Here is a 57,671-nt window from a genome sequence, read left to right as displayed (position 1 = left end):
ACAAGTCGGGGCCGCCATGCTGGCCGCATCCACATCGGGCGCCGCGCTGTCAGCCACGCCCGCATCGACGCAAGGCTGGCCACCAGCGCCCACCACGATCCCGCTCTGGCCCGAAGGGGTGCCCGGCGCCCGCGCCGGACTGGAAGCCGAACGCTATGTCGACGGCAGGATCAGCCGGGTTTCCGAGCCCACGCTGACGATCTACCCTCCAGCGGTCGACCGCGCCAACGGCAGCGCCGTCATCATCTGTCCCGGGGGCGGCTACGAGCGCCTGGCCATCGAGCGCGAGGGCGAACAGTTTTCGCGCTGGCTGTCGAGCCTCGGCGTCACCGCCTTCGTGCTCAAGTACCGGATGCGCGAGTTCGGCCATCCTGCGCCGCTGCAGGACGTGCTGCGCGCGGTGCGCCTGGTGCGCTCGCAGGCGGCGCAATACAAGCTGAGTCCACAACGCATCGGCGTGATGGGAAGTTCGGCCGGCGGCCACCTCGCCGCCAGCGCCGGCACCCTGTTCGACCATCCGCTGGGACGCACCGGCGCCCAGCTCGACGCCGTCAGCGCCAGGCCCGACTTCCTGGTGCTGATGTACCCGGTGATCGCGCTCGACGGGCCGGCGGCCCACATGGGTTCACGCAACGCCCTGCTCGGCACGTCGCCCAGCGCGGCGGACGTGGAGCTGATGTCGGTGGCGCGCCAGGTCACGGCGCGTACGCCGCCGACCTTGCTGATCCATACCCAGGCCGACGCCGCCGTGCCGGTCGAGAACAGCATCCTGTTCTACCAGGCGCTCACGCGCGCCAAGGTGCCGGCGGAGATGCACCTGTTCGAGCATGGCGAGCATGGAATGGGCATGCGGCCCAATCTGGGAACCGCTTCGGCCTGGCCGCGGCGCGCCGAGGAGTGGTTGCAGGCGCGTGGGTTGCTGGACCGGGAGAAATAGGCAGGCGTGACGCCGGGGCGCGACAACGTGGGAATTCGCGAGTTTTCGCCATTCCGGCGTCCAGTAGAATGATGCGCGAGCATAACTAGGAGCGCACATGGCAACGCTGATTCCTTCGATCGGCGCTTGCGCCTCGCGAATGACGCCCGGTGAACGGCGCCTGGCGACCCGTCTCGAAGACAAGCTGGAAGAAGACTACCTGTGCTGGTATGACGTCTCGATCGGCGACCGCACCCAGCACCCGGATTTCGTCGTGTTTCATCCGAACCGGGGCCTGCTGGTCCTCGAAGTCAAGGACTGGCGTCCCGACACGATCCGCAGCATCGACAAGCAAACGGTGGCGATCGTGGCCGGCGATGGCGTCAAGCACGTGCAGAATCCACTGGAGCAGGCACGCCAGTACATGTACGCCGTCGTCAACAAGCTCGAACGCGACCCGCAACTGGTATGGCCGAGCGGCTCGCTGAAGGGCAAGCCCGCATTCCCTTATGGTCATGGCGTGGTATTGACCAATATCACCCGCAAGCAGTTCGACAAGGCCGAGCTGGACGGTGTCCTGCCCCCGCACCTCGTCATCTGCCAGGACGAGATGACCGAATCCGTGGACGCGGAGGGCTTCCAGCAGCGGCTGTGGCAGATGTTCCCCATTAAGTTCACGAGGAAGCTGACGTTGCCGCAGATCGACCGCATCCGCTGGCACATCTTTCCGGAGGTGCGTATCCCGCCCCAGCCGGACGCATTCGACGAACCGGGGCAACTGACGGTCGAGCTGCCGGACGTCATGCGCGTGATGGACCTGCAGCAGGAGCAGCTGGCGCGCAGCCTGGGCGAAGGGCACCGCGTCATCCACGGCGTCGCCGGCTCGGGCAAGACGCTGATCCTGGGTTACCGGGCCGAACACCTGGCGAAATCCACCAGCCGACCGATCCTGGTGCTGTGCTACAACAAGACCCTGGCGACCAAGCTGGCCAGCGTCATGGCGGCGAAAGGCTTGCAGGACAAGGTGCACGTGGCCACCTTCCATGCGTGGTGCGTGCGCCAGCTCGACGCCTATCACGCGGGCAAGCCGGTCAATGACGGCGATGCCAACGCCTTCTTCGAAGCCTGCGTGGAGCGCGTGATCCGCTCGGTCGACCAGAAACTGATCCCGCCGGCGCAGTACGACGCCGTGCTGGTCGACGAAGGACACGACTTCAAGCCCGAATGGTTCAAGCTTGTGGTTCAGATGGTCCATCCGGACTCGAACTCGCTGCTCGTGCTGTACGACGATGCCCAGTCGATCTACGGCGACCGCAAGAAACCCCGGTTTTCGTTCTCCAGCGTCGGCATCCAGGCGCAAGGCCGCACCACCATCCTGAAGCTGAACTACCGCAATACGGCCGAGATTCTTGCGGTGGCGCGCGCCTTCGCCGACAACCTGCTGGCGCCAAGCGATGCCGAGGAGGACCAGGCGCCGACCGTGCTGCCGATGAGCGCCGGGCGCCGCGGCCCGAAGCCCTTGCTCGTCAACTTGCCGACGCTGAAGGACGAAGCGGCGTTCCTGGCCGAGCGCCTGGCCGAAGCCAATCGCCTGGGAACGCCATGGAACGACATGGCGGTCGTCTACCGCCGCTACGGCATCGGCAAGCTGCTCGTCGACGCCCTGGCGCACAAGGGCATCCCCTTCCAGTGGCAGCAGGATCGCAAGGGGTCGTTCGCCCCCGAGCACGAAAGCGTGAAACTGATCACCATGCACAGCAGCAAAGGGCTGGAATTCCCGCTCGTCTGCATCCCCGGCATCGGCGCACCCGCCAGGGACGGCGAGGACGACCGCGACGAAGCGCGGCTGCTGTATGTGGCGATGACCCGCGCCACGCAGGAACTGGTCATGACGCATAGCGACACGTCGCTGCTATCGGAAAAGCTAACCGGCGCCATGGGCGTCCTGCGTGCTCTTTGAACGATCGGCCATCGCCCTTCGCGCGATGCGGTCGCTGGACGCGCACCGATGTCCGGCCTGGCCTTTTTCCTGCAAGCCTTGCTTGAATTGTGTCGGCAATGTCGGAGTCGATAGCGCACCGTAATTTTGGGCGTTCTGGTTATTCAGTTGGTTAGTTACGTTTTATGTTATCGTGACGCCATCCCCTTCCAGTCCGCCCGCGTCATGCACACTTCCACCTCATGGGACGCCGACCCAGTCAAATCCTTCAAGGCATTCGTATTCACCACGGCGTTCGCCGAAACCGGCCGGCGCCAGCGCGCCGACGGCACGCTGCGGGTGCTGTCCGCCGAGTCGGCCAAGATCTATCTGTTCATGTTCAACAACCTGGCCGGCTGGCTGCAGGAACAGGGACTCACCTTCTCCAGGGTGACGAAGGCCGACCTGCTGCGCTTCATCGGCCGCACGGTCAAGGGCAAGCGCGTCCTGAACAGCAAGATCGCCTACCGTTACCTGCGCCTGCTGGAGCGCTGCTACGAACATCTCGGGGTCGTGCCCAATCCGGCGCAAGACGCGATCCTCGGCATCGACCGCGCCCACATCGCGAAGGATGAAGCCGGGCGCACCCTGTCGGAAGACCAGCTGCAGCGCTTCTTCGCCGCCCTGCCGGCCGAGGCGCCACGACAGCGTCGCAGCACCCCGTTCGATGGCTGGAAGCGCCGCCGTGACCGGGCCATGCAGGTGGTCATCGCGCTGGCGGGGCTGAAGGTGTCGGAAGCGGTAGGCCTCCTGACCACGGAAGTCGGCCGCCAGGCCTCGATCGACGGCGCGATCGTGCTGACGATCACGCCGGAAGAAAAGCTCGACACCAGCCATGAACACGAGGTCGCCCTCCCCCGCGAAGGCGCGGACGAGTTGCGTGCCTGGCTCGATGAGCGCGAAGCGATGGCGATCCCGGGCGGGTTCGTGTTCCCGGCCAACCTAACCGGGGCCAGGATGACCAGAAAGACCGTTTATATGCAGATGCGCGCCACGTTCGAGCGGGCCGGCATGGACTTGTCGCGCTCCGGCGGACGCACCTTGCGCAACACCTTCGCCAAGCGCCAGCTGGACGCGGGCGCGAGCCCGGACGAACTGAAGGACGTACTGGGCCTGGCGCTCGAGCGCTCCGCCGCTGACTACAAGCTCACGCGCGTCAGACAGGATCCGGAAGGCAGGGCGGATCCCGAAGGCAGAGCGGATCCGGAAGAGTGAGCGGCGCCCGAAGGACTGTCAGGCCGCCAGCAAGTGCGGCCCGATCTCGCTGACCGAGCGCACGCCGGTCAGGACCATATTGGTGCGCAAGTCCTTCTCCATGATCTGCAGCAGGCGCTCGACCCCGGCCTGGCCCTGCGTGGCCAGCGCATAGACGAAGGCGCGCCCCAGCAGGACGCCGTCCGCCCCCAGCGCCAGCATGCGGAACACGTCGGTCCCGGTGCGCACGCCGCCATCGGCGAAGATCGTCATCTGCCCCTCGACCGCGGCCACGATGGACGGCAGCACCGAGGCGCTCGACGGCGCGCCCTCGAGCTGGCGCCCGCCATGGTTCGACACCACGATGCCGTCGGCGCCGAAGGCCAGCGCAGCGCGCGCATCTTCCGGATCGAGGATGCCCTTGATTACCAGCTTGCCCTGCCACTCGTCGCGGATCCATTGCAGGTCGGGCCAGGCGATGCCGGGGTCGAAATTGGCGCCGAGCCAGCCGATGTAGTCGGCCAGGCCGGTGGCGCTGCCGCGATAGGCCGTGATGTTCCCCAGGTCGTGCGGGCGCCCGAACAGGCCGACGTCCCAGGCCCAGCGCGGATGCAGCGCGGCTTGCAGCAGGCGCCGCAGCGGCGCGTTCGGTCCGCTCATGCCGCTGTGGGCGTCGCGGTAGCGCGCGCCGGGCACCGGCATGTCGACCGTGAACACCAGGGTGCGCGAACCGAGTTCCCATGCACGGCGCATCACGTCGCGCATGAAGCCGCGGTCCTTCAGCACGTACAGCTGGAACCAGATCGGATGCGCCGCCTGGGCCGCCACCTCGGCCAGCGGGCAGACCGAGACGGTCGACTGGATGAACGGGATGTTGCGGTGGCAGGCAGCGCGCACCGCCTGCACCTCGCCGCGCCGCGCGTACATGCCGGTCAGGCCCACCGGCGCCAGAGCGATCGGCAGCGAATAGCCTTCGCCGAACCACTGCACTGCCAGATCGAGCTGCTCGGAGCCGCGCAGCACGCGCTGGCGCAGCTTGATTGCCTGCAGGTCATCGACGTTGCTGCGCAGGGTCTGCTCGGCGCCGGCGCCGCCGTCGAGGTAGTGGAACAGGAAGGGAGGCAGCCGGCGACGCGCGGCCTGGCGGAAGTCGGTGGCGGACGAAATGATCATGTACGGGGTCGGGATGAGCGAATGAGGAGCAGATGAGCGGATCGAATCCGCAGTCTACGCCGTCGCCCGCCTCCTCGTCCATCGAAGGGCCAGGATAATCAGTGTCCTGATCGCCCGCGCGGTATTGACATGCAGCGCAAACGCTCACGCGCCTGATTAAATGGACCATGGGGCCGCCCGCCCGTTGACACTTCCCGAACGAAAAATGAATACTCGGCCGGGCAAGCCCTGACCAGACCAGTACGCGGACCGAGACAACGATGGCATCCCTTCCCCAATACCAGACACTGAAACGCGGCGCGGCCATCGCGCTGCTGGCACTGGCCTGCGCCGCCTGCGCCACCCCGGGCCGCCAGCTCGATCCGCTCGATCGCGGCGTCGTCGCGATCCATACCGGCGACGGCAATTTCGTCAGCTGGCGCGCGCTCGGGCCGGAAGACCCGGCCACCGCATTCAACCTGTACCGCGACGGCGTGCGCATCAACACGACGCCACTGGGCGCGACGAACTTCGTCGATACCGGCGCCGCGGCCAGCGCGGCCTACAGCATACGCGCCGTCAGCGGGGGACGGAGAGCGCCGTCGATGCGCGCGCCGGCGCCACCTGGCCGCGGCCGTTCAAGGCCATCCCCTTGCGCAAACCGGCAGGTGGCGTCACCCCGGACGGCGAAGCCTATACCTATGGCGTCAACGATGGTTCCGCCGCCGACCTCGATGGCGACGGCGTCTACGAATTGCTGGTCAAGTGGCAGCCGACCAACGCCCGCGACAATGCCCATCGCGGCTATACGGGTTCGACCCTGATCGACGCCTACCGCCTGGACGGCACATTCATGTGGCGCATCGACCTGGGCAGAAACATCCGCGCCGGCGCCCACTACACGACCTATCTCGCCTTCGACTTCGACGGCGACGGTCGCGCCGAACTGATGACCAAGACCGCCGACGGCACGGTCGACGGCGCCGGCAAGGCGATCGGCGACCCTGCGGCGGACCATCGCAACAAGGACGGCACCATCCTGGCCGGCCCGGAGTTCCTGACCGTGTTCGACGGCCGCACCGGCGCCGCGCTGGCCAGCACCGACTACACGCCGCCGCGCGGCGACGTCGCGGCCTGGGGAGATGCGCACGGCAACCGGGTCGACCGCTTCCTGGGCGGCGTGGCCTATCTCGACGGCCAGCGGCCGAGCGCGGTCTTCGCGCGCGGCTACTACACCCGCGCCGTGCTGGCGGCCTGGGACTGGCGCGATAACCGGCTCACCCGGCGCTGGGTATTCGACAGCGACACGCCTGCCAATGCCGCTGCCGCCGGCCAGGGCGCGCACTGGATGGCCGTGGCCGACGCCGATGGCGACGGCCGCGACGACATCGTCTACGGCGCCGCCACCATCAAGAGCGATGGCACGCTGATGTACAGCACCGGCCTGTGTCACGGCGACGCCCTGCACGTCGGCAAGCACGACCCCAGCCGGCCCGGCCTGCAGGTATTCATGGTGCACGAGTCGCCATCCTGCTACCGCGGCAACGGCGCCGAGATGCACGATGCCGCCACCGGCAAGGTCTTGTGGGGCATCGCCAGCACCATCGACGTCGGGCGCGGCCTCTGCATGGACATAGATGCCGCCCACCCGGGCAACGAGTGCTGGGCGGCGATCGGCGGCATCGACAATCCGGCCGGCGGCCTTGTGAATGCCGCTGGCGTCCAGATATCTTCCGTCCGCCCGCGCGCCTACAACTTCGGCCTGTGGTGGGATGGCGACCTGCTGCGCGAATCGCTCGACGGCACCCGGATCGAAAAATGGAACCCCCAGGCGCAACGCCTCGAACCGATGCTCGACGGTTCGACATCCGGGGCCGCCTCGATCAATGGCACCAAGGCCAACCCCGTGCTGTCGGCCGACCTGTTCGGCGACTGGCGCGAAGAAGTGGTCTGGCGCAGCGCGAACGACGAGGCGCTGCTGGTGTTCTCCACCACGGCGCCGACCCGCCACCGCATCCCGACCCTGATGCACGACACCCAGTACCGGGTGCAGGTCGCGGCGCAGAATGCCGCCTACAACCAGCCGCCCCACCCCAGCTTCTTCCTCGGCGAAGGCATGACGCTGCCGCTGCAGACTTCCGATCAATCCAGATAGAGCTTCCGATATGAATCTTCGCCTCTCCCTTCCGCTTGCCACCGTCGCTGCGCTGTTCTCCTTCGACGCCGGCGCCTTTGATCGCCTGAGCGTGACCGCCAGCCATGCGCTGGACATCGCCCGTCCGTCCGAGACGATCGCGGTCCCCTGGGCCAGCGTCAACGACGCCCTGCCCCAGGCGCGCTCGCAGCAGCTCGTGATCAGGGACAGCGCCGGCCGCACCCTCGCCTACCAGGTGACCAATATCGACGCCACCGCCAAGGACCCGAAGATGGTCGGCGCCGCCTATGGCGAGCTGCTGTTCCAGTACGATTTCAAGGCCGGCGAGAAAACGGCCACCTTCACCATCGAGAAGGCCGGCGCCACCGCGCCGCCGTTCCCGCCCAAGACCTACGCGCGCTTCGTGCAGGAGCGCCTCGACGACTTCGCCTGGGAAAACGACAAGCTGGCGCATCGCGCCTATGGCCCCGCGCTCAAGGCCCCGGCGGCGCCGGGCAGCGACAAGGAGGTGCTGGTCACCAGCGGCCTCGATATCTGGTTCAAGCGGGTGCCGTATCCGGTGGTCGACCGCTGGTACAACATCGGCCACGACCACTACCATGAAGACCAGGGCGAAGGCATCGACATGTACAACGTCGGCCCGACCCGCGGCGCCGGCGGCACCGGCATCTGGGACGGCAAGACCCTGCACGTCGGCGCCAACTACCGCGAGTGGCGGATCCTGGCCAATGGCCCGATCCGCACCGTGTTCGAACTGCACTACGACGCATGGGATGCCAACGGCGCCAAGGTGGCGGAAGTCAAGCGCTTCACGGTCGACGCCGGCCGCTACTTTGACCGCATCGACAGCACTTTTACTTTCAGCGGCCCGGCCACGCTGGACGCCGCCGTCGGCCTGCACAAGAACCCGAGCGACAAGGGCCAGGAGGTGAAAGTCGACTTCGCCCAGAACAAGGCCGACGGCAGCCTGGTGCAATGGGTGACGCAGCGCAGCTTCGGCGACTTCGGCGTGGCCGTGATCGTGCCGTCGGCTTCCGGCTTTGCCGCCGATGCGCGCAACGCCCTGGTGACGGCGCCGGTCGCGTCTGGCAAGCTGCTGCGCTACTACGTCGGCGCCGCCTGGACCCGCGGCAGCCCGTTCGCGACCCAGGCGCTGTGGCAGAAGCACGTCGCGGACGAGGCGCTGCGCCTGCGTTCGCCGGTAAGCGTGAGCCTGGCGGCGGGACGCTGACAGCATGGCGCCGCTGTCCCGACGCACTTTCTTCAAGACCGGCGCGCTGGCCGCCGCCTTCCCACTGGGCGTGAATCCCGCACCGGCCGATGCCGCGCCGGCCGTTCCGGGCAGCGTGGATCTGTCCTGGCTCGAAGGCAGGCCCGGCTTGATGACCGGAACCACCTTCGGCGTGCCCTGGCCGCGCGGCGCGCTGCGCAAGGACCAGGCCTTCGTGCTGTGCGGCGATGATGGAGACCTGCCCTGCCAGAGCTGGCCGACCGCCTACTGGCCGGACGGCTCGCTCAAGTGGACTGCGCACGCGCTGCCGGCCATGGATGCGGCGCCGGAACGCCTGCGGCTGCGGCCCGGCAGTTCCGGCAGTCCTGGCGCCAGGGGCGGCAAGCAACTGACGGTCAAGGAAAGCCCGGACGCCATCGTGATCGACACCGGCGTCATCGAATGCACGATCCCGCGCCAGGGCTGCGAAATCGTGCGCAGCCTCCGACGTGGCGGACGCGACATCGCGCGCGCCGGCAGGCTGGTCGCCTTGAGCGACGACAGCCCGGACGGCAGCACCCGCCAGACTGCCTACGAGAGCCGGCTGCAGCGCGTCACGCTGGAGCAACGCGGGCCGCAGCGCAGCGTGGTCAAGCTGGAAGGCATGCACCGCGCCCAGGATGGCGGGCAGGACGGTGCGCGTTCGTGGCTGCCGTTCACGCTGCGGCTGTATTTCCACGCCAGCGCCGAGTCGGTCCGCATCATGCACACCTTCGTGTTCGACGGCGACGAGCGGAAGGACTTCGTGCGCGGCCTCGGGCTGCGCTTCGACGTGCCCCTGGTCGACGCGCCGCACGACCGCCATGTGCGCTTCGGCGGCGAGGACGGCGGCCTGTGGGCCGAGGGCGTACGCAATCTCACCGGCTTGCGACGCGATCCCGGCGCGCCGGTGCGCAAGGCGCAACTGGCCGGCCATGCGGTGCCGCCGATCGCGGAACGGGTGAACAAGTCGCTGCACCTGATCCCGGCCTGGGGCGACTATAGCCTGGCCCAGCTCTCGCCGGACAGCTTCCGCATCCGCAAGCGCACCAAGGCCGGCCATGGCTGGATCGACGCGGCCTGGGGCAGGCGCGCGCCGGGCCTGGGCTATATCGGCGGCGCCAAAGGCGGCCTGGCCTTCGGCATGCGCGACTTCTGGCAGCGCCATCCGACCCAGCTCGACATCCGCAACGCGCACACGGACGCCGCCCAGGTCACGCTATGGATCTGGTCGCCCGATGCCCCGGCGATGGACTTGCGCTTCTATCACGACGGCATGGGCATGGAAACGCACGCCGACGAGCTGCAGGCGCTGGACGTCACCTACGAGGACTACGAAAAAGGCTTCGGCACGCCGGTGGGCGTGGCGCGCAGCAGCGAGTTCACGCTGTGGGCCCTGGATACGACGCCGGCGCGCGAGCAGCTGGTGCGCATGGCGACTCAGGTCCAGTCCCCGCCGCAGCTGTGCGCAGCGCCTGCCCACATCCTGGCCACGCGCGCCTTCGGCAACCTGTATTCGCTGCCGGACCGCTCGACCGCGGCCAGGGCCCATATCGAAGACCGCCTGGATGCCCACTTCGCCTTCTACCGCGACGAAGTCGAGCAGCGCCGCTGGTACGGCTTCTGGGACCATGGCGACGTGCGCCATACCTATGATACCGACCGCCACGAATGGCGCTACGACGTCGGCGGCTATGCCTGGGCCAACTCGGAACTCTCGCCCGACCTGTGGCTGTGGTACGCCTTTCTGCGCAGCGGCCGCGCCGACATCTTCCGCATGGGCGAAGCCATGGTGCGCCACACGACGGACGTGGACACCTACCACCTGGGCCGCTTCGCCGGCCTGGGCACGCGCCACAACGTCCAGCACTGGGGCTGCAGCGCCAAGCAGGTGCGCATCAGCACCGCGGTCTACCGCCGCATCTACTATTACCTCACGGCCGACGAACGCACCGGCGACGTGATGCGCGAGCTGCTGGACGCCGACCTGCGCCTGGATGCGGTCGACCCGGTGCGCAAGCTGCCGAACCAGCCGCCCAAGGGTCCGTATCCGGTGCGCGCCAGCTTCGGCACCGACTGGGCCTCGCTCGCGGCGAACTGGCTGACCGAATGGGAACGCAGCGGCGACGCCCGCTACCGCGACAAGATCCTGACCGGCATGCGCGACATCGCCGCCATGCCGCACGGCTTCTTCAGCGGCGAGCGCATGGGCTACGAGCCCCGCACCGGACGCCTGCACAATATGGCCGGCGACAGCGTCAAGGCCTCGCACCTGAACGCCGTGTTCGGGGCGGTGGAGGTGTTCGACGAACTGATCGCCCTTACCGGAAACAAAGCCTTCGAGCGCGCCTGGCTCGACTACTGCGCGCTGTACAACGCCCCGAAGGACGAGCAGCAGCGCCGGCTGGGCAAGCCGCATGGCGGCTCCGACGTGCTGGTGATCGGCCACTCGCGCCTGACCGCATACGCGGCCTGGCGGCGCAAGGACCCGGCGCTGGCGCGCCGCGCCTGGACCGAATTCGCGGGCATCCGCCCCTATCCGCCCTTCGTGACCACGGAGGTGCTTGGTGCGGCCACGCTCAATCCGGTCCTCGAGGTGCCGTGGGTCACCACCAACGACACCGCGCAGTGGGGCCTGGCCGCGATCCAGAACCTGGCGTTGATCGGTGACGCCCTCTGACCTGTCCATGCGATTCGCCATGACCCACTCATTTCTCGCACTCTGCCTGGTGGCCGGCGCGCTGCTGGGCGCACAGGCGCACGGCGCGGCGCCGACCCGATTCGTGTTCGGCGACGCCGAGGCGCCCGCCGGCCACGTCCGTGTCTCCCCCGGCACACCCTACGATGCAGGGCGCGGCTACGGTTTCGAGGACGCGGGCGGTTATTTTTCGGTCCGCCTCCCGAGGGCAACTACGCCGTCACCGTCGTGCTGGGCCATGCCACGCAGCCGACCGCGACCACCGTGAAGTCCGAGCTGCGCCGGCTGATGCTCGAGAACGTGCCGGCGGCGGCCGGACAGCGCGTGCTGCGCACCTTCGTCGCCAACGTGCGCACCGCGCGCATCGCTCCCGTGCCCGGCGTCGCGGCCGGCGCGGTCGCCCTCAAGGCGCCGCGCGAGACCGAGTCCGAGGCCTGGAACTGGGACGAACGCCTGACCCTGGAATTCAATGGCGACCCGGCCGCCGTACAGCGCGTCGAGATCGTGCCGGCCCGGGTGCCGACCATCTTCCTGCTGGGCGACTCGACCGTGAGCGACCAGCCGGGCGAACCGTATAACAGCTGGGGCCAGATGCTCCCGCGCTTCTTCGGCTCAACGGTCGCGGTATCGAACCATGCGCAGTCGGGAGAGACCTACCGCGACTCGCTGGCGCGCCGCCGCATCGACAAGATCCTGAGCATGATGCAGCCGGGCGACCTGCTTCTGATGCAGTTCGGCCATAACGACCAGAAGCAGATCAAGGATGGCCGCAGCGGCCCGTTCACGACCTATAAAGCCGAGATCAAGGCCCATGTGGACATGGCGCGTGCGCGCGGCGGCCTGCCGGTGATCGTCTCGCCGGTCGAACGGCGCGCCTTCGACGAGGCGGGACGGGTCAAGCCATCGCTCACCGACTACGCCGAAGCCGCGCGCCAGTCGGCGCGCGAGCTGGACGTGCCCTTCATCGACCTGAACGCGATGAGCAAGACCCTGTACGCCGCCCTGGGCGTGGAAGGCTCGAAGGCGGCGTTCGCCTCGCCCGCGCCGGGAAAGCTGGACAACACCCATCACAACCCATATGGCAGCTACCTGCTGGCCAAGGCGGTGGCGTTGGGCATGCGCGAGGCGAAGCTTGCGCTGGCCGCCCACCTCGTCCCCGACTTCCGTTTCGACCCGGCCCATCCCGATCCGGTGTCCGGCTTCACGGTGCCGCCCAGCCCCGGCCGCACGCAACCTCGGCCGCTCGGCGACGACGGGCAGCGCGAAGTGATCACCGGCGCATCCCAAAGGAATGCCCGATGAGACGCCGTACAAGCTTGGCCCTGCTGGCGAGCGGCCTGCTCGGCGGATGCACCGGCCCACTGCCGGCCAGCCGGACCACCGAAGACCAGGCCTACCTGTTCTCTTACTTCCTGGGCAACGGCGCCGACGGCCTGCATTTTGCCGCCAGCCGCGACGGCTACCAGTGGGAGGCGCTGCGCGGCGGCGCCAGCTTCCTAGCGCCCACCGTCGGCCCGGCCAGGCTGATGCGCGACCCGTGCATCGCCCGCGGGCCCGACGGGATGTTCCATATGGTCTGGACCAGCGGCTGGAACGATACCGGCATCGGCTACGCCTCCTCGCCCGACCTGGTGCGATGGTCGGGCCAGCGCAGCCTGCCGGTGATGGCCCACGAGCCGGGCGCGCTCAATGCCTGGGCTCCCGAGGTGTTCCATGACGCCGGACGCGCGCACTTCCTCATCCTGTGGTCATCGACGATCCCCGGCCGCTTCCCCCAGACCGAGGCCGGCGGCGACGCCTCCGGCGACACGAAGTATGACCACCGCATCTACGCCACCACCACGAAGGATTTCGCCAGCTTCACGCCGACCCGGCTGTTCTACGATCCGGGCTTCTCGGTGATCGACGCCACCTTCCTGCGCGCGCTGGGGCGCGACTGGCTGGTGGTGAAGGACGAAACCCGCCATCCACCCCGCAAATACATGCAGGTCGCCCAGGCCGCGAGCCTGGAAGGCCCGTTCGGACCATTGAGTGCGCCGCTCACGCCGGCGGGGCTGTGGGCCGAGGGACCGAGCGCGCTGCAGGTCGGCGACGAGGTGCTGCTGTACTTCGACGCCTATACGGCCGGCCACTACGGCGCGCTGCGCTCGCGCGACATGCTGCACTGGGAAGACGTCAGCGCCCGCATGCGCTTTCCGAGCAGGATGCGTCACGGGACCGCGTTCGCGGCGCCGGCCAGCCTGGTGGAGCGGCTAAGGGCGCCGGCGCCGTAGATAGAACGATTCTTCCGTTAACGCATGCCCGTCGTCGTCGCCATTGGCGACGCCGACTCACCGCGCAGGCGGGGACGACGTATTTGGGCCAACAAATGGAAGGCTCTTATCGAGACTACTGCTGCCCGCCCTGGAACATCAACCCGCTGTCGTTCAATCCGAACTTGAACTTCTTGTTCATCTCGATCATCTCGGCGCCAGCGAGAAGGGTCGGCCCGTAGCCATGCGCCGCCTTCACGCTGGTCGGACGATAGGCATAGAAGGCCGGGTCGAAGGCCATGCCGGTGCCGACGCAGATCCCTTCAATCTGGCCGCTCTGCGTGACCTTGCTGGCAACGGCATTCCAGGCCAGGTTGGCCATCGGACCATACATCTCGGGCTCGACGTAGCCGCGGTTGACCGCGCGCGCGATCGCGTAGGCATAGATCGCGGTGGCCGAGGTCTCCTGGTAGGTGTCGTTGCGGTCGATCAGCTGGTGCCAGAAGCCGTCGCGGGTCTGGTAGCCGGCCAGGCCGCGGATGTGGGCGCGCAACTGTTCGAGCACGGCGTTATATCCTTTGTGGGTTTTCGGCAGCACTTCCAGCACTTCGACCATCGACATCACCGCCCAGCCGTTGGCGCGGGCCCAGCGCAGCTCGGGATGATCGCGCTTGCCCTCGACATAGCCGTGCATGTAGATGCCGAGCTTGGGATTGAACATGCGCTTGGAGAACTGCTGCACCTGGCGTACCGCGTCGTCGTAGTACTTGCTGTCGCCCGTCGTCTTGCCCAGGTAGGCCATGGTCGGCACGCCCATGAACATATCGTCCAGCCACAGGGTGTCCGGCAGCGGGCGCATCTTGCGGCCGCCTTTTCCGTCCGGGCCGCCGCGCGCCAGCGTGCCGTCCTTCAGCCGGTATTCCTTGTTGGTGACGAAGTCGCCGCACACGCCGATCATCTGGCCGTAGTCGACCTTCGAACCGGCCACCTTGGCCTTCAGGAAGCTGTGGCACAGCGCGCCCGCATCGTCCAGCGCATGCGGATTCAGGAAGCCCTTGATCGGCGCATGCGCGTTCTGCGCGTCCGCCTTCACCACCGGCAAATAGGCGCGGGTCAGCTGCGACAGCAGGGTATGTCGCTTGGTCATGTAATCCTGGTAGCGGGCGTCGCCGGTGGCCTGGGCCGCCGCCAGCATGCCGATATACGTCACGCCCCATTCATAACTGTTCAGGCGGAAGTCGCCGGGTTTGAGCACGGCGTTCGGATTGGCCGTCGACACATCGGTGATGGCGGCGCCCGTGGTCTTGTCGATCAGTTCCGCCGGCGTGGTGCGGTCGAGGTAGGCGAACACGCGATCGAGCACGGCCTTGATCTCGGCCGCTTCCATCGCGCGGTAAGGCGTCGGGTACTTCACGTCGAGCGCATGCAGCATGGCGTCGGCCGGCGCCGGCCCTTTTTCTTGCGGCGGAGGCGCGTCCTGCGCGCTCGCATCCAGGGCAAACGGGAACAGGCCCGCCACGAGTATGGCCATCAGGGTGTGGCGCGGCTTGGATGATTGCATTGCTTGTGTCTCCTTTTATTGGATTTGGTGGATGGTCAGTCCGGCGATGGTCTGGCGCGACCACGTGGTGCGCAAACCCACATACCCGTGCGTGAGCGGCCGCGGGTCGTAGTAGGTGAAGACATCCCGGCCGTCCACGCGCATGCGCGTGCAGCCGTCGCGCACCGCGATCTCGACGCGATAGTCGCGATTCGGCTCGAGCAGGAAGTCGCGGCCCAGGCGCTCGGCGACCAGCTCGCGCTTGCCGTCGGCGTAGCGGCGCATGCGCGTGGTGGTGTTGCCGTTGCCGCCTATGCCGGCGTAGTACATTTCCAGGTCATCGTAGTCTTCGAACTTACCGGAGCGGGTGAACAGAGAAGCGCGCGCCGGGTCGCGCGCCATCCAGAACTGGTTCAGGTCCGACAGGCGGTCGTTCGGCCCGCCGTCCACCACCACCCGGCGCGTATAGGAGATCAGTACATTGCCCGACAAGGGCTTGTCGAGCCACACGGTGGCGCCCGAATCGACGTCGATCAGCAGGCGGCCATCGCGGTTGGCGACGACGTTGCCGGGTTTGCGCGCATACTCGCTCACATAGCCGGTCAAGGGGCCATTGAAATCGTCGTGATGGAGCAAGGCGCCGCGCTCGCCCCAGCGCACGCAGGCTTGCGGCGAAAAATATGCGCCCAGCGGGTTGCCCGCCAGCGCGGCCAGGCCGGCGACGACCTGGCGCGCATTGAATTCGGCGCCGGCGGCATTGGTGTGGGTACGGGCGTCGGAGAAGAAGGTGTCGACCGTCGCCGACCCGACGTCACGGTAGGCGTTCGAGACCAGCATCGTCAAGTCCATGAAGTGGGCGCCGCCGGCCACGGCTACCTCCCGGCCCCAGTCGGCGAAGTTCGCGAAGTCGCGTTCATGCTGCCACTTGTCGCGGTGCGGGATCGGCGATGCGATGACCACGGTCGCCCCCTTTTCCCTGGCGTCGGCGACGTAGCGGGCCATATACCAGCCGAAGCTGTGCACCTGCTCCCTGCTGCCGTCCGGGCGGGTATCCTCGACCGTCTCAGGGCCGATGCCAGGAACCGAGGCGCGGTTCTTCGAGGCCGGGTCGCCGATGCGGCCGCCGTCGTTATGACCGAACTGGATCACCACCACGTCGCCGCGCTTGAGCTGCGCCCTGACCCGCTCCCAGCGCCCCTCGGTGAAGAAGGTACGGCTGCTGCGTCCACCGATCGCGGCGTTGACCACGTTGATCTTGCCGGCGTCGAAGTACGGTGCGATGCGCTCGCCCCAGCCGATCGCGCCGTCCTGGCCACCGCTCTTGACGGTGGAGTCGCCGACCAGGAACAGGGTCGGCAGCGTCGGATCGCGCGCCGTCTCGTCGCGCACCGTGCGCGCATCGATCACCGGCCGCACGTCTTCCACCGGTTTCAGGAACGTTTTCATGCGCGGGTCGCCCAGCTTTGCCAGCTCGGTCGCCACGACCTGGGCATTGAGGGCGGCGCCGGCCCAGTTGGTGTGAACGCGCTCGTCCGGAACGGTGGCCGGGAACAGCGCCATGACGGCGTCAGGTCCCATCGTGTCGTAGCGCTCCGCCACGATCTCGTTCAGGTCGATGAAGCCCACCTTCTCGCTACGCGCCACCTCGGCCGCCCAGCCGGCGTAATCGGATCGGTTGCGGCGCACCTTGCCCCCATCGTCGTTCCAGGCCTTGCGCGGGACCAGCGAGGCGACGACCGGCGTCGCCCCCTTGGCGCGAATGTCGGCGATATATGTGCGCAGGTACCAGCCGTAGCTGTGCACCGTCTCGCGCTTGCCGGTCAGGAGGTTGTCGATCTCGGTGGACTCGGCGCCCGCGCCGCGGAGGGTGCCGCGCGCACGCTTGTCGTCGTTCACCGGCGAGGCGTCGTTGTGCCCGAACTGCATGATGACGACGTCGCCCGGCTTGACCAGGGCCAGCGTGCGCTCCCAATGCCCGCTGCTGATATAAGTGCGGCTGGACAGGCCGCCCACGGCGCGGTTCACCAGGTTCACTTGCGCCGCATCGACGTGGGCCGCCAGCGGATTCCCCCAGCCCCACTGCCCTCGTGCGCCCTTGCCCTGGCCGTCGTCGTGGCCGTTGCGCACGGTGGAGTCGCCGATCAGGATGATCGAAGGCAGGGACGGATTGGCCGGTTCCGGCAGCACGACCTGGGCACGGGCGGGGTCGGTATTCATTGCGGCGGTCGGACCTTGTGCCTGGCCTGATGCCATGGCGCAGGCCAGCGCCAGCCATACCAGTATCCGCTGCAGGGCGCGAGAAACAGTCATTGCCACGGTCTCCGTCGGTCGTTGTCACAGGCAGATTCTATGCGGCGCAATCAGCCACGGCGGTCAATACGCAGAAAGAATCAGCAATATGATTGGAAATGAGCAACTCGTACTGTAACAATGAGCGGACAACATCCACAAGAAGGAGACACCCGCATGCGACCCCTCACGCATTCCGCGATCGCCCTGGCCGTCGCGCTGCTGCTGTGCACCGATGCCTCGGCCCAGATCGGCAAGCGCTTTCCCTCCGAGCGCAAGCTGGTCAAGGATCCGGTCACCGGCACCGAACTAACTTTCCTGACCAGCAAACCGCACGGCGATTCGAAGATCTACCCGACCCACCCGCAATGGACCGCCGACGGCAAGTGGCTGGTATTCCGCTCGCGCCTCGCCGGCAGCGAGGCGCTGGCGGTGAACGAGGAGACGGGCGACCTGGTGCAGGTGACCGAAGGCGGCTATACCGGCATGCTGAACCTGGCGCAGAAGTCGATGAAGCTGTACTACATGCGCAAGGCGGATGCTGGCCTGCAGATCGTCGAAACCGATCTTGCGCGCGTGCTGGCCGACAGCGCCGCCAAGCGCATGCAGCCCGCGGCGAGCTACCAGCGCGTGGTCTCGAACCTGCCGTCCGAACTGGAAGCCGGCGGCGACCTGGCGCTCGACGCCGACGAAGAATGGGTCTATTTCAAGGTCGGCCCCGGCCAGGCCGCCAAGCACCTGCCGCCCGGCACGAAGATCGAGCCGGCCTTCGGCCCGCGCAAGATGGGCGCCGGCCCGCAAGGCATCGCGCGCCTGAACGTGCGCACCGGCGAAATAAAACACGTGGTATCGGTGCCGTTCCAGGTCGGCCACATCCAGGCCAATCTGTGGAATCCGGGCGAGATCGTGTTCTGCTGGGAGACCGGCGGCAAGTCGCCGCAGCGCACCTGGACCGTGCGCGCTGACGGCAGCGGCCTGCGTCCGCTGTATCCGGAGGCGCCGTATGAATGGGTCACGCACGAGGCGGTGATCACGAAGGACGAGGTGGCGATGGCCATCATGGGCCATCGCGCGATCCCCGGCGCGGCATCAGCGGTGCCAGGGCCCGCCACCGACGTCAGCGGCGCCAATCCAGGCCAGGACGATGGCTGGGGCGCTACCGGCACCCGCGAAAAGCCGACCGGCCTGGCGATCGTCAACCTGCGCACGCGCCAGATGCAGATCGTCGGCCAGACCGCGTCGGGCAGCGGCCTGTGGCACGTGCACGGCTCGAGCGACGGCCGCTTCGCCGTTGGCGACGACTTCAGCCGCAGCGTCTACCTGATCGACCGCCGCAACCGCGAGATGATGCTGCTCACCACCGGCCACAAGACCACCGCGGCCGACCATCCGCACCCCACCTTCAATGCCGACGGCACCCGCATCCAGATCCAGTCGGCGATGCTGTCGGAAGACGGCCGCTCGATGAACATCGTGGTGGTGCCGGTGCCGAAGGCCTGGCTCCAGCGCAGCTTCCCGGCGCGCTGAACGCGCGCTTGACATCATGCGGCCCGGGACAGCTCACAGTGCCCCGGGCCGTTCGTCGCTTCACTCAGGCCAGGTGGAATACCTGGGTCAGCGGCCACTCCTTCGGCCGGTTGCCCGGCTCGACCTCCATCAGGTCTGCCATGTAATCCCACCATTTGCGCATCACCGGATGCTCGGGCAGCGGCCCGAGCTCATGCCCCGGGCCCAGCTTCATCACCGCGAACAGGTCGAGCGTCGTTTCGTCCAGGAAGATCGCATAGTCGTGGATGCCGGCGCCAGACAGCAGCGCCGCCAGCTCGGGCCAGATGGCGTCGTGCCGGCGGCGATATTCTTGCGCGTTGCCGGCCTTGAGCTTCATGCGGAACGCCAGCGTGGCGTGAACGGTCATGGTCAGACAATGCCGCTGCTGCTGGCCCCGGCCCTGACCGGGCGCAGGGCGGCCACGCGGTCGCGGTAGCCGCTGGCGCGGTAGCAGGCCAACGGATCGGCGGCGCCGCCGGAACGGACGCGCGCCATCGCCAGGATCGGGCTGACGTCGGTGCGGAAGGCGCGCTTCAGGGTCTGCGCCGCCTCCAGCACGTCGTTCCGCTCCTGCAGGCCGGCCAGCGCGGCGCGGTCGACCAGGGCGGACTGCACGAAGGCGCGCTGCACCTCGCCCGCGCTGCTCATCAGGCTCTCGATCGGGTCGGTCACATTGTGCGACTGGTCCAGCATATAGGCCGGCTTGAAGGCCTCGCCCTCGCGGCGGGCGGCGTCGGCCAGCTCGTTGAACACCAGGAACAGCTGGAACGGATTGATCGAGCCGGAATCCAGGTCGTCGTCGCCATACTTGCTGTCGTTGAAGTGGAAGCCGCCGAGTTTACCGAACTGCGCCAGGCGCGCCACGATCATCTCGATATTCGTGTTCGGCGCATGGTGGCCCAGGTCGACCAGGCACTTGGCCTTCGGTCCCAGCTCGGTGGCGCAGGCGAAGCTGGTGCCCCAGTCGGCGATGGTGGTGGCGTAGAACGCCGGCTCGAACAGCTTGTGCTCGATGAACACGTTCCAGTCGCCCGGCAGCGCGGCGTAGATCTCGCGCATGCTGTCCAGGTAGCGTTCCAGCGCGCCGCGCAGATTGTGCTGGCCGGGGAAGTTGGCGCCGTCGCCGACCCACACGGTCAGCGCCTGCGAACCGATCGCGCGGCCGATCTCGATGCATTCGATATTGTGGGCCACCGCCTGCGCGCGCACGGCGGCGCTGGTCGACGTGAGGCTGCCGAACTTGTAGCTCTGTTCCTGGCCCTGCTGGTCCTGGAAGGTGTTCGAATTGACCGCGTCGAAGGACAGACCAAGCGCCTTGGCCGTCTCGCGCAGCTCAGATGCGTCGGTCGGTTTGTCCCACGGGAAGTGCGGCGACACGCTCGGAGTGGCGCGGGTCAGCTGGTGGATGACGGCGCAGTCTTCCAGCTTCTCGAATACATTGCGCGGCTCGCCGCGGCCCGGGAAGCGCGCGAAACGCGTGCCGCCGGTGCCGGCGCCCCAGCTGGGCACCGCCACGGCAAAGGTCTGCGCCAGCGCGGTCAGCTGGTCGATGTCCAGGCCGCGGCGCGCCAGCATGCCGCCCAATCCCTCGTAGTCGGCCTGCAGCTGCGCGTCCAGTCTGGCATTCTGGTCCGCGACCAGGCCAGCGTCGATCACGCTCGTCATGCTCGTCATGCTCGTCTCCTCCATGCAGGCGGCGCAAGCCGCCGTTGACCGGTGACGCGACCCTGGAGGGTCGGCGTCCCGGCTTGTTGTGATGTCTCGCTATCTTAGCGTATCGGTCTCAGTCAGCAGACAACTCAGCGGGTGAAGGCGGCCGCGTTGCCCGCATCCACGTTCAGGATGTTCCCGGTGCTCTTGCCCGACTTGTCGCTGGCGAAGAAGTACACGGCTTCGGCGATGTCTTCCGGCAGCACCGACAGCTTGAGCATGCTGCGCTTGCGGTAGAACTCCTCGACGTCGTCGGCCTCGATCTTGTTGGAGGCGGCGCGTTCTTCCTTCCACTTGCCGTCCCAGATGCGCGAGCCGCGGATCACGGCGTCCGGATTGACCACGTTGACGCGGATGCCGTGCTCGGCGCCTTCCAGCGCCACGCAGCGCGCCAGGTGCAATTCGGCCGCCTTGGCGGTGCAGTAGGCCGAGGCGCCGGCTGATGCTACCAACCCGTTTTTGCTGCCGACGAAGACCATGCTGCCGCCCAGGCCCTGCTGCTTCATGATGCGGAAGGCCGCGCGCGTGGCCAGGAAGTAGCCGGTGACGAGGATGTCCTGGTTGCGCTTCCATATCTCGAGGGTGGTCTCGTCCAGCGGCGCCGCCGAGGCGATGCCGGCGTTCGAGATCAAGAGGTCGACGCCGCCGAAGCGGAGCAGGGCCGCTTCCAGGATGCCGGCGACTTCCTCCTCGCTCGTGATGTTGGCGCGCACGATGCCGATGCCGTCCTTGCCGGCCACCTTGGCCAGGTCCTTGCCGGCCAGCTCGAGGGCTTCGGCATCGATATCGGTCAGCATCACGCAGGCGCCTTCCTGCAGCAGCTGGCGCGCGACCGCCTGGCCGATGCCGCCGGCGCCGCCGGTCACCATCGCGATGCGGCCGGCCAGGCTTTTCGGCTTGGGGCTCCGCTGCAGCTTGGCTTCCTCGAGCAGCCAGTACTCGATATCGAAGGCTTCCTGTTCCGGCAGGCCGACATAGGTGTCGACGCCGTTCGCGCCCCGCATCACGTTGATGGCATTGACGTAGAACTCGCCGGCGATGCGGGCGGTGGCCTTGTCCTTCGCGAACGACAGCATGCCCACGCCCGGGATCAGGTAGATGATCGGGTTGGCGTCGCGGATCTTCGGGCTGGTGGCGCGCTTGCAGCGCTCATAATATGCGGTGTAGTCGGCGCGGTAGTCGGCCAGGGCCTGGTCGAGACTCGCGGCCAGGCGCTCGAAATCGGGCGCGCTCGGGTCGAAGTCCAGCACCAGCGGGCGGATCTTGGTGCGCAAAAAGTGATCCGGGCACGAGGTTCCCAGCGCCGCCAGGGGCGCCAGGTGGGCGCTGCTCACGAATTCGAGCACCGCGTCGCTGTCGTCGAAGTGGCCCAGCTTGTATTCGTCCTTGCTGATCTTGCCGCGCAGGAGCGGCATCAGGCGCGCCGCCAGCGCGGCGCGCTCGGATGCCGGCAGGATCGGGCTGGCCTGCCCGCCGAATGCCGGCTGCTGGACGTTCTGCGCCAGCCAATCTTCGGCGCGCTTGATGATCGCCAGCGTGGTCTCGTAGCAGGATTGTGAAGTATCGCCCCAGGTGAACAGGCCGTGGCCTTCGAGGATGATGCCCTTCAGTTGCGGGTTGGCCTGCGATACCGCTTCGAGCTTCAGGCCCAGGTCGTAGCCCGGGCGCTGCCACGGCAGCCAACCCAGCTCGCCTTCGAAGATCTTCGCGGTGAGTTCCTTGCTGTTCTTGCAGGCGGCGATCGCAATGCAGGCATCCGGGTGCATGTGGTCGACGTGGCGGCGCGCGATGTACGCGTGCAGCGGCGTGTCGATGCTGGCCGCGCGCGGGTTCAGGTTGAAGGTGCAGTGCGGCAGGTAGCCCACCATCTCGTCTTCGTGTTCGAGGCCGCGGTAACGCCCCTTGAGCGCATGCAGCTTGCTCATGTAGAGGGTCGAGAAGCCATCCAGCTTGATGCTGCCCAGATCTCCGCCCGAGCCCTTCACCCACAGCACCTCGACCTGCTCGCCCGACAGCGGGTCGACCATGTCGATCTTGGCCGAGGTATTGCCGCCGCCGAAGTTGGTGATCCGCAGGTCGGAACCCAGCAGGTTGGACCGGTACAGCAGCAGTTCCGGCTCACTCAGCGTGGCCGCGACGGCTTCATCCCAGCGCGAGGTGATCGGTTCGCGCTGCTTCGTTTCGCTCAAAGCGCCCATCAATATCTCCCAGTTGATTGTTTTGTCATCGAATCGATGTGTCTCTTCCATGTCCTGCGTCCGTATGCTGCCCGGGCAGCGCTACGGCATCGGCAGACAGTAGAAAGCAGCGGCCTACGGGGTGTCAACGCGGAAACAATCAACTTGCTGACCAAGTAAGAATCAATCACGGACTTGAGCGATTTGAGCGTTTGTGCGCTGCAACGACGGGAAATAATCAGTCAAATGATCATTTGGTGATTGACGATATTGCATCTAGAAACTACTCTTTTCGAACACCCCGCGATTGCTGCCCAACAGAGGCTGGAACGACGGGCCCCATGCCGCACACAACCAGACGGCTTACGGAGGAGACACAATATGGTGAATCACAAACGCCGCAAGCGTTTGCTGAAACTGCTTGCCGAGCATCAGTCGGCGACGGTCCAGCAGCTTGTCGAATGGCTCAACGCGTCCCCGGCGACGGTCCGGCGCGACATCAGCTGGCTGGCGGGACGCAACCTGCTCACCCGCACCCGGGGCGGCGCCGAAAACCTGCTGCCCAAGACCCGCCAGTTCCCGCTGACCAGCGAAACGTTCCAGAACAATATCCAGTGCTTCGCCTCGCGCAAGCGCGCCATCGCCCGCCATGCGGCGGGCATGTGCAACGACGGCGAGACGATCATCATCAACGGTGGCACCACCACTTTCATGATGGCCGAGTTCCTCACCGAGAAGCAGCTCAAGATCCTGACCAACTCTTTCCTGATGGCCGAGCGCCTGCTGGTCTCGAGCGAGAACGAGATCATCGTGCCGGGCGGGCGCGTGTACCGCGAGCAGAACGTCATCCTCTCGCCCTTCGACAACGACATCACCCAGCACCACTACGCCACCAAGATGTTCATGAGCGTCTACGGCCTGTCGCTGCTGGGTTTGATGGAAGCCGACCCGCTGCTGATCCAGGCCGAGAAGCGCCTGATCAGCCAGGCCGAGGAACTGGTGGTGCTGGCCGACAGCTCGAAGTTCGCGCGCAAGGCCGGCCTGATCCTGTGCGGCCTGGATCGCGTGTCCACGGTGATCACCGATACCGACGCTTCCGACAAGGCGGTGCAGCTGCTCGAGCAGTATGGCGTGAAGGTCGTCACCGTCGAACCCGATGGCGAGATGCCGGCGCTGCGCACCACGCGCTACAGTCCCCAATATGACTTCCAGTCCGCAGCCCTGATGGAGATTTCGCATTGAAGATCAAACAGCTCCTGCTGGCCGCCGCGGCGGTCGGTGTGTTCGCCGGCCTGGCCGGCTGCGCCGACAAGAAGACCGGGGACGCGCCTGAACGGACCCGCATCGCGATGGTCGTGAAGAGCCTGGGCAACGGCTTCTTCGATGCCGCCCACCAGGGCGCGAAGGATGCCGCCGCCGAGATCGGCGGCGTCGAGATCATTTATACCGGTCCGACCACGCCCAGCGCGGAAGGCCAGATCGAGATCATCAACTCGCTGATCAGCCAGAAGGTCGATGCGATCGTGGTCTCGGCCAACGATCCCAATGCCCTGGTGCCGATCGCCAAGAAGGCGATGCAGCGCGGGATCAAGGTCATCTCGTTCGACAGCGCGCTGGCCCCGGGCGGGCGCCAGATGCAGCTCAATCCCTCCAACGCGGAACTGATCGGCCAGAAGCAGATCGAGATGGCGGCGGCCGAAATGAACGGCAAGGGCGAGCTGGCGATCCTGTCGGCGTCGGCCCAGGCGACCAACCAGAACATCTGGATCGGCGTCATGAAGAAGACGCTCGAGCAGCCCCAGTACGCGGGCCTCAAGCTGGTGGCGACCGTGTATGGCGACGATCAGTCCGACAAGAGCTACCGCGAAGCCATCGGCCTGCTGCGCAGTCACCCCAACCTGAAGGCGATCATCGCCCCGACCACGGTCGGCATCGTCGCCGCCAGCAAGGCGGTGGCCGACGAAGGCCTGGTGGGCAAGGTGTTCGTCACCGGCCTGGGCCTGCCGTCCGAGATGGCCGGCCACGTCAAGAGCGGCGCGGTGCGCGAGTTCGCGATCTGGAATCCGATCGATCTCGGCTACGCCGCCACCTTTGCGGCGCACCAGTTCGTGACCGGCAAGGCCCAATCGGGCGATGGCGCGATCGTCTCGGTCGGCCGCCTGGGCGCCGTGACGCTGGATGCGAACGGCGAAACCGCCCTCGGCCCGCCGTTCACCTACAACGCCGGCAACGTCGACCAGTTCGCCAAGCTGTTCTGAGCCGGCCAGTCCGCCGCGCGCGCGACCGCCTGGTCGATGCGCGCGGCGCCTTTCATCCGTTTGCAACACCCATATGCCAGTGACCCAACTGACAAGCCCTCCCTGCGCCCGAACGACGGCGCGCCCGCCACGCCGGTACTGCAGCTGACCGGGATCACCAAGCGCTTCAACGGCGTCTGCGCGCTCAATGGCGTGCGCCTGTCCATCCGTCCGGGCGAAGTCATGGCCCTGATCGGCGAGAACGGGGCCGGCAAGTCGACCCTCGTCAAGACCCTGACCGGTATCCACCGTCCCGACGAAGGCGCGATCCTGCTCGACGGGAAGCCCGTGTCCTTCGGCAGCCCGCAAGAAGCGATGGCCGCCGGGATCACCGCCGTGCACCAGGAAACCGTGATGTTCGACGAGTTATCGGTGGCCGAGAACATCTATGTGGGCCGCCACCCGACCCGCGGCCTGGCGGGGCGCATCGACTGGGCCGGGATCGAGGCCGAGGCCGAGGGGCTGTTCGCCCGCCTCGAGGTGTCGCTGCCGGTGCGCGCCCGCGTGCGCGACCTGTCGGTGGCCCAGCGCCACTTCGTCGAGATCGCACGCGCCCTGTCGCAGGATGCGCGCGTGGTGATCATGGACGAACCGACCGCCGCGCTGTCGCAGCGCGAGATCCGCGAGCTGTACCGCATCATCGACGGGCTGCGCGCACGCGGCACCGCCGTCATCTTCATCTCGCACAAGTTCGACGAGATCTACGAGGTGGCCGACTGCTACACGGTGCTGCGCGATGGCCAGTTCGTCGCCGAAGGACGCCTGGCCGACGTGAAGGAGCCGGAACTGGTGGCGCTGATGGTCGGCCGCGCGGTGCACCAGGCCTATCCCAAGGCCGAGGTGGAGATCGGCGCGCAGCTGCTGGAGGTCGAGGGGTTGAGCCACCCGACCGAATTCCAGGATGTCGGCTTCACCCTGCGCAAGGGAGAAATCCTCGGCTTTTACGGGCTGGTGGGCGCCGGGCGCTCGGAGGTGATGCAGGCGCTGTTCGGATTGACGCCGCGGGTGACCGGGAGCGTGCGGCTCGAGGGCCAGCCGGCGGTATTTTGCAATCCCGGAGAAGCGATTGCGCGCGGCCTGGCCTATGTGCCCGAGGACCGCCAGCATCATGGCGCACACCTGACCATGCCGATCATGCACAACATCACGCTGCCGATCCTGTCGACGTTCGGCTTCTTCCCGCGTGCTCGCGCCGAAGCGGCCCTGGCCCGGCGTTTCGCTGAACAGCTCGAACTGAAGGCCGCCTACCTGAGCCAGAACGTCGACGAGCTCTCGGGCGGCAACCAGCAAAAGGTGGTGCTCGGGAAGTGGCTGGCCACCGATCCCAAGGTCATCATTCTCGACGAACCCACGAAGGGCATCGATATCGGCTCCAAGGCCGCCGTGCACCGCTTCGTGAGCGGGCTGGTCGAACGCGGCCTGTCGGTGATCCTGGTATCGTCCGAACTGCCCGAGGTGCTGGGGCTGGCCGACCGCGTAGTGGTGATGCGCCACGGACGCGTGGTACGCGAGTTCACGCGCGCCGAAGCTACGCCCGAGACCGTGGTTGCCGCCGCGTCCGGGGTCGACCTGGGTCTGGAGGCGGCGTCATGAACAAGCGAAACGCCTTCATGGATATCATGAAGCAGCGCGAAGCCCTGCTGGCCATGATGGTGGTGGCGCTGGTGCTGCTGGTCGGCCTGCGCGCGCCGGTGTTTCTGACAACCGCCTCGCTGGCCAATCTGCTCACCGACAGCACCCTGCTCGTGATGCTGGCCCTGACCCAGATGCTGGTGATCGTCACCCGCGGGATCGACCTGTCGGTGGCCTCGAACCTGGCCCTGTCGGGCATGGTTGCGGCCATGCTGGCATCGAACAGTCCGCAGCTGCCGCTGGTGTTCGTGATGCTGGCCGCGGCCGGCACGGGCCTGGCGCTGGGGCTCGTCAACGGCGGCTTGATCGGCTATCTGGGGCTGCCGCCGATCGTCGTCACGCTGGGCGCCATGAGCGTGTACCGCGGACTGGTGTTCGTGATCTCGGGCGGCGCCTGGGTATCGGCGCACCAGATGCCGGCCAACTTCATCGGCTTCCCGCTGCAGCGCCTGTTCGGCCTGCCGCATCTGGTGTGGATCGCTTTTGGTGCGGTGCTGGCGATGGCCTTCCTGGCTCGTCACACGCGCTTCGGCCGCGACCTGTACGCGATCGGCAATGCGCCGCAATGCGCCGCCTATATCGGCATTCCGACCGCGCGCCGTCTGCTCTGGACCTATGGCCTGTCGGGCATGGTGGCGGGCCTGTGCGGCTACCTGTGGGTGGCGCGGTATGCGGTCGCCTACACCGAGATCGCCTATGGCTTCGAATTCACCGTGATCGCCGCCTGCGTGATCGGCGGCGCCAGCATCGCCGGCGGCGTCGGCTCGGTGCTCGGCACGGTGCTCGGCGCGCTGTTCCTGTCGGTGATCGGCAATGCCTTGCCGGTGCTGCAAGTCTCGCCGTTCTGGCAAAGCGCGCTGACCGGCGCCGTGATCCTGGTCGCCGTGCTGCTCAATGCCGGCGGCAACCGCAAACGCAGCCGCCAGATCCTGCCGCTGCACCGCACCGGACTTCCTGCGGCGGGGAGCCCAACAAGGAGCGCAGCATGAATGCGACCGGCATCGCCGAGGTCGAAACCCCAATGGACACCAAGACCGTGAACCAATCCAGCCATACCTCGCGCTATACGATCCTCGACCGCCAGCGGCCAGGCCTGCGCCATGTGCTGGCGCGCTGGGAGACCCTGCTTGCCCTGCTGCTGCTGGCGGTGTTCGTCGCCGGCGGGGTCACGCTGGAGCACTTCCTCGATCCCTACAATCTGCTCGACGGCACGGTCAACTTCAGCGAGAAGGCCCTGATCGCGCTGCCGATGGCCTTATTGATCATCTGCCGCGAGATCGACATCTCGGTCGCCGGGACGCTGGCGCTGTCCTCGGTCGCCATGGGCCTGGCTCACCGCGCCGGCCTGCCTCCCGAGACCTTGGTGCTGGTGGCGATCGGCACCGGCCTGGCCTGCGGCTGGCTCAACGGTTTCCTGGTCACGCGCTTCATGCTGCCCTCGATCGTCGTCACCATCGGCACCATCGCCCTGTACCGGGGCCTGGCCAGCGTTGCGCTGGGCGACCAGGCCTTCACCAACTACCCGCAGCTGATGGCGGACTGGGGCCAGGGCACCTTCTGCGGCGTGGTCCCGCGCGCCTTCGTGATCCTGCTCGGATTCGCGCTGCTGTTTGCCGTGGTCTTGCATGCCACCACGGCGGGACGCCGCATCTACGCCATCGGCAATAATCCGGACGCCGCGCGCTTCTCGGGCATCGCGGTCGACCGCTACCGACTGGGGCTGTTCATGCTCACCGGCGCGATGGCGGGCCTGGCGGCCTTCCTGCTGACCGGCCGCATCGGCAGCACGCGGCCGAACATCGCCACCGGCTGGGAGCTCGAGATCATCACCATGGTGATCCTGGGCGGCGTGAGCATCGCCGGCGGCGCCGGCACGATCGGCGGCGTGCTGCTGGCGGTGCTCACGATGGGCGCCGTGACCTATGGCCTGGCGCTGGCCAACGTGCCCGGCATCTATATGACGATCGTGGTGGGCACGCTGCTGCTGGCGACCATCGCGCTGTCGCGCCTGTTGCGCGGCAAGCCGACCCGCCATTGATGGAGCGCGATCCCATGCAAGCGACTCCGAACGACGCCCTGATCGTCCTCGACATCGGCAAGACGAACGTCAAGCTGGCCCTGGTCGATGCTGCCGGGCGGCTGCTGGCCGAACGGCGCCGGCCCAATGCGATCCGGCACGATGGTCCCTATCCGCATCACGACACCGACGGCATCTGGGACTGGATGCTGGCGACGTGCCGCGCCTTCTCCGGCCAGGCGCGGGTGACGGCGATCGTTCCAGTCACCCACGGCGCCACCGCCGCCCTGGTCGACGACGACGGTCTGGTGCTGCCGGTGCTCGACTACGAGACGGCGCTGCCGGGTCTCGACTACGCCGCGCTGCGGCCCGCCTATGCGCAGACCTATTCACCGCTGCTGCCGGCGGGCCTGAACCTGGGCCGCCAGCTGGCCTGGCTGCAGCAACAACACCCGGATGCCTTCGCGCGGGCGCGCCACATCCTGATGTACCCGCAGTACTGGGCCTGGCGCCTGTGCGGCGTGGCCGCCGGCGAAGCGACCTCGCTCGGCTGCCATACCGATCTATGGGATCCGGTGCGCCAGGACTATTCGTCGCTGGTGAGGCGCATGGGCTGGGAAGCGCAACTGCCGCCGCTCGCGCCGGCCTCGGCCTCGCTCGGCGTGCTGCGTCCCGAGGTAGCACAAGCCACCGGGCTGGCGCCATCCTGCGAAGTCCTGTGCGGCATCCACGACAGCAATGCCTCGCTGCTGCGCCACCTGAGCCGCGATGGCGCCACCTCGCCACGTACTGTGCTTTCGACGGGCACCTGGCTGATCGCGGCCGCCTTCGGCGCCAGCCTGGATGGCCTGCGCGAAGACGCCGACATGCTGGCCAATACCAACGCCCTCGGCCAGCCGGTGGCCTGCATGCGCTTCATGGGCGGGCGTGAATTCGGCGCGCTGGCCGGCGACCAGCCAGGCACGTGTTCATTCGAACAGCTCGAACGGCTGATCGCGCGCGGCACGATGGCGCTGCCCTGCTTCGCCGACGGCGGCGGCCCTTTCGCAGGCCAGGCAGGCCGCATCGATGGCCCGCCCCCGCCGACGTCGGCGAACGCTTCGCGCTCGCCACGCTGTACTGCGTCCTGATGACCGACTACTGCCTGGACGCGCTCGGCGCGCGCGGCTCGATCACCGTCGAAGGCGCCTTCACCGCCAATCCCTGGTTCGGTCCCCTGTTGGCCAGCTTGCGTCCCCACCAGGCCCTGGCCTACTCCGACGACGCCAGCGGCACCACCTGCGGCGGCTGGCTCCTGCGCTACCGCGACGCCACCCCAAGCGCCCAACACCACCCCAAGCCGCCGCGCACCGTCGCCGGCCTCTCCGCCTACCGCACCGCCTGGCGCGCCGCACTCGCCGCAACCATCCCGCAACTATCCCACGCCCAATAACCCAACAAGTAGGGTCAGAGTAAAATTATTTGCCAATTGATTTACTGAAGTTGGCAAACAATTCGACACTGACCCTACTTACTGACCCTATTTACTGACCCTATTTACTGACCCTATTTATTGGTTGGATAGGAACCGCTATTTCTGGGGCGGCTCGTCCTGGCCATTCATGATGTCGAGGGGGACGCCGCCGCGGGTAGTGCGCAGGGCGACAAGCTTGACGGGTTCCAGGGCGTTGTCGGGGCGGCCGTCGGTTGTCACTGCGAGCGCTATCGTGTTTTCGCCGTTCGGGTTGAGGATGCCCGGCGGGATGACGAAGGTGCGTTGGGGGCCGATGTGGGCGATGAACTGGCCCATGTTCCAGCCGTTGACGAAGATTAGCGCGCGGTTGTCGCGGTCGGAGCGTGGCTTGGCGGTGTCGCCGAAGGCCAGGGCCAGCTGGACGTCGTGGTCGCGCGGCAGGTCGAGCCTGAATTGCGTGCGCAGCCAGTAGGTGCCGGCGGCTGGTGGGGCGTCAGTCTGACGCGTGGACTGCCAACCCCGGGATGGGGTGGAAGGCAGGTGCCAGCCGGCGCGCTCGCCATACAGGCCGCCGTTGTTCATCGGGCCGCGCACGCGGTCGACCAGCTCCTCGCCGCCCCGGCGGCCCTGGATGCGCCAGGCGATCGGCGTGCCGAAGCGCTGGCCGCCACGGCGCGTCAGCGAGGCCGAGATCAGGCCGCGCGCCTCGCGGTGGAAGTCGTCCGCCATCAGGTTCCAGTTATGGCCATTGTTGCGCACCATGACCGCGATCACGTGCTCGCCCGGCGGCAGCTTGCCCAGGTCGAGCTTGACGCTGTCGGTCGTCTCCGGGAACGAGCGGCCGGTGTCCAGCTCGTGCTGGCCGACAAAGCGGCCATCGATCCACACCTGGATCATGCCGGCGCCACCGGCTCCGTAGAACAGCTCAAGCTGGTTGGCCTTCGGATCGGTGCTGGTGAAGCGGCCGCGATACCACACGTCGCCGTGATGGAAACCGTAGTCGCTCATCGCCAGCGTTGGCTGGCCCCGTTCGGGCATGGTCCAGGTCTGGGCCGCCGACGGACGCCGGTCGGCCTGCACCCAGGCGCTGTCGTCGAAGCGCGGCGCCGCCTCCAGGCTGTCCATGCGCCGGGTCCAGGTCAGGCGCGCCAGGTCCGGCACGCGCACCGCCGCCGGTCCCTTCAGGCCAGCGGCGCGCATGCTGCCACCGGGCTGGCGCGTGAGCGCGAGAGGCTGGCCATTGAAGCTGGCGGTCTCGAACGCCGGGCCCCAGATCTCGATGGCGCCATCCTGGTCGACGTCGCCCGTCATGGCAAGCAGACCGCCGGCGAGCCGCGCCGATCGCACCAGGGCCGGCGTCAGCTGCAGGGCGCGTCCAGCCCCGGTGTCCTCGGTCCAGAACTGCATGCTGGTCGGTTCATCCGCCAGCAGGAGCAGCATCGGGGCACGCCCGCCGCCCGAGATGCGTACCCGCGCCAGGCCTTCGTGCACGTAGTTCAGCACCAGGTCGCCCTTCGCCGCATCCCAGCGCGACTGCACCCGCCCCGCCGGCACCTCGACCGTCGGCGCGCCGGCGTAGCGCAGCACGGTCTCGCCCTCCAGGCCATCGCGCCCATGCAGCAGGACGATGTCGCGCTCGCCGTCGCGCAGGTGCGTCTGCAGCTCGGAGGTCGAATACACCAGGCGCTGGCGTTCCATGTCGTAGGACGCCAGCAGCATGCGCGCGTCCTGGCCGCGCAGCAGCGACGCGATCGTGTACTCGCCGTCGCGCGTGGCCAGCCTGACGCTGAAGCGCTCCTCGCCCTTGCCATCAACGGGGTTGTGGGCGGCGAACACCACGTGGGTGCCCAGGCGCTTGTTGATGTTGTGGTAGACCTTGACCTTGCCCTCCGCCGGCGCCAGCGGCGGCCCCTTGTCCATCTCGGCCAGCACGGCCTCTGCAGCTTGCACGAACATGCCCTGCTGCTTGAGCGCGTAGGCCTTGGGACGCAGGCCGCGGTCTTCCGCAATCGCCGCGCCGTAGTCGTACGAGGTGTAGACCACCGGGCCCGCGAGCCACCCCCAGGACGTGCCGCCAAAGGTCATGTAAACGTTGTGGATCGTGATCCGGTTGATCAGGTTGGTGCCGTAGAAGACCCGCTGGTAGCCCTTGCCCTGGCGCTCGGCGGTGCAGACATAGGTGCCGTTCGAGCCCCAGTAGTCGAACCAGCCGCCGCCCAGTTCCGCCGCGAAGCCCGGCGTGGCGGGCGAAGACAGCGCGCCCGCACGCGGGCCCGGCGCGCCATAGATGCCCCAGTCGGGCGCCTTGTTGGCGCCCGCGGGACTGGCGTGCACGTCGCAGCTGCCGCCCGGGTAGCCATCGAAGGCGTAGATGTCGGTCGGGCCGGGATTGGCCCACGCCGCGCTCGAGCCCTTCGGCGTCCAGTCGGGCAGGCGCCCGGCGGCATTGTGGAAGAACGGCACCGTGATGCCGTCGCGGCGCGCCTTGCGCGCCAGGTGCTCCATCTGGCGCACGTGCTTGGGCTCCACCTTGCCCAGCTCGTTCTCGAGCTGGTAGGCGATCACGTTGCCGCCGCCGTCGGTAACCTGGTGGCGCGCGATGATCGCATTGATCTGGGTCATCCACTCGTCCACCGCCGCCAGGTACACCGGATCGTCGGTGCGCGCCTCGCCGCGGTTGCGGAACATCCAGCCGGGATAGCCGCCGCCGGTGAGTTCCGAATTGATGTAAGGACCGGTGCGCGCGATGATGTACATGCCCTCCTCTTTCGCGATCTGCAGCGCACGCTCGACGTTGCGGATGCCCGAGAAATCGTAGACGCCCGGCGCCGGCGAGTGATAGCCCCAATCGAAATAGAAGGCCACGCCATTGAAGCCCAGCGCCTTCATCTTCTGCATCACGTCGCGCCACAGGGCCGGATTCGGCAAGCGGAACGGGTGGATCTCGCCCGACCACACCACCACCCGCTTGCCGTCGATCTTGAGCGAGTACTGGTCCCAGCTCACCTTGCGCGGCGGTCCGTGGGGAGTGGATATGCTGGCCAGCGCCTTGTCATCGGCCGCCAGCGCGCCGAATCCGGACGCCATCGCGGCGGTGCCGGTCAGGCGCCGCCGTTCGCTCCAGCTGCGGCCCCCATCGAGGCTGTCGGCGTGCCATGCGCGCCGGTCGGCGTCGACACCATACAGGCGCAGGGCCTGGCCATGACGCACCAGGGCCGCCGCCGTCATGCCGGCGCCGAGCTCGTCGAGGGTAGCGTCGATCTTCCACGGGCCGGCCAGGGCGCCGGCGCGCGCCAGCACCAGCCGGCCGTCCTGCTGGCGCGCCACCGCCAGATAGCCTGCGCCATCGCCCAGCACAACCGCCTCGAGGTGGCCGGCCAGCCCTTCCAGCCGCCGTGGCGCAGACCAGTTGTCCATGTGCGCGTCCGGCGCGACGACCTGGATGCCTCCGGCGCTCGCGAGCACCAGCTTGAGCGCGCCGTCAGGCTCGCGCACCCAGCCAGGCTTGCCGGCCTGGACCGCGCCGCCCAGTGGAAGGTCGCGCACGAACTCCCAGCGGCGCAGGTCCTGCGAGCGGGCCAGGCCGATGCCGCCCGCGCCGTTCGCATACGCCAGGTAATAGCGACCGTCGGCGTGCTGCGCCAGCGCCGGATCGCGCAGGGCGCCGGATGGCGGCGTCCAGGTCTCGGAAGCCAGCGAGGTGAAATCGGCGCCGTCGCGCGAGACCAGGATGCTCAGCGCGTTGGCCGCGCCGGCCGTCAGCGCCGGCATCAGGACCACCTGGTCGGCGTTCTTCGCCGCTTCGGCGGCGTCACGCGCCGCCTCCACGCCCGAACCCTGGGGAATGCCGAGTTCCTGGGCCGACGCGAGCCCTGCCGACCACAGGGCGGCGCAAGCCACCATCGGGTGATACCACTTCATGCCACACTCCTTTGCTGCAAATCGTTACCCTGAACGTCAATATTCCTCATTGATTCCCTGCCTCCCTGTCGGCGACCGGTTCGCCAAAGTCCGGCATGCCGTCGGCGCGCCAGCCAATCGCCTGTGCGCGCGTGTGGCGATTCGGGTCGCGCAGCGGCTCGCCGGCGATGTCGCGGTAGTTGCGCGCATGGTAGACCAGGATATCGGTCTTGCCGTCCGGGCTGGTGGTGAAGCTGTTGTGTCCCGGTCCATACTGGCCAGTCTTTTCGCTGCTGCGCAGGACGGGTTGCGGCGACTTGGTCCACGAGGCCGGATCGAGCAGGTCGGCATCCTCCTGCGCCCACAGCAGGCCGAGCGCATAGCTGGCGTCGGTGGCGCTGGCCGAATACGTCATCAGCACGCGGCCATTCCTGACCAGCACCGCCGGCGCTTCGTTGACCCAATGACCGAGCCTTTCCCAGTCATGTTCGGGCCGTGTCAGCAGCACCGCCGGCTGGCGGATCGCCAGCGGCCCGTCCATCTTCGCCAGGTAGATATTGGTGCCCTTGCTGCCATCCGGCGCGACCTGGGTCCATGAGAGGTAGCGCTGGCCGCGGTGCGCAAAGGTGGTGGCGTCGAGGGCGAAACTCTCCCAGCCGGTCCTGAGCTGCCCGCGCTCGATCCATTCGCCATCGAAAGGATTTTCTGCGCTGTTCTCCAGCACGTACAACCGGATCTCCCACACCTTGTCGGCGCGCCCGGCGCTGAAGTACAGATACCACTTGCCGTCGATGCGGTGCAGCTCGGGCGCCCAGATATGGGCGCCCATCTCGCCGCTGGCGTGCTTGCGCCAGACGACCTTCGCCTCGGCCTTGCCGAGTGCGTCGAGGCTGCGCGCGCGGCGCAGCTCAATGCGGTCGTACTCGGGTACGGTGGCGGTGAGGTAGTACCAGCCGTCCGGATGCAGGGTGACATGGGGATCGGCGCGCTGGCGCACCAACGGGTTGGCGAATCCGGCGTCTGGCTCGGATGCGGGCGGCGCCTGACAGCCAGCCAGAGCCAGCCACATGCACAGGACCGGCAGAGCAATGAACTTCATGGTGTCCTCTCCAGCGAAAAAGCCAGCCACCCATCAAGGGCGGCTGGCTGCAGACATCGGGAGCGACATCAGATCTTGACGCCCAGGGTCAGGAAGTAGCGGCGTCCCGACCATGCCAGTTCATTGATCCGGAACGGGTCGCCCGCATCGCTGCGCTGCACTTCGTCGGTCAGGTTCTTGCCCTCCAGTGCAAGCGACACCCGGTCGTTGAAGCGCCACTGGATCTTCGCATCCAGGAAGCCGGTCTTTTCCTGGAACACCGGGTTGCCCGAGACGTCATTGGCGCCGGTAAAGAAGCGGTCGCGGTAGGTATAGGCCAGGCGCGCATTGACCGGCCCCTGGTCATACCACAGCGACAGGTTATAGGCGGTTTTCGACATGCCCGGATATGGCAGCACGGTGTCGTCGAGCAGGTTCAGGCGCTCCTTGCCCGGCGCGTACTTGTAGTCCATGCGGGTATAGTTGGCGTCGACGCCGAAGCCGCTCAGCCAGCCCGGCAGGAAGGTCAGCGCGGTGCGGCCGGCCAGCTCGATGCCCTTGGTGGTGGCGCCCTCGCCGTTGACGGCCTGGGTGACGTTGAAACGCTGGCCATTCTTGAACAGGTCGACGTCGCGGGTCAGCACGCGTTCGATCACGTAGCTCGAGATGTCCTTCTCGAACACGGCCAGCGACAGCTGGCTGTCCGGGGTCGGGTAGTACTCGAGGCTGAAGTCCGTGTTGGTCGAGCGGTAGGGCTTCAGGTCCGGATTGCCGGCGGTGCAGGTATCGACGCCTTCGCCGCCGAACTGCGGATTGCCGCTGCCCAGGACGCAGGTGGCGTTCGGCGCCAGCAGGTCCATGCGCGGGCGCGCCATCGCCTTGGCCCAGCCGACGCGGGCGAGGAACTTGTTGTCGATGAACCAGAAGGCGCCGTTGAAGCTCGGCAGCCAGTCGTGGTAGGTGTTGTCGACCGTGACCACGCCGTTGCTCACGACGACGTCGGTGTAGGTCGTGGAGCCGGGGGACGTCTCGGTACGCACCGAGTAGCGCTGCAAGCCCGAGGACTTGTTGTCGGTGCGGGTATAACGCATGCCGATGTTGCCGTCGACCTCGTAACCGAACAACTGGGTGGCCCAGTCCAGGCGCAGATAGGTGGCGGCAATCTTCTCTTCCACGCCGAAGGCCGGAATCTGCGGATAGGTGTTGCCGTCGCTCCCAGGCGAGTTATACAGGTAGTCGTGGTTGAAAGCCGAGGTGTCGAAGAATGGCAAGGCATTCGCGAACACCGGCGACATCCAGCCGGACGGCATGCCCTTGATGTCCCCGAGGCCACCGAAGAAGGTGCCGGGCGAGCGGCCGCTGACGGCGCTGATCAGTTGCGCCATCTGGGCCGCGTTGATGTAACGGGTCGAGAAGCCCGAGTTGATGAAGGACTGGGCGTCGTTCGGACGCTGCGCGCCGCCGGTATAGAACGGGTCGTAGATCGCCGTCTGGTTGATGTTGGCGCCGCGAACGTTGATGTCGTCGGCGGTCGAAGCGGGATTGGCGCCGCTGCTGGCGAGGTAGCCGCCGCCGTTGTACTGGGTCGATTCGGCCTTGCGGGCCTGGGCGCCGAACCACAGCTTGGTGAAGAACGGCGTGGTCAAGCGGTAGCGCAGGTCGACCTTGGCCTGGTCCTCCTGGTTCTTGGTCTCGCTGGGGCGATACTGGAGCTGGGCCTGGACGTAGGAGGCTGGATCGTCCGGGCTGTAGCCGGCCGGGAAGGTAAAGCGCGGCAAGCCCTGGTCGTCCAGGGTCACCTTCAGCCCCGGCGCATTCTGGGTCAGCGCGATATTGTTGCTGTCGCTGTCGTAATGCGAGCGCGAGGTGCCGAACAGGCCTTCGACCTCGAGGCGGTCGCGCTTGTACAGGAAGCCCGAGGTGGCGTAGCGCGAATCGATGTCGAGCTGGAAGTCGCGCGCCGACGTGCCGAAGGCGCCCTGCCCGCCGCGGCCCGCGGCGTACAGGCAGTTGCCGACAGTGTAGGAGGTGACGTGGTGGTTGGTGATCACCATATCGTCGGGCGTCGTGGACGCCGGGAGGCAGGTGCCGGCAGTGGTCGGTACGCCGGTGGCCGGGTTGTAGACCGGCGCCTGGCCGGGGTTCGCCAGCCGATTCGCATCCGGGAAGTCGGTGCCGAAGTTGCGGTCGTTCAGGCGCTGGCGCTGGGTATTGGCCTGGTAGCTCACCCAGGCGTTGAAGTTCTTGCTGAACTCGTACTGCGCCGTGACCTCGCCCGACGAGCGCTTGTGGTCGCGGGTCCAGATGCCGTAGCGCGCAATGCCCGGCGAGTAGTCGAACCATTGGCGACGGCAGGCGTCGGCCTGGGCGGTCGTCAGGCCTGCGGTGGAGCACCCGCCCGCATCGCCGATCGCGGCCAGGCGCGGATCGGTGCTGACCACGGTCTTCTCGGGCGACTTGTCCCAGTCCTGGATGAAGCGCCACGATGTATTGCGCGCATAGTCGTTGCGGGTATGGACCTCGTCATAGACGAAGTTGGCCATCAGACCCAGCTTGCCGCCCATGTACTTGTCCGCCATGTACAGGTTGCCGCGCGGCTGGACGCCGCCTCGCGAGGTCGCGTGTTCGGCCGAGATGCTGGTGCCGATGGTCGGCTCCTTGAAGTCGAGCGGCTTGCGCGTCTTGATCGACACCGAGCCGCCGACGCCGCCTTCGGTCATGTCGGCAGTGATGCCTTTATAGACGTCGATCGAGCCGATCAGCTCCGATGCCAGCTCGCGCAACTCGGCGCCGCGACCTGCCGTACCGCTCGTGTTCAGCACCGACATGCCGTTGATCTCGATGCGGTTCAGGTCCGGCTCGACGCCGCGGATCGAGATCTGCGAGCCTTCGCCGAAGTCACGCGACAGCTGCACGCCGGTCACGCGCGACAGGGCCTCGCCGACGTTCTTGTCGGGGAACTGGCCGATGTCTTCGGCCACGATGGAATCGGATACGGTACTCGCGCGCAGCTTGCGGTCGATGGCCGAGGCCACCGAGCGCCGCGTGCCGGCGATGTGGACCACCGCTGGCGCGGTCTCGGCGTCGCTGATGGTGGCTGGCGGCGCGCTGGCCGAAGGCGTGCTGGAAGGTACGGTGCGGGCGGCTTCCTGCGCCAGCGCGCCGTGCGCGGCCAGGATGGCAATCACTGCGGCCACCGCACGCGCGCAGCGGGTCGGGTACAGCACTTGCGTGCGTGTCGTTGCATGGTTCATCGGTTGTCGTCTCCAAGGGCTCTGTTTTAGATGTACTGCTCGGCCTTGAAAACATTCTATGTGCGTACAGTCGCTTGATCCCGTATTACACCGAAAGAATCATGCACCTGATCGAATGAGGCAGATCCAACCGGGATTCGCTCAAGCGCTTGAGCGATTCCCGGGATGTGCGTGATGCGCAAGCCGCACTGGCCGCGTCAAGGCAGCGCGTAGAACCGGGCCTCCACGTTCGACAGCTGCGAGCGCGCGACCTGCCGCGCGAAAGGACCAGGAGAGTGGTGACCACGTCGCATTGGCCGCCGTGGCCTGGGCTCCATGAATGCAGCCCATCGACCTTCGCACCGCGGTCAACAGGGCGGCCAAGGCCGATGCGGGGCGACCCAGGTAGGTTTCCATCCGTCGACGCCGTCGCAGCCAAGGCAGGAGTGCGCCAGCGCCCGCAGTGTTCAGCATCCGGCCATGCGCGTGGCGGCTGGCCGCCAATCACTCAACATCGTGACCGATCGCACCGCCCGGATTGACGAGCGCGCCGATTCATCCGGTAATGACGCTCCTGACGTGCTTCATCCACCAGTATCGACATCATGAGCAAACCATTCAAATGCATCCCTATGACCGGCGCGGGCGCATGGACGAAACGAGCCAGCGGGCCGACGCCGGCATGCCGCCGCGCGCCGACGGTTTTCCGGGCCTGTCGAAGGCCTGGGGCGAGAACCTGTCGCGTCACTACTAGGACCGCTGCGGGGTGGAGACCGTCTGCATCCGCATCGGCTACTGCTTGCCCGCGCCGGTCACCCACCGCCAGATGGTCACCTGGCTCGGCCTGGAAGACCTGGTCGGACTGCTGCGGCGGGCGCTGGTGACGCGGCGCGTCGTCCACACCATCGCCTTCGGCGTATCCGACAACACGGGGCGCAGGTCGCGGAAAACCGAATCATTACAAAGGCAATCGCAATGCATGAATCGAAAGGAATCGACAATAAAAACTTTCGAAGCCCTTCGAACTTGTCTTTTTTCTTTCATTAATCGCCAGTTCGAGCAGCCCGGACACCCGGAAACGAAAGTTCTGCGGTACTATCGCTGAGCTGGCGCGATGACGCACCACAGCAGCGGCGACGGTCTGGCAAGCGAGGCCGCGCCCGACCGATAACCACGACCGGGACATGAGACCCCGGCGGCATAGAGACATCGACCAATGACCCCATTCACCACGCTCGACACGTTTGTCTTCCTGGTCTACTTCGTGGCCATCTCGGCCTACGGCATCTGGATCTACTGGCGCAAGAAGCGCAGCAGCGGCAAGGCCACCCACGACTTCTTCCTCGCCGAGGGTTCCCTCACCTGGTGGGCAATCGGCGCCTCGCTGATCGCCTCGAACATCTCGGCCGAGCAGTTCATCGGCATGAGCGGCTCCGGCTACCGCATCGGCATGGCCATCGCCGTCTATGAATTGATGGCGGCAGTGACCCTCGTGATCGTGGCCGTGTTCTTCATGCCGGTCTACCTCAAGAACCGCATCTACACGATGCCGCAATTCCTCGAGCAGCGTTACGGCAAGGCGGTGGCCACCACCATGGCCGTGTTCTGGCTGGGCCTCTACGTGGTGGTGAACCTCACCGCCATCCTCTACCTCGGCGCGCTGGCGATCAGCAGCATCGCCGGCCTGGACGTGATGGCCTGCATGCTGTTCCTGGCGGTGTTCGCCACCGTGATCACGCTGGGCGGCATGAAGGTGATCGGCTACACCGACGTGGTGCAGGTGCTGTGCCTCGTGATCGGCGGCCTGGTCACCACCTGGATCGCCCTCGACCTGGTGGCGGCGCTGGCCGGCGGCCAGGGCGCCCTGCGCGGCATGAGCGAGCTGTACCTGCGCGCCGGCGAGCATTTCGACATGGTGCTTTCGCGCGACAATCCGAGCTATATGGACTTGCCTGGCATGTCGACCATCATCGGCGGCATGCTGATCGTGAACCTGAACTACTGGGGCTGCAACCAGTACATCATCCAGCGCGCCCTCGGCGCGGACCTGCATACCGCGCGCAAGGGCCTGCTGTTCGCCGCCTTCCTGAAACTCCTGATGCCGGTCATCGTGGTCTTGCCGGGCATCGCCGCCTATGCGCTCGACCGTTCGGGCACGCTGGGCGACGCCATGCGTCCGAACGGCGAACTCAATCCGGACCGCGCCTATCCGACCCTGCTCGCCCTGCTCCCGGCCGGGATCAAGGGCCTGGCCTTCGCGGCCCTGACGGCGGCCGTGGTGGCCTCGCTGGCCGGCAAGGCCAACAGCATCGCCACCATCTTCACGCTCGACATCTACAACAAGCACTTCAACCGCGAAGCCAGCGAGCAGAAGATGGTGTGGATCGGCCGGGTGTCGGTAGTGGTCTCGATGGCCATCGCCGTGCTGCTGGCGCCACTGATGGGCATCGACAAGAAAGGCGGCTTCCAGTACATCCAGGAATACACCGGCTTCGTCTCGCCCGGCATCCTGGCGATGTTCCTGCTCGGCTTCTACTGGCGCAAGACCACGGCGGCGGCGGCGATGTTCGCCACCATCGGCGGCCTGGTGTTCTCGGTGTTCCTGAAATTCCTGCCGCTGGCGATCGACCTGTCGTTCCTGGCGCCGATCGGCTTCGCGGTCGACAACGGCGCCGGCGTCTACGAGATCCCCTTCCTCGACCGCATGCTGATCGTGTTCATCATGGTCGTCATCGGCATGGTGGTGATGAGCAAGATGGCAGAGCAGGACGGCACGCTCAAACGCATGCACATCGACCGCTCGCTGTTCCGTGTCGATGGCGGCTTCGCGCTGGGCTCGGCCGTGATCTGCGTGCTGCTGGTCGCCATCTATGGCCTCGGATGGTAAGCTCAAGACCGACCAACCGACCATGACGAGAAACGCGATGTTCAACCCTACCGACCACCCGCACCGCCGTTACGATCCGCTCGGCGGCGACTGGATACTTGTCTCTCCCCACCGCGCCAAGCGCCCCTGGCAGGGGCAGCAGGAAGCCCCCGACCGCGCGCCCAGGCCAGCGCACGACCCGGGCTGCTACCTGTGCGCCGGCAATGTGCGCGTCAACGGCGAGCGCAACCCCGACTACCAGGGCACCTATGTGTTCGCGAACGATTTCGCGGCCCTGATGCCCGACACCCCGGAGGCGCCGCCGGGCGCCGATCCGCTGTTCCAGAGCATGAGTGCGCGCGGCACCAGCCGCGTGATCTGCTTCTCGCCCGACCATGCCAAATCGCTGCCCCAGCTGCCCTTGCCGGCGCTGCGCGAGGTGGTCGACACCTGGTGCGAACAGGCGGCCGAACTGGGCGCCAGCTACCGCTGGGTCCAGGTGTTCGAAAACAAGGGGGCGGCGATGGGCTGCTCCAACCCGCACCCGCATGGCCAGATCTGGGCCACCAGCTTCCTGCCCGACCTGCCCGCGCGCGAAGACCGCAACCAGCGCGCCTACCACGCCGAACACGACCGGCCGCTGCTGCTGGATGTCGCCGAGCGCGAGGCGCAGGCGCGTGAGCGGGTGGTGGTCGAGACCACGCACTGGCTGGCCGTGGTGCCGTACTGGGCGGCCTGGCCGTTCGAGACGCTGCTGCTGCCACGGTTCCCGATCCAGCGGCTGGAAGAACTGAACGACGAGCAGCGCACCGACCTGGCGCTCGCCCTCAAGCGCCTGACCATCCGCTACGACAACCTGTTCCAGACATCGTTCCCCTATTCGATGGGCTGGCACGGCGCGCCGTATGGCGAGGGTGACAATGCCCAGGCCTGGCAGTTGCATGCCCACTTCCATCCGCCGCTGCTGCGTTCGGCCTCGGTGCGCAAGTTCATGGTCGGCTTCGAGATGCTGGCCGAGGCCCAGCGCGATCTGACGCCGGAACAGGCGGCCGCCATGCTGCGCGCCGTTTCCGACGAGGTGCACTACCTCGATGCCCCTGATACCCCTGCTTCCAACCCTTGAGCGCACGATGAGCGATTCCTTGACGGCCAGAGCGGCCGACGTCTTCCTGGCCGCCTTCGGCCAGCCGGCCACGATCCGGGTCCAGGCCCCGGGCCGGGTCAACCTGATCGGAGAGCACACCGACTACAACGGCGGCCTGGTGCTGCCCTGCGCCATCGGATACCGCACGGTGATCGTGGCGCGCCCGCGCGCCGACCGCTGCATGCGGGTGGTGGCCGCCGACTACGACGACGCCATCGACGAATACGCGCTCGACAAGCCGATCGAACGCCTGGCCGCGCCGATGTGGTCCAATTACGTGCGCGGCGTGGTGCACGAACTGCTGCAGCGCGAGCCGGCTGGCCGCTCGTTGCGCGGCATGGACATGGTCATCGCCGGCGACGTGCCGCAAGGCGCCGGCCTGTCGTCATCGGCCTCGCTGTCGGTGGCGGTCTGCACCCTCTTCTCCACCCTCCCCGATTATCCGGGCCTGGGACCGATCGAGGCGGCCCTGGTCGCACAACGGGCGGAAAACGACTTCGTCGGCTGCAAGTGCGGCAATATGGACCAGATCAGCTCCGCCTGCGGCGTCCAGGACCATGCCCTGCTGATCGACTGCCGTTCGCTGGAAGTCAGCCCGGTGCCGATCCCGCTTGGCGCGGCGATCATGATCGTCGAATCGCACATCACCCGCGGCCTGGTCGACAGCGCCTACAACACGCGCCGCGCGCAGTGCGAGGAAGCGGCGCGTCACTTCGGCGTGCCGGCCCTGCGCGACGTCGACCTGGCCATGCTTGCCGAGAAAGGCGCCGGGCTCGATCCGGTCACGCTGCGCCGCGCACGCCACGTCGTCAGCGAGAACGAGCGCGTCGTCGCGGCGGCAGGGGCGCTGGCCTCTGGCGACCTGCAACGCATGGGGGAACTGATGGCGGCCTCGCACGCATCGATGCGCGACGACTTCGAGATCACCGTGCCCGCGATCGACCGCCTGGTCGACATCGTCAAGGAAGCGATCGGAGAAGCCGGCGGCGTGCGCATGACCGGCGGCGGCTTCGGCGGCTGCGTGGTGGCGCTGGTGCCGGAAGAGCTGGTAGAGGCCGCGCGGCAGGCGCTGGACCGCGAATACCGGGCGCCGAACGGCGCGCAGGCCACCGTGCATGTCTGCCGCGCGGCTGCCGGCGCCGGCAGCCTGTGAGGCCTACAACACGGCCTTCTGGCCGTTGACGATCACGTTGTCCAACCGCATGCCGCTGGCGCCGGCGATATAGTACTGGGGCGTGTCCGGGCGGAGCTTGAGCACCGCTCCCTTTCGCCGGCAACGCGCACGTGGCGGTCGTGGCTGGCATCGTTCATGGCTACCCTCGCCGTCACGCCGAGTCCTCCGATGAAATCCCTGGCCGGGTCGCCGTCATCGATGAAGGAATGAATGATGCGCACGTTGTCCGCACCGGCATGGAAGTACAGGCGCAGCGAGAACGGGAGCCAGTCGCGCGTGCCGCCGGCGCGCGCCGCGTGCACGCCGTCGAGCTTGACGACGGCCCGCACCGCCCCCCTGCTCCAGCGTGACGTGCGCGACCTTGCTGGTGAAGAGTTCGCGGCGCACACTGCCTTGGCCTTCCGGCTCGGCCCCATCCTGGCGCAGCGCGACCTGGCGCAGGCGCTGCATCGTCACCCGGCCGCGCGGCCACGGCACGCCCAGGGTGGCGCTTTCGAAGCGCGCCGGCGACCGGCTTGCCTTCGCCCCCGACATTCGCGGTAGCGGAGTGGGAGACGATCGGTGCGCCTGGTACGGCGGCCAGTGCCGCTGCCAGCTGCACGAAACGCCTGCGGGATGGCGATCCTCTCATCATCTCTTTTTCGACCGGCTTCTCCCACCAGAACCTGGGGCGCCGACGAGCGCTCCATGCAGGCCGCCCGCCTGCGCCCGCGCCCTGACGCCGGCGCGCGGCCCCGTCACGCGCACGAGCACACTGGCGATCCCGGCCTCGCTCGCGGCCACGTCGCTACCGACGATCTGCGCGCCTTCGATGCCGGAAAACGCGACTTCGGTGCCGCTCGCCGGCACCGTGGTGCCGTTGGCGTCGCGCAGACGGGCGCGCAGGAAGACCAGGTCGCCGGCGACCGCGGGCACGCCGAGGTCGTCGATTTCCAGCGCCAGCGTCGTCGGCCGCTGCGGCGTGCGCACGCGGTGCTCGGCCACGAGCCGTCCGCCGGAATAGGCCAGCGCCACGAGTTCGCCGCGCGCGAAACCGCCTGTATCGAATTCGATCGGCGGATGGGCCAGACGCGGGTGGGCGCGGGATGGCGCGCCTTGCTTGCGTCCTACCGGCTTGCCGTTCAGTCGCAGCTCGACCTCCTCGGCATTGCTGAACACGCGCACGCGCGGACTGGACCCGGCCTGCCAGTAGCTGGCGATGAAGACCATCGGGCCGCCGCGCCAGCGGGGTGAACTCTCGGTGGCGCTACGTTGGGAGCGGAAGAACTCGGCCGCGAACTTTGGCAGGCGCTCGATGCCGAGCAGTCCCGATTCTTCGAGATCCGGTGCATAACCGCGCGCATAGTCGAACATGACCCAGTAGCCGTCGGCGAAGGCGGGCGTCGCGGCATTGTCGTCGTGGGCCTCGGCCACGTTGCGCGCCTGCTGCAGCAGCCGCGTTTCGCCGCTGCCCAGCGCCTGGCGGCTCGATCGGTCGGCCGGCTTGAGGTCGGCCCAGGCATCCTGGTTCAGGCCCGCGTTCATCGCATAGTATTCCCAGTCGCCATACTCGGACACGATCAGCGGCTTGGCCGGCAAGGCATGCCTGCTGCCGATCCTGTGCTGGCGCGCCTGCAGGTAGAGGTCATAGGTCTGCGGCACCCAGCCGGCGGACCAGGCCTGGTCGCCAGGGTATTCCTGGTGCACGGTGGCGTGCAGCGCCTGCACCAGCGGGGCCGGCATGTCGGTTTCGTTGAGCGAGCATTCCCAGGCCAGGACGCTGGCGTGGTTGCGGTCGCGCCGGATCATGTCGGCGCAGGTGCGCAGCGCCTGGCGCGCGAAGGCCGGGTCGGGATTGTGGAACTGCCACCCGGGAATGGCCGGCAAGACCATCAGGCCCAGTTCATCTGCCGCCGCCATGAAGGCCGGCGACTGCGGATAGTGCGACAAGCGCACGAAGTCGAAGCCATAGCGCTTGATCAGGAGCGCATCGCGCGCGTCGGCCTGCGGCGACAGCGCGTAGCCGACGTAGGGATATTCCTGGTGACGGTTGACGCCGCGCAGGCGCAGCGGCTCGCCGTTGAGCAGCAGGCGGCCGTCCTCGAACGCCAGGCGGCGCACGCCGATACGGGTCGCGACCACGTCCTCGTGGCCGGCAGCGGAGACCCTCGTCTCCAACCGGTACAGGCTGGGCGAGCGCGGCGACCACAATCTTGGCGCGCGCAGGGTCAGCGGCATGGTGACATGGCGCCGTTCCCCGGCCGCGAGGCGCAGCCGCTCTTCAACCCGGGCCACCTGGCGGCCCTCCCATGCCAGCGTGTGGCGGACGGTGACCGCCTGCGGGCTCCGCGACGTGTTGCTGACCTCGGCCTGTACCTGCACCAGCGCCTCGTCCTTGTCGGCGCGCGGATACGTCACGAATACGCCGCCGCCGCCGGGCGTGGCCGAGAGCATCTCGTCCGTGACGTGCACTGGCGGCTTGATCGATAGCCGCACGTCGCGGTAGATGCCGCCATGCTGGATGTAGTCGAGCTGCTTGAGCGGCTTGGGGCCGGTGATGGGATTGTCCTCGTTATTGGCGCGCACCACGAGTTCATTCGCGCCCGTAGTCCGCAAGCCATCGGTGACGTCGTAGGCGAACGGCAGGTAGCCGCCCAGGTGCTGTCCCAGGTGGCGGCCGTTCAGCCAGACGTCGGCCACATTCATCACGCCCTCGAAACGCAGGATGGCGCGCTCGCCCGGCCGCAGCTTGACGTCCAGGCGCTTCTTGTAGAACACGGTGCCCTGCCAGGGCGCTGCGGGCACGCGCGGCTCGATACGCGCCGCGTGCGGGAGGTTCACTTCCGACCAGGCGCCCTCCGGCACCTGGTCGGCGCTGGCGACCTGGCCGCCCTCGTCGCGGTAGAACTGCCAGGATGCGTTCAGGTTCAGCTGCGCCGCCAGTGCGGGCGCGGACAGCACAAGCACAAACACGGCCAAGCGGGCCGCGCCCATCGTCATCGTTGCGATGTTCATCATTCCCGCACCAGGCTGAAGTCGTCGAGGGCGAGCCAATCGCCGTCCTTCCCTTCCGAATAGACGCCGATCTGCACGCTGCCGGTGGCGACCTGGATGCCGGGCAGCGTCACCTCCGTCCAGTGCGCCAACTTGTCCGGCAAGGAGCGGGCGATCCCGGCGCCGCCGTGGCCGGACGCGTACAGGCGCGCCACGCGCTGGCCGCCGCTGCTTTTCACCCACGCCCTGAGAGTGTAGCGGCCGTTCGGCAGCGTGACGTTCTGGATCGCGCTGCCCATCGTCTGCCCCGCATGGCGCAGGCTCAGTGCCCAGCGTCCCGTGCGTCCATCCAGCACGTTCATCAACGGCGCATCGCCCTTGATGCTGGTCCAGCTGCTCACCCATCCGGCGAGGCTCGTCTGCCGCACCCGGTCCGCCTCGAAGCCGGGGTTGAGCAGGTAGTTATTGCCCTTGCCGGCGACCCAGGTGCCGCGGGCGGCGTCCAGCGTGAATTCGCTGAGCGAGTTGAACCGCGGCTCGGCGCCCTCGAAGGACAGCGGCGCCCAGACATGGTAACCATGCCCGTTCCCGGCAAAATTGCTCCAGCGGTCGCCCGCATACAGCACCGTGGCGCCGGCGCTGCCCTGGACCGGAATGAAGAAGCCGTTCTGCGACACGTGTGAAAAGTCCGCCTCGGTGCCCTCGATGATGCGCTCGGGCGTATACGGGCCGGTGATGTTCGGCGACGTCATGTAGAAGCTGCGCGAGGCGTTCCAGCCGTGCAGGTCGGACGAGCAGAAATAGTACAGGCCCTGGTGCTTGAACATCGCATTGCCTTCACGTCCGCCCGCCGGCGCACTGTGGATGTTCGTGGCCGCTTCGACCTGCAGGAAGTCGGATGGGCGCAGCGGCGCCACGTACAACTGGCGCCGGTCGCCGCTGCTGCTGAAGATCAGGTAAGGCTGGCCGTCGTCGTCGGTGAATACGGTCTGGTCGCCCGAGGTGGGAGTGGCGACGTTGTCGATCTTCGCCTGCAGGCGCTCGAACACGAAGGGGCCGTTTGGACTGGCGCTGGTGGCGAACAGCACGCCGCCGCCCGTGCCCTTGCTGCTGTACTGGGTGAGCAGCACATACTTGCGTGTCGCCTCGTGGTACACCACGCCCATGCGTCCCAGCCAGGCCTTCGGATCGTAGCGCTCGCCAAGGCCCTGGGGCGTGAAGACGTCGCCTTCGAAGGTCCAGTTCACCAGGTCGGTCGACGAATAGGCGGTCACCGCGCTGAAGTGCGGCTGATCGAGAGCCCGTCCGGGCGCGTTGGCGTAGCTCACCGCTTCGGCATATTTCACGCCATACCAGTAATACTTCGCGCCGACCCTGAGGATGCCGCCGCCCTGCGAGTAGATCGGCGTGCCGGCGGTGTCCTTCCAGAAGGTGCCGTTGCGGATGGTGGTCTGGGCGGCGCTTGCCTGCTGCGTCGCGCCAGCAAGCGCCAGGACCAGCGCCAGGCAGGCGCACCGGCCGCCGCGGCGGAAATATGCGATCATCGACTCTCCAGTGTCGCGCCCGGGGCGCCGAGCATGCGGGAACCTCGCGTCCCGCCCGGCAGTATAAGAGTGCTCCGCCGCCTGCGACGATGTCCATCCGATCAACATGCTGATCAATCGTTCCCCTGGCCGGCACGCATACCCGACCGGCAAGGACGTGGGGACCCATCCTGTTCCGGATCGCGCAGACGAGCGGATGGGCGGTGTGGATCGACCAGCATGCGCGCCAGGCCGGCTGCCTGGCTCTCACCAGCGACGACCTGTCACGGCCGGAGCGCTTGCGCCGCCCGGGCCCAGCCAGGATCGATGACGGCCGCAGCAAGCAATGCCACGGTTCGATCTTCCATATCAGCAGCGGCGAGTACCGGCGTCATTGGCCCGCTGCGCCGCCCACGTGGTCAAGCACAAGGGTTGATGACAGCGAGTTGCAAGGCCCCCACCGCCCAGGCCCGCAATGGCCCGGCAGCCAATCCGGCGCCGGGCTGCAGCAACCGGATCAGACCCCGACCATCGAGACGGCCTTGGTGTTGAGGTACGATTCCAGCGCCTCGGGACCGCCTTCGGAACCGTAGCCGGAATCCTTGACGCCCCCGAACGGCATTTCGGCGCTCGGCGTGGCCGGCTGGTTAATCCACAGCATGCCGACTTCGACCCGGTTCATCAGCAGCTGGGCGTTCTTGATCGAGCTGGTGAACGCATAGCCGGCCAGGCCGAACGGCAGACGATTGGCTTCCGCGATCGCATCCTCGAGGCTGTCGAAGCCGCGGATCGCCGCCACCGGGCCGAATGGCTCGTCGTTGAACACGCTCGCTTCGAGCGGCACGTCGGCCAGGATGGTCGGCGCGAAGAAGTTGCCGGCATCTCCCACGCGCTCACCACCGGTGGCGATTACCGCGCCCTTGGCGCGCGCGTCGTCGACGAGCTGCGACATGGCCGTCAGGCGGCGCGGATTGGCCAGCGGTCCCAGGGTGGTGCCTTCCTGCAGGCCGTCGCCCAGCTTGAGGCTTTCGGCGTGCTTGACCAGCGCGCGGGTGAACTCGTCCTTGACCGCGTTGTGCACCAGGAAGCGGGTCGGCGAGATGCACACCTGGCCCGCGTTGCGGAACTTGGCGCCACCGGCGGCCTTGACCGCCAGCGCAACGTCGGCGTCAGCCGCGACGATCACCGGCGCATGACCGCCCAGCTCCATCGTCACGCGCTTCATGTGGGCGCCCGCCAGCGCGGCCAGCTGCTTGCCGACCGGAGTCGACCCGGTGAAGGTGACCTTGCGGATGACCGGGTGCGGGATCAGGTAGCCCGAGATCTCGGCCGGATCGCCGAACACCAGGCCCACCACGCCCGGCGGCACGCCGGCGTCGACGAAGCACTGGAACAGCGCGGCGGGCGACGCCGGGGTTTCCTCAGGCGCCTTGCACAGGAAGGAGCAGCCGGTGGCCAGCGCAGCGGCCAGTTTGCGCACGACCTGGTTGATCGGGAAGTTCCATGGCGTGAAGGCGGCGACCGGGCCGACCGGCTCCTTCAGCACCAGCTGCTGGGCAGCCGGATTGCGCGACGGGACGATGCGGCCATACACCCGCATGCCTTCGGCCGCGAACCAGTCGATGATCTCGGCGCCGGCCATCGCTTCCATCTTCGCTTCGGCCAGCGGTTTGCCCTGCTCTTGCGTCAGCAGGCGCGCGATTTCGCCGGCGCGCTCGCGCAGCAGGTTGGCGGCGCGGCGCATGGTGGCGGCGCGCTCGGCGGCGGGAACGACGCGCCAGGCCTCGAAACCTTTCTGGGCAGCGGCCAGTGCGCGGTCCAGGTCGGCGATGGCGGCATGGGCCACGCTGCCGATCGGCTGTCCGGTGGCCGGGTTGACCACGGGGATGGTTTTGCCGCCGGTGGCGTCGACCCATTCGTTGGCGATCAGGAGGCGGATGTCGGGATAGCTGGAAGTGGTCATGGGCATCAAGGTCAGGTAAGTAAAACGACCATGATAGACCTTTTCGCAAAGCCTGGCCGAGAGCGCCGCGATCCAGGCGCCTAAGACGGCGCACTTTGGCTCTGCAATGGTCCGCTAGTTTTGGACACGTCGGTAGGCTGTACTGCCATTTTCCGTTCTTGGACGACAGACGATAGCCTGTCCAATGTTGAAACTAGCCGTGCCAATCATGCGGGTCGCGCCAATTGCGAAACCATATTGCACTACACATATAAATGTTTTCAGAAATTAATGTTAGTACGCGGTCTGTCGATATTTCTTACACATACACATTAATACAATATTCAATCATTTGCTAGTATAAGATTTATCTATCAACTCTGGATTGGTTCCAAACATTAATTTGACCGAGCATGATGGTTGCCAAACCGCATTCTGTTCTTCGATGATATGTATATACTGGACAGATTGCCATTGAAACGATCTTGGCATGAAAAGTTAGCCAACCCCGTTGTAGAGTTGGAGATGCGTTTATCTCGCTGGCGAGCGAAGTTGGTCTGCTTGCGGTGCTTTTATATTTTCCATATTAGGAACCAACCATGATTCGAAAATTAATAATGTCCGTATCGGCTGCGCTATTAGCAAATTCGGCAATGGCTACCACAATTGACTTCGAATCCCAGGACGGTGGCTACGGTTACTACGATTACAGCTTTTTCGAGGATGGCTTCAGAGTAAGCTATTCCGCAATCGATCCATTCGGTTTTTATCTTATGGATAATCCTGCGGACCATTTAGGCATGTGCAGTACCGGGTGCACTTCAAACGGAACGACGGCATTTTATGGTTTCAATGGGAGTAGTATTACCTTCGATCTCGAGAACAAAGGCTTGTTTTCCTTTACAGCATTGGACGTCGCCCAGACCTTTCTCGGATACGGCCGCCCCTTGACCCTGACGCTTACTGCGATGGGAGTGAATGGCGTCGTAACGGATACGATCTTCGTGGTAGAAAATCTGGCTGAGTCATTTTCAAACTTTAACTTCAAGAACTTTGTCAACATTTCATCCCTGACGATCACCGGCGGACAAGAGTTCCCGGAATTTGCAATCGATAATGTTGTCCTCTCTCCAGTAGAGGTTCCAGAACCCGCATCCTGGGCCATGTTGATTGGTGGCCTTGGAATCATCCGCTCAGTTTTCCGCCGCCCCCTGCCGAGCGGCCTCGCCCGGTAGAACCGTAGAGCGGTAGATAATATTAAGCTCCACATTGCTCCAGAGCGGCCCTGAAAACCACCGTAGTCGCGGTCGGCAAGCGCATGGTGTCCCGCCTGCCTCGCAAAGGCAGTGCGGAAATCGGAATCCGGCCAATGCGGGCATTGAGCCGGCAATTCTTGCTATTCGACCAGCATCCTCCAGCAACGTGGGGAGATTGAGCTGGACCGACCCGGTTCGAGGCGGTGGAAATTTACGCGGCATCGACTGCTGGGCCTTGCCATCGACTCTTTATCCGGAGGTATCGACCTGTCCTGCAACGCCGTTTACACTTCCGGCTCCGCCTCGAAAGCGTCCAACAGGCCGGCGCGGCCAAGCAGGGTAATGGCGTCGTCTATTCTGCGCGACGCTGTGCTCTCCAGGCATTCGTGATCGTCGCCGATGAGGGCGCGCATCTGCTGGGGCACGAGTACCATGTCGATGAAACGCTGTGCGACGACCAAGGCCTGTGCGGTCTGCTCCGGCGTTGGTGTCGGACCACACAAAGCACGCATCACGCACACCATGCCGCCATCGTGGCCTATGCGCCCCGCCATGTGCGAAAGTTCTGGCAGCCTTTGCGCTGTCGCCAAGCAGGCGCGCATCAGGCCAACCGCTTCATCTGTAAGCGCGTGCCGCAATACACCGAATCCCGCCGTACGCAAGCGCTCGGCCACCGGCATACCGCTTCGCTGGTCTGCTGCAGGCGGCGTTAATTGCTCGATGAAACGCCGCACCACCGCACTGAACAAGGCTTCTTTGTTGGCATAGCGCGCATATAAACTCGCCTTGCCTGCGCCTGCCAGTGCAAGCACCTGGTCGCAGCTCGTTGCGTCGAATCCGGATCGCAAAAATAAGCTCGTTGCTGCGTCGAGGATGCGCCGGTCAACATCGCCGGCCTGATCCGCCGACGGTCGCCCGCCGCGTTTTCGCGGCGTGGCTGGTGTTTGGATAGTCACAGCGTCCGAAATCACGGCCATACAATCATCCCCTCCAAAAACTGAACTGTATGGTACAGTTCAGTTTCACTCCTTTCAACTAACTGTGAAGCCATGGACATGCGTTTAAAGTTTCTTTCTGACAAAATGAAGGCGATCGATTTTGGCATGCTCTCGACGCGCACGGCATCAGGTGCTCTTGCAAGCCGCCCCATGAGCAACAATGGCGATGTCGACTACGCTGGCGACAGCTATTTCTTTACCTACGAGCAAGCCCGTATGGTTGCCGACATCGAATGCGACGCCCGGGTTGGACTCACTTTTACCGGAGCCCCTAGCCCACGGGGAGAAGCGCCGTTGTTCATCGCTGTGAACGGCAGCGCGGAACTCATTCGAGACAAGGCCCAATTCGTGGCCCACTGGACGAGGGATCTCGACATCTGGTTCCCAAACGGGGCCGAGACGCCGGGGATGGTCATGATACGCGTTCGGGCCTCGCGTATCCATTACTGGCACGGCGCCGAGCAAGGCGAGATCACCCTCTAAAACCCGCTTTCCTCCGAAACCAATGACAACACCCGAAAGGTTAGCATGAACAACGCCGTCGATGCATTTCCCATCCATGTTTCACAAGCCGATCTGGACGACCTCGCACGCAGGCTCGAATGCACCAGGTGGCCGGACGCCGAAACGGTCAAGGACGGATCGCAAGGCCCCCAACTGGAACGGATCCGCGCCTTGGTAGACCACTGGCGGACGGTTTACGACTGGCGCGGCACGGAAGCCTTACTGAACAGTTGGGGCAGCAGCCGTACCGTCATCGATGGGCTGGGCTTTCATTTTCTGCATATTCGATCGCCGGAACCAAACGCCACGCCACTGCTAATGACGCACGGCTGGCCAGGTTCAATCCTCGAATTCCGAGATGTGATAGCTCCGCTGACGCAGCCGCAAGCACATGGAGGCAGCGCCTCGGATGCGTTTCACCTGGTGATTCCCTCCTTGCCGGGTTTCGGATTTTCGGACAAGCCGACCGAGCCCGGGTGGGGTGTCGGCCGGACTGCGCTGGCGTTTACCGAACTGATGCAACGCCTCGGCTACGGCGACCGGTGGATGGCTCAGGGTGGGGACTGGGGAGCGGCGGTGACAACGGCGCTCGCGCACATGCGCCCGCCGGGACTAGCGGGCATCCACCTCAACATGGTGATGTTCCATCCCACGGGCAAAGAAATCGAACAGGCGACGCCGCAGGAGCAGCGCATGCTGGACGACGCCAAGCGTTACGACCAGGAGTACTCCGGCTACATGAAACTCCAGTGCACCCGTCCGCAGTCGCTCGCGTTCGCCCTGGCGGATTCGCCGGTAGGCCTGGCAAGCTGGCTCTATGCTTTGTTCCAGGACGCGTCGGACACGGGAGGCCAGCCGGAACGTGTGATCGCGCTGGACCACTTGATCGACGATGTGATGCTGTATTGGCTGCCGAACGCAGGACCTAGCTCGGCGCGCTTTTATTGGGAAGGCGCGCGCGAAATCGCAAAGGGCATGCCCACCGGCCCGGTTCCCCTCCCGGCAGGCGTGAGCATGTTTCCAGGGGAGCAGGTGCGCCTGTCACACCGATGGGCGGGATCGAGGTTCGCGGACCTCCGCTTTTTTGGCGAGGCCGAACGCGGCGGCCATTTCGCAGCAATGGAGAACCCGGCGGCTTTCGTCGAGCACGTGCGCGCGACTTTCCGAGCAATGGCATAGGCATCTGTCCAGCGCGTGGTTCGACGTTGGCCTGGCTCAGTGCGCGCATCGACCGGCTCAATGCGTTCGCGCCCGACTTGGCCGTCATGCTGACCGAAATGGTCGACGACGAGCCAGCCAACGACGTTCAGCGGTGCTTTCCCTGGCGGCAATCGCTGTCGCTGGCCCGGCGCCTGCATGCGGCGCAACAGGCCAATGCCGATATCGGCGCGGCGCGCGCGGCATTCTTTCCGCGCCTGTCGCTGTCGGGAACCTTTGGCTACGCCAGCGCGGGTCTCGGAGCACTCTTCGACAGCCAGCATCGCGGCTGGACATTCGCGCCCCAAGTGGTGCTGCCGATGTTATCCCATGGCCGACTGCGCGCCGAATTGCGTGTGACCGAGCTTCGCAACAACCTCGCCGTCGTCGAGTATGAACGGGTTACCCAGGTGGCGTTTCTCGAAGTGGCGGACGGACTGGCGGGCCAGGCGACTTTCGGACAGCAAATGGCGGCTTAGAAAACCGTGGTTGCATCCTCGGAGCGGCGAGCCAGGCTGTCAGCACTGCGCTATCGCGCAGGATTGCAAAGCCGGCTCTGGCTACTGGAGTCCCAACGCCAGCTTTACCTGGCCCGGCATGAGCTACTGGAGCTGCGGCGCTGCGAATTCACCAGCGCCAGTGCAATGTACAAGTCAATAGCTGGCGATCCTGGCGACGGCAACCAATTCCACACGATCCGAACCGATGTGGCATCTTTTGGACGATGACACTGACAGAAAGGGGAGCCGAAGCAATCCTTTCCCTATTACTGGATCGCCCCCTGCAGTCGTGGAGGTCGCTTAGTGAGGCAGGTCGCGCCGACCTGACTGGTTCGTCTCGCATTCCTGGCGGCACGCTCGTCGGAGCTAAATGACCGACTTCCAGCTTCCGGCAAAGCGAGGTTCTGAGCCCAGAATTGGCGGAAATGCGAGCGTCACCGACAATCACACGACCTCGGCAGACCAGAGTGCCAGTGATGAATCAGCTCAAGAGGATCGCTGTTGGATCAAGCCTGCTAAGAAAAAAGCTCGCCGAAGCGAGCCTTTTCAAACCTGATGAGAATGATGTCCTGTAGGAAATCTCACTCCCACTCGATCGTCGCCGGCGGCTTGCCCGAAATGTCATACACGACGCGGTTCAGCCCACGCACCTCATTGATGATGCGATTGCTCACCTTGCCCAGCAGCGAATGCGGCAAATGCGCCCACTGCGCCGTCATGAAGTCCAGCGTCTGCACGGCGCGCAGCGCAACGACATATTCATAAGTACGCCCATCGCCCATCACCCCCACCGACTTCACCGGGAGGAACACGGCAAACGCCTGGCTGGTCGCTTCATACCAGTTCACCGGCGCCTTGCCCGCATCGATGCCCGGCACATGCGGCACTTCGAACGGCGTGTTGCGCAGCTCTTCGATGAAGATCGCATCCGCCTCGCGCAGCAGGTCGGCATACTCCTTCTTCACTTCGCCCAGGATACGCACGCCCAGGCCAGGCCCAGGGAACGGATGACGATACACCATGTCATGCGGCAGACCCAGCGCAACACCCAACTTGCGCACCTCGTCCTTGAACAGCTCGCGCAGCGGCTCGAGCAGCTTCAGGTTCAGCGTCTCGGGCAACCCGCCCACATTGTGGTGGCTCTTGATGGTCTGTCCCTTTTTACCCTTGCCGGCCGACTCGATCACGTCCGGATAAATCGTGCCCTGCGCCAGCCACTTGGCATTGGTCAGCTTGCCCGCTTCGACCTGGAACACCTCGACGAATTCACGGCCGATGATCTTGCGCTTCTGCTCGGGATCGGTCACGCCGGCCAGGTGGCCCATGAACTGCGCTTCGGCATCGATGCGGATGACTTTCACGCCCAAGTTCTTGGAGAACATGTCCATGACCATCTTGCCTTCGTCCTTGCGCAGCAGGCCGTGATCGACGAACACGCAGGTCAGCTGGTCGCCGATCGCGCGGTGGATCAGCGCGGCGGCCACGCTTGAGTCGACGCCGCCCGACAGACCAAGAATGACTTCATCGGTGCCCACCTGTTCGCGGATCTTGGCGACGGCTTCGCCGATGTAATCCGGCATGTTCCAGTCCGACTTGCAGCCGCAGATCTCGTGCACGAAGCGGCCGATGATGGCTTCGCCCTGGGTCGTGTGCGTGACTTCCGGGTGGAACTGCAGCGCGTAGAAGCGGCGCTCCTCGTCGGCCATGGCGGCGATCGGGCAGCTGTCGGTCGAACCCATCAGCTTGAAGCCTTGCGGCATGTCCAGGACCTTGTCGCCGTGGCTCATCCAGACCTTCAGCATGCCGTGGCCTTCGTCGGTCACGAAATCGTTGATGCCGTTCAGCAGCGCGGTGTGGTTGCGGGCGCGCACTTCGGCGTAGCCGAATTCGCGCTTCAGGCCGTTCTCGACCTTGCCGCCGAGCTGAGCTGCCATGGTCTGCATGCCGTAGCAGATGCCCAGCACCGGCACGCCGGCTTCGAACACCGCCTGTGGCGCGCGCGGCGAATCGCCTTCGAGCGTCGAGTTGTGGCTGCCCGACAGGATGATGCCCGAGGCGCCGTATTCGCGGACGAACTCGTCGCTGACGTCATAGGGGAAGACTTCGGAGAACACGCCGGCGTCGCGCACGCGGCGCGCGATCAGCTGGGTAACCTGGGAGCCGAAATCAAGGATGAGGATTTTGGAATGCATGGGAGGACAGTAAGTGGTGATCTGTGAGCAGGGTGGACGGGTGCCCGTCCGCCCTACAAGAGCGCGGCCGTTTGCAGGCCGCGTTGGATGGCGATTACTCCGAACGGTAGTTCGGCGCTTCCTTGGTGATCTGCACGTCGTGCACATGCGATTCGCGCATGCCGGCCGAGGTGATCTCGACGAACTCCGCTTTCTCGCGCAGCTCTTCGATGGTGGCGCAGCCGCAGTAGCCCATCGACTGGCGCACGCCGCCGATCAGCTGGAAGATGATCGCCAGCACGCTGCCCTTGTAGGCGACGCGGCCTTCGATGCCTTCCGGGACGAACTTGTCGGCCTTGCTCGAGGCTTCCTGGAAGTAGCGGTCGGCCGAACCGTCGGCCATCGCGCCCAGGCTGCCCATGCCGCGGTAAGATTTGTAGCTGCGGCCCTGGTACAGGATCACCTCGCCCGGCGCTTCTTCGGTGCCGGCGAACATCGAACCCATCATGACCGTGTGGGCGCCGGCTGCCAGCGCTTTCGAGATGTCGCCCGAGAAGCGAATGCCGCCATCGGCGATGCACGGCACGCCGGTGCCTTCCAGCGCCTTGGCCACGTTCGAGATCGCGGTGATCTGCGGCACGCCGACGCCGGCGACGATACGGGTGGTGCAGATCGAGCCGGGGCCGATGCCGACCTTGACCGCATCGGCGCCCGCTTCCACCAGCGCCAGTGCGCCGGCGGCGGTGGCGATGTTGCCGCCAATAACTTCCACGTGCGGGAAGCGCTGCTTGATCCATTTCACGCGGTCGAGGATGCCCTGCGAGTGACCGTGGGCGGTGTCGACCACCAGCACGTCGACGCCGGCGGCGACCAGCAGTTCGATGCGCTCTTCGTCGCGCGGGCCCACGCCGGTGGCGGCGCCGACCAGCAGCTTGCCCTGCGAGTCCTTCGATGC

The 57,671-nt window shown here is 66.5% G+C and carries 43 protein-coding genes and 1 pseudogene (2 of these 44 cut by a window edge); 28 read left to right on the top strand and 16 right to left on the bottom strand.

Annotated elements, in window-relative coordinates:
• The 3 genes from DIR46_RS24755 to DIR46_RS24745 all read left to right on the top strand — a co-directional run.
• Positions 1–937, top strand: partial view of an alpha/beta hydrolase gene (locus tag DIR46_RS24755; RefSeq protein WP_229446402.1) — the 3' portion only. The gene continues 5 nt to the left of window position 1, outside the view; 937 of the gene's 942 nt are visible here — the last part of the coding sequence; its start codon lies off the left edge, out of view; it ends in the stop codon at positions 935–937.
• 97 nt (positions 938–1,034) lie between these two features.
• The gene (locus DIR46_RS24750) at positions 1,035–2,876 is read left to right on the top strand and encodes a DEAD/DEAH box helicase (protein WP_109347604.1); all 1,842 of its coding nucleotides are present in this window, start codon (positions 1,035–1,037) and stop codon (positions 2,874–2,876) included.
• Positions 2,877–3,080: 204 nt separating this feature from the next.
• Positions 3,081–4,109, top strand: a complete 1,029-nt coding sequence (locus DIR46_RS24745) for a site-specific integrase (RefSeq protein WP_109347603.1) — start codon at positions 3,081–3,083, stop codon at positions 4,107–4,109.
• Between the two features lie 18 nt (positions 4,110–4,127).
• Here the strand turns inward: DIR46_RS24745 and lldD are convergent, their stop codons facing one another.
• The gene (gene lldD / locus DIR46_RS24740; protein WP_109347602.1) at positions 4,128–5,261 is read right to left on the bottom strand and encodes an FMN-dependent L-lactate dehydrogenase LldD; all 1,134 of its coding nucleotides are present in this window, start codon (positions 5,259–5,261) and stop codon (positions 4,128–4,130) included.
• A 260-nt stretch (positions 5,262–5,521) separates the two neighbouring features.
• Between lldD and DIR46_RS28005 the strand changes: the two are divergent.
• The 7 genes and pseudogenes from DIR46_RS28005 to DIR46_RS24715 form a co-directional block, all read left to right on the top strand.
• Positions 5,522–5,782: pseudogene (locus tag DIR46_RS28005) on the top strand (rhamnogalacturonan endolyase family protein); the annotation flags it as partial.
• Between the two features lie 110 nt (positions 5,783–5,892).
• Positions 5,893–7,395 (top strand): rhamnogalacturonan lyase, encoded by a 1,503-nt coding sequence (locus tag DIR46_RS28000; RefSeq protein WP_370659950.1) that lies wholly within the window; start codon positions 5,893–5,895, stop codon positions 7,393–7,395.
• 10 nt (positions 7,396–7,405) lie between these two features.
• Complete coding sequence (locus DIR46_RS24730) at positions 7,406–8,626, top strand: DUF4861 family protein (RefSeq protein ID WP_109347601.1); 1,221 nt, start codon at positions 7,406–7,408, stop codon at positions 8,624–8,626.
• Positions 8,627–8,630: 4 nt separating this feature from the next.
• On the top strand, positions 8,631–11,324 hold the full coding sequence (locus tag DIR46_RS24725) for an exo-rhamnogalacturonan lyase family protein (protein ID WP_109347600.1): 2,694 nt from the start codon (positions 8,631–8,633) through the stop codon (positions 11,322–11,324).
• Positions 11,325–11,343: 19 nt separating this feature from the next.
• Positions 11,344–11,610 carry a hypothetical protein gene (locus tag DIR46_RS27465; protein ID WP_229446400.1) on the top strand — a complete coding sequence of 89 codons (267 nt, stop codon included), beginning with the start codon at positions 11,344–11,346 and terminating at the stop codon, positions 11,608–11,610.
• The gene (locus DIR46_RS24720) at positions 11,571–12,644 is read left to right on the top strand and encodes a rhamnogalacturonan acetylesterase (protein ID WP_229446399.1); all 1,074 of its coding nucleotides are present in this window, start codon (positions 11,571–11,573) and stop codon (positions 12,642–12,644) included. Before DIR46_RS27465 ends, DIR46_RS24720 begins: the two co-directional genes overlap by 40 nt.
• Positions 12,641–13,615, top strand: a complete 975-nt coding sequence (locus DIR46_RS24715; RefSeq protein WP_109347599.1) for a glycoside hydrolase family 43 protein — start codon at positions 12,641–12,643, stop codon at positions 13,613–13,615. The genes DIR46_RS24720 and DIR46_RS24715 overlap by 4 nt, the downstream gene beginning before the upstream one ends.
• Positions 13,616–13,730: 115 nt before the next feature.
• Here DIR46_RS24715 and DIR46_RS24710 read toward each other — a convergent pair whose 3' ends face one another.
• Both DIR46_RS24710 and DIR46_RS24705 read right to left on the bottom strand, forming a co-directional pair.
• Complete coding sequence (locus DIR46_RS24710) at positions 13,731–15,155, bottom strand: glycoside hydrolase family 88/105 protein (protein ID WP_109347598.1); 1,425 nt, start codon at positions 15,153–15,155, stop codon at positions 13,731–13,733.
• A 15-nt stretch (positions 15,156–15,170) separates the two neighbouring features.
• Complete coding sequence (locus tag DIR46_RS24705; RefSeq protein WP_109347597.1) at positions 15,171–17,444, bottom strand: DUF6250 domain-containing protein; 2,274 nt, start codon at positions 17,442–17,444, stop codon at positions 15,171–15,173.
• 156 nt (positions 17,445–17,600) lie between these two features.
• Here DIR46_RS24705 and DIR46_RS24700 point away from each other — a divergent pair, with 156 nt between their 5' ends.
• Complete coding sequence (locus DIR46_RS24700) at positions 17,601–18,950, top strand: TolB-like translocation protein (RefSeq protein WP_109347596.1); 1,350 nt, start codon at positions 17,601–17,603, stop codon at positions 18,948–18,950.
• Positions 18,951–19,014: 64 nt separating this feature from the next.
• Here the strand turns inward: DIR46_RS24700 and DIR46_RS24695 are convergent, their stop codons facing one another.
• The 3 genes from DIR46_RS24695 to DIR46_RS24685 all read right to left on the bottom strand — a co-directional run bounded on the left by DIR46_RS24695 (position 19,015) and on the right by DIR46_RS24685 (position 22,879).
• Positions 19,015–19,338: an L-rhamnose mutarotase gene (locus DIR46_RS24695; RefSeq protein ID WP_109347595.1), complete on the bottom strand. Its 324-nt coding sequence runs from the start codon at positions 19,336–19,338 to the stop codon at positions 19,015–19,017.
• Positions 19,339–19,340: 2 nt separating this feature from the next.
• Positions 19,341–20,636: an L-rhamnose catabolism isomerase gene (rhaI, locus tag DIR46_RS24690; RefSeq protein WP_109348146.1), complete on the bottom strand. Its 1,296-nt coding sequence runs from the start codon at positions 20,634–20,636 to the stop codon at positions 19,341–19,343.
• A gap of 134 nt (positions 20,637–20,770) precedes the next feature.
• Positions 20,771–22,879: a bifunctional rhamnulose-1-phosphate aldolase/short-chain dehydrogenase gene (locus DIR46_RS24685; protein WP_109347594.1), complete on the bottom strand. Its 2,109-nt coding sequence runs from the start codon at positions 22,877–22,879 to the stop codon at positions 20,771–20,773.
• A gap of 360 nt (positions 22,880–23,239) precedes the next feature.
• Between DIR46_RS24685 and DIR46_RS24680 the strand changes: the two genes are divergently transcribed.
• From DIR46_RS24680 to DIR46_RS27460, 7 genes are read left to right on the top strand one after another with little or no spacing between them, the layout of a single operon-like run.
• Positions 23,240–24,100 (top strand): DeoR/GlpR family DNA-binding transcription regulator, encoded by an 861-nt coding sequence (locus DIR46_RS24680; protein WP_109347593.1) that lies wholly within the window; start codon positions 23,240–23,242, stop codon positions 24,098–24,100.
• A complete protein-coding gene (gene rhaS / locus DIR46_RS24675) occupies positions 24,097–25,116 on the top strand; it encodes a rhamnose ABC transporter substrate-binding protein (RefSeq protein ID WP_109347592.1) in 1,020 nt (339 codons plus the stop codon). The genes DIR46_RS24680 and rhaS overlap by 4 nt, the downstream gene beginning before the upstream one ends.
• Before the next feature lie 60 nt (positions 25,117–25,176).
• Positions 25,177–26,748, top strand: coding sequence for a sugar ABC transporter ATP-binding protein (locus tag DIR46_RS24670; protein ID WP_229446398.1), 1,572 nt, complete (start codon positions 25,177–25,179; stop codon positions 26,746–26,748).
• Positions 26,745–27,776 (top strand): ABC transporter permease, encoded by a 1,032-nt coding sequence (locus DIR46_RS24665; RefSeq protein WP_229446397.1) that lies wholly within the window; start codon positions 26,745–26,747, stop codon positions 27,774–27,776. The genes DIR46_RS24670 and DIR46_RS24665 overlap by 4 nt, the downstream gene beginning before the upstream one ends.
• The gene (locus DIR46_RS24660; protein WP_109347590.1) at positions 27,773–28,825 is read left to right on the top strand and encodes an ABC transporter permease; all 1,053 of its coding nucleotides are present in this window, start codon (positions 27,773–27,775) and stop codon (positions 28,823–28,825) included. The genes DIR46_RS24665 and DIR46_RS24660 overlap by 4 nt, the downstream gene beginning before the upstream one ends.
• 14 nt (positions 28,826–28,839) lie before the next feature.
• Positions 28,840–29,934, top strand: coding sequence for an FGGY-family carbohydrate kinase (locus DIR46_RS24655; protein ID WP_229446396.1), 1,095 nt, complete (start codon positions 28,840–28,842; stop codon positions 29,932–29,934).
• On the top strand, positions 29,934–30,236 hold the full coding sequence (locus DIR46_RS27460) for a hypothetical protein (RefSeq protein ID WP_229446395.1): 303 nt from the start codon (positions 29,934–29,936) through the stop codon (positions 30,234–30,236). Before DIR46_RS24655 ends, DIR46_RS27460 begins: the two co-directional genes overlap by 1 nt.
• Positions 30,237–30,374: 138 nt before the next feature.
• Here the strand turns inward: DIR46_RS27460 and DIR46_RS24650 are convergent, their stop codons facing one another.
• The 3 genes from DIR46_RS24650 to DIR46_RS24640 form a co-directional block, all read right to left on the bottom strand.
• Complete coding sequence (locus DIR46_RS24650) at positions 30,375–34,178, bottom strand: beta-galactosidase (protein WP_109347589.1); 3,804 nt, start codon at positions 34,176–34,178, stop codon at positions 30,375–30,377.
• A gap of 46 nt (positions 34,179–34,224) precedes the next feature.
• Positions 34,225–35,256, bottom strand: a complete 1,032-nt coding sequence (locus tag DIR46_RS24645) for a glycoside hydrolase family 43 protein (protein ID WP_109347588.1) — start codon at positions 35,254–35,256, stop codon at positions 34,225–34,227.
• 68 nt (positions 35,257–35,324) lie between these two features.
• Positions 35,325–38,489, bottom strand: a complete 3,165-nt coding sequence (locus DIR46_RS24640; RefSeq protein WP_109347587.1) for a TonB-dependent receptor — start codon at positions 38,487–38,489, stop codon at positions 35,325–35,327.
• Between the two features lie 601 nt (positions 38,490–39,090).
• Here DIR46_RS24640 and DIR46_RS27655 point away from each other — a divergent pair.
• From DIR46_RS27655 to galK, 5 genes are all read left to right on the top strand, one after another.
• Positions 39,091–39,222: a hypothetical protein gene (locus DIR46_RS27655; RefSeq protein ID WP_282433164.1), complete on the top strand. Its 132-nt coding sequence runs from the start codon at positions 39,091–39,093 to the stop codon at positions 39,220–39,222.
• Between the two features lie 12 nt (positions 39,223–39,234).
• On the top strand, positions 39,235–39,573 hold the full coding sequence (locus tag DIR46_RS26840; protein WP_162819630.1) for a hypothetical protein: 339 nt from the start codon (positions 39,235–39,237) through the stop codon (positions 39,571–39,573).
• Positions 39,574–39,684: 111 nt separating this feature from the next.
• The gene (locus tag DIR46_RS24635) at positions 39,685–41,355 is read left to right on the top strand and encodes a sodium:solute symporter family transporter (RefSeq protein WP_109347586.1); all 1,671 of its coding nucleotides are present in this window, start codon (positions 39,685–39,687) and stop codon (positions 41,353–41,355) included.
• A 37-nt stretch (positions 41,356–41,392) separates the two neighbouring features.
• The gene (locus DIR46_RS24630; protein WP_109348144.1) at positions 41,393–42,457 is read left to right on the top strand and encodes a UDP-glucose--hexose-1-phosphate uridylyltransferase; all 1,065 of its coding nucleotides are present in this window, start codon (positions 41,393–41,395) and stop codon (positions 42,455–42,457) included.
• Between the two features lie 7 nt (positions 42,458–42,464).
• Positions 42,465–43,631, top strand: a complete 1,167-nt coding sequence (gene galK, locus DIR46_RS24625; protein ID WP_109347585.1) for a galactokinase — start codon at positions 42,465–42,467, stop codon at positions 43,629–43,631.
• A gap of 32 nt (positions 43,632–43,663) precedes the next feature.
• Here the strand turns inward: galK and DIR46_RS26835 are convergent, their stop codons facing one another.
• The 4 genes from DIR46_RS26835 to DIR46_RS24605 form a co-directional block, all read right to left on the bottom strand.
• Positions 43,664–43,981 carry an exo-rhamnogalacturonan lyase family protein gene (locus tag DIR46_RS26835; RefSeq protein ID WP_162819628.1) on the bottom strand — a complete coding sequence of 106 codons (318 nt, stop codon included), beginning with the start codon at positions 43,979–43,981 and terminating at the stop codon, positions 43,664–43,666.
• A gap of 301 nt (positions 43,982–44,282) precedes the next feature.
• Positions 44,283–46,649, bottom strand: coding sequence for a glycoside hydrolase family 2 protein (locus DIR46_RS24615; RefSeq protein ID WP_109347583.1), 2,367 nt, complete (start codon positions 46,647–46,649; stop codon positions 44,283–44,285).
• Entirely contained in the window at positions 46,646–48,169 is a 1,524-nt protein-coding gene (locus DIR46_RS24610) for a family 43 glycosylhydrolase (protein ID WP_109347582.1), read from the bottom strand. The genes DIR46_RS24615 and DIR46_RS24610 overlap by 4 nt, the downstream gene beginning before the upstream one ends.
• 496 nt (positions 48,170–48,665) lie before the next feature.
• Positions 48,666–50,111: an NAD-dependent succinate-semialdehyde dehydrogenase gene (locus DIR46_RS24605; protein ID WP_109347581.1), complete on the bottom strand. Its 1,446-nt coding sequence runs from the start codon at positions 50,109–50,111 to the stop codon at positions 48,666–48,668.
• A 578-nt stretch (positions 50,112–50,689) separates the two neighbouring features.
• Between DIR46_RS24605 and DIR46_RS24600 the strand changes: the two genes are divergently transcribed.
• On the top strand, positions 50,690–51,325 hold the full coding sequence (locus DIR46_RS24600) for a PEP-CTERM sorting domain-containing protein (protein ID WP_162819627.1): 636 nt from the start codon (positions 50,690–50,692) through the stop codon (positions 51,323–51,325).
• Between the two features lie 305 nt (positions 51,326–51,630).
• Here DIR46_RS24600 and DIR46_RS24595 read toward each other — a convergent pair whose 3' ends face one another.
• Positions 51,631–52,323, bottom strand: coding sequence for a TetR/AcrR family transcriptional regulator (locus tag DIR46_RS24595; RefSeq protein WP_109347579.1), 693 nt, complete (start codon positions 52,321–52,323; stop codon positions 51,631–51,633).
• A 72-nt stretch (positions 52,324–52,395) separates the two neighbouring features.
• Between DIR46_RS24595 and DIR46_RS24590 the strand changes: the two genes are divergently transcribed.
• The 4 genes from DIR46_RS24590 (at position 52,396) to DIR46_RS26830 (ending at position 55,101) form a co-directional block, all read left to right on the top strand.
• Positions 52,396–52,827, top strand: a complete 432-nt coding sequence (locus tag DIR46_RS24590; RefSeq protein ID WP_109347578.1) for a pyridoxamine 5'-phosphate oxidase family protein — start codon at positions 52,396–52,398, stop codon at positions 52,825–52,827.
• Between the two features lie 45 nt (positions 52,828–52,872).
• A complete protein-coding gene (locus DIR46_RS27455) occupies positions 52,873–54,027 on the top strand; it encodes an epoxide hydrolase family protein (protein ID WP_109347577.1) in 1,155 nt (384 codons plus the stop codon).
• Positions 54,028–54,053: 26 nt separating this feature from the next.
• Positions 54,054–54,524 (top strand): TolC family protein, encoded by a 471-nt coding sequence (locus DIR46_RS27995; RefSeq protein ID WP_370659949.1) that lies wholly within the window; start codon positions 54,054–54,056, stop codon positions 54,522–54,524.
• 391 nt (positions 54,525–54,915) lie between these two features.
• Complete coding sequence (locus tag DIR46_RS26830; RefSeq protein ID WP_162819626.1) at positions 54,916–55,101, top strand: hypothetical protein; 186 nt, start codon at positions 54,916–54,918, stop codon at positions 55,099–55,101.
• A 25-nt stretch (positions 55,102–55,126) separates the two neighbouring features.
• Here DIR46_RS26830 and guaA read toward each other — a convergent pair whose 3' ends face one another.
• Together guaA and guaB are read right to left on the bottom strand one after the other, a co-directional pair.
• Positions 55,127–56,737, bottom strand: a complete 1,611-nt coding sequence (gene guaA / locus DIR46_RS24575) for a glutamine-hydrolyzing GMP synthase (protein ID WP_109347576.1) — start codon at positions 56,735–56,737, stop codon at positions 55,127–55,129.
• A 94-nt stretch (positions 56,738–56,831) separates the two neighbouring features.
• Positions 56,832–57,671, bottom strand: partial view of an IMP dehydrogenase gene (gene guaB, locus DIR46_RS24570; RefSeq protein WP_109347575.1) — the 3' portion only. Its footprint extends 621 nt past the window's final position; 840 of the gene's 1,461 nt are visible here — the last part of the coding sequence; the start codon falls outside the window, past its right edge; its stop codon occupies positions 56,832–56,834.

This window comes from Massilia oculi, from assembly GCF_003143515.1.
GTDB classification, from domain to species: domain Bacteria; phylum Pseudomonadota; class Gammaproteobacteria; order Burkholderiales; family Burkholderiaceae_D; genus Telluria; species Telluria oculi.
Note: the sequence above shows the minus strand (reverse complement) of the source record. Positions and strands in the feature narration are given on the sequence as shown.

Excerpts from the sequence above, each read along its gene's own strand:
- DIR46_RS24730 (WP_109347601.1), top strand. The coding sequence starts at position 7,406 with ATGAATCTTCGCCTCTCCCTTCCGCTTGCCACCGTCGCTGCGCTGTTC.
- DIR46_RS24595 (WP_109347579.1), bottom strand. The coding sequence starts at position 52,323 with ATGGCCGTGATTTCGGACGCTGTGACTATCCAAACACCAGCCACGCCG.
- DIR46_RS24660 (WP_109347590.1), top strand. The coding sequence starts at position 27,773 with ATGAATGCGACCGGCATCGCCGAGGTCGAAACCCCAATGGACACCAAG.
- rhaI (WP_109348146.1), bottom strand. The coding sequence starts at position 20,636 with ATGACGAGCGTGATCGACGCTGGCCTGGTCGCGGACCAGAATGCCAGA.
- DIR46_RS24665 (WP_229446397.1), top strand. The coding sequence starts at position 26,745 with ATGAACAAGCGAAACGCCTTCATGGATATCATGAAGCAGCGCGAAGCC.
- DIR46_RS24705 (WP_109347597.1), bottom strand. The coding sequence starts at position 17,444 with ATGACTGTTTCTCGCGCCCTGCAGCGGATACTGGTATGGCTGGCGCTG.
- guaA (WP_109347576.1), bottom strand. The coding sequence starts at position 56,737 with ATGCATTCCAAAATCCTCATCCTTGATTTCGGCTCCCAGGTTACCCAG.
- DIR46_RS24750 (WP_109347604.1), top strand. The coding sequence starts at position 1,035 with ATGGCAACGCTGATTCCTTCGATCGGCGCTTGCGCCTCGCGAATGACG.
- DIR46_RS24635 (WP_109347586.1), top strand. The coding sequence starts at position 39,685 with ATGACCCCATTCACCACGCTCGACACGTTTGTCTTCCTGGTCTACTTC.
- DIR46_RS24685 (WP_109347594.1), bottom strand. The coding sequence starts at position 22,879 with ATGGGCGCTTTGAGCGAAACGAAGCAGCGCGAACCGATCACCTCGCGC.
- DIR46_RS27460 (WP_229446395.1), top strand. The coding sequence starts at position 29,934 with ATGACCGACTACTGCCTGGACGCGCTCGGCGCGCGCGGCTCGATCACC.
- DIR46_RS24650 (WP_109347589.1), bottom strand. The coding sequence starts at position 34,178 with ATGAAGTGGTATCACCCGATGGTGGCTTGCGCCGCCCTGTGGTCGGCA.
- DIR46_RS26830 (WP_162819626.1), top strand. The coding sequence starts at position 54,916 with ATGACCGACTTCCAGCTTCCGGCAAAGCGAGGTTCTGAGCCCAGAATT.
- DIR46_RS27465 (WP_229446400.1), top strand. The coding sequence starts at position 11,344 with ATGACCCACTCATTTCTCGCACTCTGCCTGGTGGCCGGCGCGCTGCTG.
- DIR46_RS24695 (WP_109347595.1), bottom strand. The coding sequence starts at position 19,338 with ATGACCGTTCACGCCACGCTGGCGTTCCGCATGAAGCTCAAGGCCGGC.
- DIR46_RS24600 (WP_162819627.1), top strand. The coding sequence starts at position 50,690 with ATGATTCGAAAATTAATAATGTCCGTATCGGCTGCGCTATTAGCAAAT.
- lldD (WP_109347602.1), bottom strand. The coding sequence starts at position 5,261 with ATGATCATTTCGTCCGCCACCGACTTCCGCCAGGCCGCGCGTCGCCGG.
- DIR46_RS24605 (WP_109347581.1), bottom strand. The coding sequence starts at position 50,111 with ATGACCACTTCCAGCTATCCCGACATCCGCCTCCTGATCGCCAACGAA.
- DIR46_RS24645 (WP_109347588.1), bottom strand. The coding sequence starts at position 35,256 with ATGAAGTTCATTGCTCTGCCGGTCCTGTGCATGTGGCTGGCTCTGGCT.
- DIR46_RS24745 (WP_109347603.1), top strand. The coding sequence starts at position 3,081 with ATGCACACTTCCACCTCATGGGACGCCGACCCAGTCAAATCCTTCAAG.
- DIR46_RS24710 (WP_109347598.1), bottom strand. The coding sequence starts at position 15,155 with ATGCAATCATCCAAGCCGCGCCACACCCTGATGGCCATACTCGTGGCG.
- DIR46_RS24615 (WP_109347583.1), bottom strand. The coding sequence starts at position 46,649 with ATGATGAACATCGCAACGATGACGATGGGCGCGGCCCGCTTGGCCGTG.
- DIR46_RS27455 (WP_109347577.1), top strand. The coding sequence starts at position 52,873 with ATGAACAACGCCGTCGATGCATTTCCCATCCATGTTTCACAAGCCGAT.
- DIR46_RS24715 (WP_109347599.1), top strand. The coding sequence starts at position 12,641 with ATGAGACGCCGTACAAGCTTGGCCCTGCTGGCGAGCGGCCTGCTCGGC.
- DIR46_RS24680 (WP_109347593.1), top strand. The coding sequence starts at position 23,240 with ATGGTGAATCACAAACGCCGCAAGCGTTTGCTGAAACTGCTTGCCGAG.
- DIR46_RS24610 (WP_109347582.1), bottom strand. The coding sequence starts at position 48,169 with ATGATCGCATATTTCCGCCGCGGCGGCCGGTGCGCCTGCCTGGCGCTG.
- DIR46_RS24655 (WP_229446396.1), top strand. The coding sequence starts at position 28,840 with ATGCAAGCGACTCCGAACGACGCCCTGATCGTCCTCGACATCGGCAAG.
- DIR46_RS27655 (WP_282433164.1), top strand. The coding sequence starts at position 39,091 with ATGCATCCCTATGACCGGCGCGGGCGCATGGACGAAACGAGCCAGCGG.
- DIR46_RS24590 (WP_109347578.1), top strand. The coding sequence starts at position 52,396 with ATGGACATGCGTTTAAAGTTTCTTTCTGACAAAATGAAGGCGATCGAT.
- DIR46_RS24640 (WP_109347587.1), bottom strand. The coding sequence starts at position 38,489 with ATGAACCATGCAACGACACGCACGCAAGTGCTGTACCCGACCCGCTGC.
- DIR46_RS24700 (WP_109347596.1), top strand. The coding sequence starts at position 17,601 with ATGCGACCCCTCACGCATTCCGCGATCGCCCTGGCCGTCGCGCTGCTG.
- DIR46_RS24630 (WP_109348144.1), top strand. The coding sequence starts at position 41,393 with ATGTTCAACCCTACCGACCACCCGCACCGCCGTTACGATCCGCTCGGC.
- galK (WP_109347585.1), top strand. The coding sequence starts at position 42,465 with ATGAGCGATTCCTTGACGGCCAGAGCGGCCGACGTCTTCCTGGCCGCC.
- DIR46_RS24725 (WP_109347600.1), top strand. The coding sequence starts at position 8,631 with ATGGCGCCGCTGTCCCGACGCACTTTCTTCAAGACCGGCGCGCTGGCC.